Origin of the sequence: Corynebacterium sp. HFH0082 (genome assembly GCF_000411235.1) — a bacterium.
GTDB classification, from domain to species: domain Bacteria; phylum Actinomycetota; class Actinomycetes; order Mycobacteriales; family Mycobacteriaceae; genus Corynebacterium; species Corynebacterium jeikeium_D.
Genome location: NZ_KE150404.1, coordinates 926,193 through 983,863, shown reverse-complemented (window position 1 = coordinate 983,863; position 57,671 = coordinate 926,193). Strand labels below are relative to the sequence as shown.

Below are 57,671 nucleotides of genomic sequence, written 5' to 3'. Positions count from 1 at the left end.
ACCGACGCTCCTGCTTGCCGACGAAGCCACCTCGGCACTCGACCCGGAAACTACTTCCGGTGTCCTGGATCTGCTGCGTCGCATCAATCGCGAAATGGGCGTCACTATCGTGCTGATTACCCATGACATGTCGGTTGTACGCGGTATCGCTGACCGCATGGCCATCATGGAAAATGGTCACATCGTCGAAACCGGTACGGTCCACGAGGTCTTCGCCAATCCCAAGACTGAGGTTGGCCGCCGCTTCGCCACCACCGCACTGCGCGATGTTCCAATTGGCCGTGAACGCGATTCGGTGAATCAGTCTGCCGAGAGCGCAGCGGCTCGCCTGATCACCATCACTATCAATGACGGTGTTGACCTCGGTGCTCTAGCACAGGCCACTAGTGCCCACGGTGTCGCCGCCTCGGTGGCACACGGTGCAGTCGCCAATGTGCAGGCGAAGTCCTACGGTCGCCTTACTTTGCGGTTGACTCCGCTGACAGGCAATTCCGCCTCGGATTCCTCTGATTTCGATGCCGCCATTGCTGCTATTTCCGAACTGACACAGGTAGAGGAGCTTGCATCATGATCGGTCTCTTAAACTCTCTGCCATCGGTGAGTGGCAAGGACACCAACTGGGATAGCCTCGGCCCGATGCTGGGCGAGGCATTCGGCCAGACGCTCTACATGGTCTGTGTCGCCATGCTGATTGGCGGTGTCGCAGGTCTGGCAATCGGCGTGCTGCTCTACACCACCCGCGATGGTGGCGTACTGCGCAACAAGTTTGTCTACCAGGTCCTCAATGTCCTGATTAACTTTGTCCGCCCAATCCCGTTCATCATCCTGGTTACGGCCATCGGCCCACTGACAAAGAACGTGGTCGGCACCACGATCGGCACCGAAGCCGCAGTGTTCGTCATGTCGATTGCCGCCACCTTCGCCATCGCGCGCCTGGTGGAGCAAAACTTGATGTCCATCGACCCCGGCGTGATTGAGGCCGCCCGTGCGATGGGCGCAAGTCCGTGGCGCATCATCCGGACGGTCGTCGTGCCGGAGGCACTGGGCCCGCTGGTACTGGGCTACACCTTCGCCTTCATCGCCGTGGTCGACATGTCAGCTATGGCCGGCTACATCGGCGGTGGCGGACTGGGCAACTTCGCAATCACCTACGGTTACCAGGCATTCGACTGGAACGTCACCCTGGTGACAACCCTGGTCATCATCTTCATCGTCCAGTTGGCGCAGATCTTCGGCAACTGGCTCTCCAAGAAGATTATGCGCAGGTAGCCGCGCACATTAGCTAGCCACTAGCTAGCGGCGGGTTACCTCGACCGCAGCCCAGCCCTTCTTTGGCCCTGGAGCATCACCGCAGGAAGACACAACGCCTTCCGTGGTGATTTTCTCCAGGGCCACTTCATATTCCACGACCTTGTCGCGGTCGCTGGGGCCGTCGTAAAGCGCGACGACTGCAGTCGTGCCGTCGACGTCAACGCGTGCGACATCGTCTACGCCCCACGCATCTGCTTGACGACGCACAGCCAACTCGGCCGCCTGCCCCTGCGGAGTGTAGATACCACGGCCGCGGCAGCCCTCTGCATGCACGATGCCCTGCTGAGCGTCTTCGATGACCCCCTTGGCATCCATCGCACTCAGACGTCCAAAGCTGTAATTCCATGGCAACAGCACGCTGGCCGGCGCAAAGCGGTGCCCCTTAGAGTGCGAGGTTTCCCAAACAACCTCTGGGTAGAGATTGTGCATCGCAGCAGCGAGCGGGCGACCTTTAATCGCACAGCAACGATCGCGCTTACCGTGCGTACAGATGAGAAACAGTGGATGGTCCAGACGAGTGGCCCCCTCGGTGGGCTGGCCAAGGCGGATATCCAGAGTCATCAGGTCTTCAACATCGGCAACCATGCGATGTTCGAGAAAAACCTCAGAGCCATCCACTGATTCACAATGCGCGATATAGACGTTAACGCCATCACACGGCTGCTGGCCGATTCGGCCTGGCTTTCGAATCAGCTGCAACGCGCCGCCGCGTTCAGACAACCAGGCCTCTACCTGACCGGTGATCTCTGCTCCCCATACCCCGCCGTCAAAAATATCGTGCGACCAACCGAGTTGGTGCTCCAACGCAATAAAGAGCTTTCCGGTCTTCGCAGTACCGGGAAGCGGCTCAGTCATCCGAGCGGAACAGGTGGTATCAAATTTGGCCTGGCTCATACGCCTAAGCGTAATTGAGTGCCCCCTGCGATTGGGTCTTAGGTCGCAGCGTTCACCCCTGTTTTATTACTATTGTGCAACACTTTGACAACAAATACTTCTGACCTCGACTTTTGTAGTTCAGCTTGTTGAAATTCCGTAACTGCGCACATACCGTCAGACGTATGAATACGAAATCGCTGGATGTTTCGCGCACCCGTACCCGTATCGCGGCATCCCTGTGCCTCGCATTGGGCCTGGCTCTCGGCGCTTGCTCCTCTGACTCATCCTCAGACTCGGCTGCTGCAGTGTCTATGAAGACTGACTCAACCGCTGGCACCTCCGATTTGTCAAGCAGCTCTAGCAGCTCCACTAGCTCATCTGCGGCGGCGCAAACCACCATGGATGACGATGCTGCTCCGGAGGGCGATTTCAATAGTTCCTCCTCAGAAGCTGCCCCTTCCGATGGCGCTTACTTGGGTATTGAAGATGTCCGTGTCGGTTCCCACGACGGTTACGACCGCATTGTCTTTGAACTCATGGGCGAGGGCACTCCGGGATATTTCGTCCGTTACGAGGATGTGCCGACCCAACAGGGCTCCGGCAAACCGATTTCGGTCGACGGCACAGCCAAGCTGGTAATCGACTTGCGGGGCATGGGTTACCCCTTTGATTTCCAGATGGAGGACTTCCCCTCTGACCCGGTCAAGCCGACATCGACGTCCGTCATTAAGGAAGTCGTTGGCGGCGGAACCTTCGAGGGACAGACTCAGTATGTCGTCGGGCTCAAGGGCGATAAGACCCCATTCAAGGTTTTCTCGTTGAGCAATCCGAACCGCCTGGTTATTGACTTCCAATCGAAGTAATCGGGTTGCCCCGAGCTACGCCTCTACGCGTAAGCCCCCTCGATTCTCCATGCGCCGGCATGCCCTATGAGCAACCAGGCGGCGATGGTACCGTCATTCGCCATCGCACGGATTTGTATTCTTGCCGCTCGACGAGCCTCATCGGGCACCCACCAGCGCTCATCAATCGGCCAGGGCCCAGCCCACGATGACACGCGGTACGTTGTCACTCCATGCCGCACCAGAGATGGTTCCGCCGTCATGGTCGCTCGCCCAGTTACACCCACGATCTGCCCATTGGCATCGAGCACTTCCACCTCAGCATTAGCAGTCGCGGGAATAGTTGCCGGATTGGGAGCAAGAACGGCTCCCGGCCACGGCTGATTATTTTCCGCGGTTTTTGTGCTTTTGGGTTTTTCTCCGAAAGCGACAAATCCCACTCTTTCCCCTGGGCCACGCCCGCCCTGCATGATTGGTTGCTGTACTGCCTCTGACCCCAGTAACCCCTGCACACGCTCGGCAGCCCGGCGCGCTTTGGCTCGCGCATCATCGCTGCCGTGCCACAGATCCTGTTTTACAGTACCGGCGGCGACCACATCCAGTGGCTCTAACTGCAGCTCTACAATTCCGCGGCTGTCATCTCCATCATTTTCCTCAGCGCCGTCAACAGTTCCAGCAACAGTGCCGCTGCCTCCTCGTGGCTGCTGCCGATTCCTGTTATTCAGCCAGCCATCCAGCTGCCACCGAACCCTGTCAGCCGTAGTCTGTTCTGCCAATGGCTCAGTGCAGCGCCATACTCTGCGCACCTCTGAGCCGTCACTAAATTGCGCCACCACCGCTAAGCGGTAACACGAATACCCATGGTTAAAAAGTTTTTCATGCAGTTGCCCAGCTAGAAAGCGCGCGACGAATGAGGCCTCATCCACTCTCCGGAGTGGACTTTCCCAAGACTGGTAACTCACCGCCAGTCCTGGCGGCAAAGATCGCGGCGCCACCAACCGCACTTCCCCACGGCAGGCCAAATCGTGCCATCTAGCCCCCTGCGCCCCAAACCTGTTGGCTATATCCCGCTTCGGTAACGCAGCGACATCCCCCAATGTGCGCAGGCCGAGTTCCTGCCACGACTTCGCAAGCTCTGCGGGCATCTCCAGTGCACTTTCCGCCCTCAGCTCCACCAGAGAGATTCCCTGCCGAAATCTTTTGCCTTCATCTTCCCCGGGAGCTACCAGCACTCCCCTGCGCGCTGCCAAAATAGCTGTCACAATATCGTCCGCGAGCCCCAAGCTGCAGTCCACGCCCGGTACCGCAGCGGCATCAAGCAGCTTTTCCAAGGCCACATCCTGTCCGCCGTAATAACGCATTACCCCTCGCGCTGCCACAACCGCCAAGCCTGGCCGTAGAGCTTCAACCCCAGCTGCCACCGCCTCCAACCGTTGCAGCACGGACTCGAATTCCGCAGCGTCGCGCACCGCACTTTCCTCGACAACATCCAGCTCCGGGCACAACGCTTCCGCATGCCGACGACTTTGCCCGCGCCGTACCCCTGCACGGCGCGCACTCGGAGAACAAACAGCTACTCCGCTATCACCCACAATCGCAACTGGACTGAGCGGATTAGCCTGTGACGTCACAGATGCTAGATGCGCTGCCTGCACTGGCCAATCAGGAAGCCAGAGCGCCACCACACGGTTCGATTGCGCCGCTACCACTAGGACCTCCTCTGTGCGGGAAAGGCGACCACATTGTTCTGTTCCACCTGTTCCCCCACCCGCCAACGGCACTGCCTCCGCGGAAACCGCGTCCCCGACACACTGACTTGGTAATCCACTGCTCGAATCCGGCCATAACCAGTACCAAGCCCGGAAACGCCAGCAACAGAGCTGGAAATTTCCGACTCAGCGCCCGGCCACTGCTGCCCGACAAAAACCAGAGCACAACCACTCGTGCGCAGTCGTGCCTGCAGCGGACGTGCCTTCGACGGCGGCGGAGTGCGCGCCAACGAAGCCACCACCAAGTCAACGCCGTCCGCCAACAGCCCAATTACTTCAAGTGGCTGCATTCCAGGATCTGGTACACAGACAATGTTCGATAGCTTCCCGCCCAACTCCACCACGGAGAGCAACCCCTGTTCAGCGAGTCCAACTAGCGCAACATGACCTGTCTTCGTAACTTCCGCGATTAGGCCTGCCAATACCGCACCGGGCTGTTCAATGACACTGACAGCCCCTTTTCGCACTGCTCCCGCCAACGTATTTTCCAACGCCACCGGCACCGGCAGAGCCTCACCGAGCCCAAAGGTTGCACCAGTTGCAGTCCCACCAGACTGGGCCGCCATCGCCTGCCGCAATGCCGCAATAGTCTGCTCCCTAGACTGCCCCGCAGCAATATTGACCGCCGTTGTCACTTCTTGTTCCACCTCATCCCGCTGCTATCCCACTGCCATCTCACTGCCATCCCCACTGCCCTGCCCACCACGAACACTGCTCGAATATTCTTTCCCAACAAGCGGATTAAACACTACCCTAAATAGAATGTACGTTCGATATTAATGTGCGAAGAAAAGCGCCGCACACCACCGCGCGACGCTCTAACCTCAGCCGAGTACTACATTTCGTACTACTTAGGCCTTCACATCGAGAACTACATCGAATTCGAGCAAATCAGCCGACGACGACACCGGCTTGCGCTTTTCGCCCTCATGCGAAGCCTTGAAGGCACGGCCCTCACGCCACCCCTGGTAGGCCTCCTCGCTCTCCCACTCGGTAAAGACAAAGTAGCGGCTCTCTCCTGCAGTTGGACGCAGCAGCTGGAAACCAATGAAGCCCGGCACATCGGTCATCTTTGAAGAGTTAGCGGAAAAGCGACGTTCGAGCTCTTCTCCCGCACCCTCAGGAACGGTAATAGCGTTAATTTTTACAATGCTCATGGTCATAACACTAGCCACACAACTCTCAACAATCTATAGTTCCATCGCTACTAAAATTAAGAAGTATGACAGATTCCAGCCGGCACCAACACTCTTCAGGCTCTTACCAAGACGGGGCCGAACGCACGACAAAATTTATCAATAGTCCCGTGCGCCTGGGGACGGCAATTGGCGTCACCACCGCAGTGATCGCACTGCTCGCATTGCTTAAAGCCCACATCATCGGCTCCATTGGCTGGTGGATCATGATAGCGCTTTTACTGGTACTCATCGGCACCACACTTTTCGTGCGCCAGGCAAAAACACCCACCAAAGAAACTCGGCCCTCCTACTTCGCAGAGCCGATGCGTGAGTCACCAAACGACATCTCGTGGAATAGCAGTATAAGCGTGCTGCTCATCTTCCCCGGAGCATGGATCATTGCCGCCGTCGCCGAACGAATTTCCTCTACACCGGTCGCCTGCATAATGACCCTAGTTCTGTCCGCCATCACCGCTACCTGCGCAATCCTGCCGCGGCAATTCGGATTCCTCCCTCTCGCCGCGCATCTTCCTGACAATTTCGCCCAGCGCTGCCCCTACCCCGCCGACTCACCAGAGGCCCGCATCCTCACAGTCCTCTTCATCGCACGTCTACGCGACGGCTACGTCTTCTTCACCGACCAGCTCCCCTATTTCGCCATGCTTGACGACGATACCGTGAGCGCAGCTCTCCACACCCTAGCCGCCGATAAGCGCATCACCATCGCCAAGAACAATTCGGCCCTGACGGAAAAGGGCCGTGCCCGCGAGTTTGCACAACTCACAGACACGGCCCTTGCCAACTAGTGGCTTACTCCCACTCAATGGTTCCCGGTGGCTTGGAAGTCACATCCAGGACCACGCGGTTGACCTCAGGCACCTCGTTGGTGATACGAGTGGAGATTTTCTCCAAAGTGTCGTACGGAACGCGGGTCCAGTCAGCGGTCATCGCATCCTCAGAGGAAACCGGGCGCAGCACGATTGGGTGGCCATAAGTACGACCATCGCCCTGGACACCGACCGAGCGGACGTCGGCAAGCAGGACGACCGGGCACTGCCAGACAACCTCGTCCATACCTGCGGCCGTCATTTCCTCGCGTGCAATGGCGTCGGCGCGACGGAGGGTATCCAGACGCTCCTCATCGACAGCGCCGATGATGCGGATACCAAGACCCGGGCCCGGGAACGGCTGGCGAGCGACGATTTCTTCCGGCAGCCCCAGTTCGCGGCCGACCGCACGGACCTCGTCCTTGAACAGCAGGCGCAGCGGCTCAACGAGGGTGAACTCAACGTCATCCGGCAGACCGCCGACGTTGTGGTGGCTCTTAATGTTGGCGGTACCAGAACCGCCACCGGACTCAACCACATCCGGGTACAGGGTGCCCTGGACCAGGAAGTCCACGGTCTCGCCCTCCGGAGCGCCCTCCAGCGCCTGTGCGACAGCGCGCTCGAAGGAGCGGATGAACTCACGGCCGATGGTCTTACGTTTGGTCTCCGGATCGGTGATACCAGCCAGAGCATCCAGGAAGACCTTGGAATCGTCGACGGTAATCAGCTTCGCACCAGTTGCGGCAACGAAATCCTTCTCAACCTGCTCGCGCTCGCCCTGGCGCAGCAGCCCATGGTCGACGAAGACACAGGTCAGACGGTCACCAATAGCGCGTTGCACAAGCGCGGCGGCAACTGCGGAGTCAACGCCGCCAGACAGACCGCAAATTGCGCGACCGGTCTCACCGACCTGATTACGGACCTGCTCAATCAGCTCTTCCGCGATGTTAGCGGCAGTCCAGTCCGGCTCCAGGCCAGCAATCTCATACAGGAACTTCTCCAGAACCTGCTGACCATACGGCGAGTGGTTGACCTCCGGGTGGTACTGCACACCGGCCATGCGCTTTTCCAAGCACTCGAAAGCCGCTACCGGAGCACCCTTGGTGGACGCCGTAACGGTGAAGCCCTCCGGTGCCTTAGACACCGCGTCACCGTGGCTCATCCACACCTCGTGTGTCTCCGGCACACCAGTGTGAGCGACACCGCCACCGTCGACGACGTTCAGCTGCGTGCGGCCGTACTCACGGTCACCGGTAGCAGCAATCGTGCCGCCGAGCACCTCAGTCATCGCCTGGAAGCCGTAGCAAATACCAAACACCGGAATGCCCAGCTCAAGCCACTCTGGGTTGAGCTTCGGGGCACCTTCGGCGTAGGCACTGGACGGGCCGCCGGACAGCACCAGCGCAGCCGGGTTCTTGGCCTTAATTTCTTCGGTCGTCGCATCATGCGAGACCACTTCGGAATAAATTTTTGCCTCGCGCACACGTCGCGCGATGAGCTGCGCATACTGCGCACCGAAGTCCACGACGAGGACGGGCTTAGTCACCTGTTCAGACACGCCCTAAAGCTTATCAAGACTTACGGACTGCAGGCATACCCAGGTTCAGTGCAGCCGGAGCATCTTCCGGCACAGCCGGGTTCACCGGAGCAATCGGATCCAGGCGCACGTAGGACTCACCCTGCGCCGGACGCTGATCTTCCTCACCCTTATTCGGCCACAGCGACGTTGCACGCTCCGCATTCGCGGAAATCGACAGTGACGGGTTCACTCCCGGGTTGGCTGCCATCGCCGAACCGTCGTGAATCGAGAGCGTCGGGTAACCCCACACACGCAAGTACGGATCAACAACGCCGTTTTCGGGTGAATCCGAAATCGTTGCGCCGCCAATGAAGTGAGCTGTCAAAGGAATGTTTGCCAACTCACCGATAGTGCCCCCAGCCAGCACACGACCATTCCGACCACGTGCACTGAGCTTGTCCGCCGCACGTTGCGTAGCTTCGTTACCCGACGGAATCCACGTCGGATTCGGCTCCCCCTCGCCCTGCTTACTCATCAGGAAACGCACCGGCCCGATCTTTTGCAGGTACGTCGTAATCGAGTTGTCGCGATTCTGCATCACCAGAGAAATCACGGTGCGCTGCGACCACTTACGCAGATTCACGAGCTGCGTCAGGTAGTTAGGATGCTTTACGACGGTTCCCACAGCCTGCAGCCAACGCGGAGTTGCACGACCTCCTTCGGTCATAATCATCTGCAGCATTGCGATGGCATTAGAGCCCTTACCGTAGCGCACTGGCTCGATATGGGTGTCCTCGTCTGGGAAGAATGACGAAGTGATGGCTACACCGTTAGAGAAGTCGTTTTCCGGGTCCACCTTCGTACCCATCGCGCCCAAAATAGCCTCGGAGTTGGTGCGGGTCAGCTTGCCCAAAGACTTCGGCAGCAGCGGCAAGTGCCCATCGGCCTGCTGGCGGTGCAGCAAATTCTGGGTGCCCCAGGCGCCGGCGGCGAGAATGACGCGCTTAGCGCTAAACTGCTGCTTGCCCTTAGCTACCCAACGACCAGTGCGCTCAGTGTCAATAACCCAGGAGCCATCAGCCTGAGGATGCAGACCGGTAACGGTAGTGCGGTCAAAGACCTGCGCACCGAACTTCTCCGCCAAGTAGAGGTAGTTTTTAACCAGGGTGTTCTTGGCATTGTGACGGCAACCAGTCATGCACTCACCACATTCCGTACAAGCAGTACGGTCCGGGCCAATCCCCCCGAAGTAAGGATCGGAAACTGTTTGCCCTGGCGCACCCTGTCCACCTGTCTTGGCTCCGAAGAACACACCCACCGGAGTCGAGCGGAAAGTATGGCCCACTCCCATATCTTCAGCTACTTCACGCATGACGACGTCGGCAGGCGTGTCGGATGGGTTGGTGACCACCCCGAGCATGCGAGATGCATTGTCATAGTGCGGAGTGAGTTCTGACTCCCAGTCAGTAATGTGCCCCCACTGACGGTGCTGGAAGTATTCAGTGCCCGGCTTATACAGAGTGTTTGCGTAGTTAAGAGAACCACCGCCGACGCCGGCACCAGCGAGAATCATGACATCTTTCAACATGTGCACGCGCTGGACGCCAAAGAGTCCCAGCTTGGGAGCCCACAGGTACTTGTGAAGCCGCCAGCTGGTCTTGGCAAAGTCTTTATCTTCGAACCGTCGACCAGCTTCGAGAACTGCCACTCGGTAGCCCTTTTCGGTCAACCGCAAAGCAGAAACAGAACCACCAAAACCGGAACCGACGATTACAACATCGAAATCACGTTGTTTACTCATGGGAAAAGCCACCTTCTCTAAGGGCGTAACGCTAATGCGCGGAACTCATGTTCCTAACCCTAAGCGGAGGTGGCTTTTCAGTAAGGTAGTTTTGCGAAAAAACTATCCGATTACTTTAATTAAAAACCTTTTGGACGTACCGACAGCTCAACGCGGTGGAAGGACTTCAGGTTGGTAAAGCCGCACTTGGCCATTGCGCGACGCAGGCCACCGGCGAGATTGCGGTCACCGAACGGCGAAGCGGAAGGGCCAAACAGAGCCTCTTCCAGGCTGACCAATTCCTTCTCATCGTCGACGACCGGCCACACCGCACCGCGCGGGTACTTCGGGTGTGCCGCAACAGACGGCCAGGCGTAGCCCTGCCCCGGAGCTTCGTGGACGGTTGCCAGCACACTGGACAGTGCCACAGCATCCGCACCGCAGGCGATTGCCTTGGCAATGTCACCGACGGTATCAATGCCGCCATCGGCAATGATGTGGACGTAGCGCCCCTCGGTCTCATCGAGGTAGTCCTTACGAGCAGCTGCAGCATCCGCAATAGCGGTAGCCATTGGCACATCGATACCGAGCGCATCCGGGGACGTCGTAAAGCCCGTACCGACAATCACACCAGCGGCACCTGAACGCATTAGATGCAGCGCAGTCTGGTAGTCGACAACGCCACCGGCGATAACTGGAACGTCCAGGCTGCCGATGAAGTCCTTGAGGTTTAGTGGTTCACCCTGAGCCGTGACATGCTCTGCGGAAATCAGCGTGCCCTGGATAACCAACAAGTCGATGCCGGCCTTGATAGCCAGCGGAGCCAGCTCACGGGCATGCTGCGGGGAGACACGAACTGCAGTGATCGCGCCGGTTGCGCGAATCTCCTTGATGCGCTCAACCAACAGGTCAGTATCAATTGGAGCAGAGTGCAGTTCCTGCAGCTTGCGGTTCACTGCCTCGGATTCACGCTTGGTGGCGGCATTCTTTGCCAACTCCACCAGCTCGGCGATCTTGTCCTGCGCATCGGCGTGACGGGCCCAGATACCCTCGGCGTTGAGAACCGCCAAACCGCCCAGGCGAGCAAACTCAGCGACGGATTCCGGGCTGGCGATGGCATCTGTCGGATGCATCATCATCGGGAGTTCGAAATCGTAGGCGTCAATTCGCCAGGAGGTATCGACGTCCTTGGACGACCGGGTACGCCGAGTGGGAACGAGTGCAATATCGTCCAACTCGTAGGTCCGGCGTGCCTCGCGGCCAATGCCGATTTCAACGATGTCGCGCATGAGCTTTCCTCACATGCCCTTTCCGTGGAATTTAACTCGACTAAGCCAGTTTAGCGCTGGTAGTAGTTCGGCGCTTCGACAGTCATCTGGATATCGTGCGGGTGCGACTCGCGCAGGCCTGCAGCGGTGATCTGGACGAACTGTGCGTCGTGCAGCTGCTCGACGGTAGCGGAACCGGTGTAGCCCATAGCTGCACGCAGACCACCGACCAGCTGGTGAACGATGGAGTCGATACTGCCGCGGAACGGAACACGACCCTCAATGCCTTCCGGAACCAGCTTCTCTTCGCTCTTGACATCAGCCTGGAAGTAGCGGTCCTTGGAGTAGGAGCGCTTCTCACCGGTCAGGCCGCGGCCCTGCATAGCACCCAGCGAGCCCATGCCACGGTACATCTTGTACTGCTTGCCGTTGACGAAGGTGACCTCACCCGGAGCCTCAGCGGTACCGGCCAGCATCGAACCGAGCATGACGGAGGATGCACCGGCTGCCAGAGCCTTGGCGATGTCGCCGGAGAACTGCATACCGCCATCGGCGATAATCGGAACGCCAGCCTTCTTAGCTGCGACAGAGGCTTCCATGATGGCGGTGATCTGCGGGGCGCCCACACCTGCGACAACGCGAGTGGTGCAAATCGAGCCTGGGCCGATACCGACCTTGATGGCATCTGCACCCGCGTCAATCATGGCCTGTGCAGCGCCACGGGTAGCCAGGTTGCCGCCGATAATCTGGATGTTCTCGCCGAATTCCTTCTTAACGCGGGAGACCATCTCAAGTACACCTGAGTTGTGGGCGTGAGCGGTATCAACAACGAGCACGTCTACGCCTGCGTCAGCCAATGCGTGCGCGCGCTTCCAGGAGTCCTCGCCGGTACCGATGCCAGCACCGACCAGCAGACGGCCGGAACCATCCTTGGAAGCATTCGGGTACTGATCCTTCTTGACGAAGTCCTTGACGGTAATCAGACCAGTCAGGCGGCCTTCGCCATCGACGATCGGCAGCTTCTCCACCTTGTGAGCGCGCAGCAGGTTCAGCGCCGCATCGCCAGACACACCCTGCTCAGCCACGACCAGCGGCATCGGGGTCATGATTTCGGAAACCTTGCGGTTCAGGTCTGCCTCAAAACGCATGTCGCGGTTGGTGCAGATACCGACCAGCTTGCCGTCCTTGTCGACGACCGGCAGGCCCGAGATGCGGTAACGAGCGCACTTGGCATCTACTTCGGCGATGGTGTCATCCGGGGAACAGGTCACCGGGTCGGACACCATGCCAGCCTCAGAGCGCTTCACAATCTCGACCTGCTGAGCCTGCTCCTCGATAGACAGGTTGCGGTGCAGGATACCCATACCGCCCTGGCGGGCCATGGCAACAGCCATGCGGGCCTCGGTGACGGTGTCCATAGCAGCGGACACAACCGGAATGTTCAGACGCAGCTCACGAGTGAGCTGCGTCGAAGTATCAACGCCGGAGGGGATAACGTCCGAAGCATCCGGCAGCAGCAGGACGTCATCGAATGTAAGGCCGACTAGTGGAATCTTGTTGGGATTGTCTCCGCCGAGGCTAATTCCCGTGGGGTTGGTCATGGACTCCTCCTGCTCCACCCTTGCCGACATCCGGCCAGGGGCGCTATCGCTTCGTGGTTGCCAAACGTTATATACAGGGTAGTCCTTCAGTGATGAAACGCGACAATTAGGCGGAGCGACAGGTGCCCGACAAGGGTTAGCCGAAAGCTAGCTGAGGGTTATTCCAAGGTGAACTAAACCCCAACTAAGTGCATCGCCAATCGACAGGATTGCCGTACAGAGCTGTTACGGTAGTGGTTGTGAACCACAACTTTTTCTCATCCATGCCGCGGGATCCGTTCGAAGGAGATCCCAATGACCCGGCAAGCTTTCTCGAGCCGGATGAGCCGTTTGCTCCACTGACAGACCAGGAACGTCGAGAGGTTCTTGAAGATCTGGCCGCAGTTCGCCTATTCCGCACCGCTTTGAGCCCAGAGGGATTACTGGGCGTCTGCATGTTGTGTGAGGACTGCGGTGACGAGCACTTTTATAACTGGGAGGTTTTGGAAAACCACTACCTGATGCTCCTGTCTGGCCAGGCATCCCCGGTTCACGAGCCACAATTCGATCCAGACCCCTCCCGTTACGCCCCATGGGACTACTGCGCAGGCTTTGTCGACGGTTTGCGTTCTCGACGACCTGGCCGTTTCTAAAAATTTGGTAAGAGTTTGACGGAATTGTTTGCGTAGTATCCCGGCTGGCCTCCTTAGGTTTACCAACCGTTCATTGTTGGCCTCCACACTTGAGCTCACTGCTTCAAGAAAGCTCAATGAAGGAGACATCAATTCCGATGACGTACATCGACCACTTGCCCGGGCCCAATGCGGATTTGTGGGATTGGCAGCTGCACGGCTCTTGCCGCGGGCAGGACTCCGCGACCTTCTTCCACCCGGAAGGCGAGCGCGGACGCGCACGCAGCCTGCGTGAAGCCCGTGCGAAGGCTATCTGCCGTTCTTGCCCTGTTCTTATGCAGTGCCGTAGTCACGCACTCAAGGTTGGTGAGCCATACGGTGTCTGGGGCGGTCTCAGCGAATCTGAACGAAATGAAATCCTTCGAGCTAAGCCGGCCGCACGTGAACGCGAACTTGAACGCGTTCTAGTTACTGCCATGTAGTCCCTCCCCTCTCTCGGACTCCAGCCGGTTCACATAAAAACCAAAATGCTCCCCACCCTCAGATTGAAAGGTGGGGAGCATTTTACGTGCCAAAGGCCCGGGCACTAGCTCACTGACAATTAGTGAGCGTGATCGTGCTGCGGCTCTTCCTCCGGCTTATCCACAACGGAAGCCTCGGTGGTCAGCAGCATACGCGCCACGGAGGTTGCGTTGACGACTGCGGAGTGAGTGACCTTGACCGGGTCGATGACGCCGGACTCAATCAGGTTCTCGTAAGTGTCAGTAGCAGCGTTGTAGCCGTTGCCGTTCTCCAGCTCACCAATGTGGTAGACAACGACAGCACCGTCCTTACCAGCATTCTCAGCAATCCAGAAAGCCGGACGGGTCAGAGCCTTGGCAACTGCACGGACACCGACTGCCTCGTCGCCCTCGAACTCGTCAGCGAATGCCTCGAGTTCACGGGAGATCTGCACCAGTACGGAACCGCCGCCGGCGATGACGCCTTCCTGAGCTGCCGCACGAGCAGCGTTAATGGCATCCTCGACACGCAGCTTGCGCTCGTTGACCTCGGTCTCGGTAGCAGCGCCGACCTTAATGACAGCCACGCCGCCAGAGAGCTTCGCCAGACGCTCTTCCAGCTTCTCGCGATCCCAGTCAGAGTCAGTGCGCTCAATCTCGGCACGGATCTGGTTACGACGCTCTTCCACAGCCTCAGCGGTGCCGGCACCGTCAACCAGAACGGTCTCGTCCTTGGTAATGGTGATACGGCGTGCGTTACCCAGCACCTCAAGTCCTACGTCCTTCAGCTGCATGCCAGTGTCAGCCGTAACGACGGTTGCACCGGTGACAACTGCCAGATCATCCATGAACGCCTTACGACGGTCACCGAAGTACGGTGCCTTCACTGCGGCAACCTTCAAGGTCTTGCGCATAGCGTTGATGACCAGTGCGGACAGCGCCTCGCCCTCGATATCCTCAGCCATAATCAGAGTCGGCTTGCCGGACTCGGCAATCTTCTCCAGAATCGGCAGGAACTCCGGCAGGGAGGAAATCTTCTCACGGACCAGCAGCACCTGTGCACCGTCAAGAATTGCCTGCTGAGCCTCGACGTCGGTAATGAAGTACGGCGAGAGGAAGCCCTTGTTGAAAGACACGCCCTCGGTCACGGACAGCTCGGTGGCAATCGACTGCGACTCCTCCACAGAGACGACGCCGTCCTTGCCAACCTTGTCCATGGCACCTGCAACCAGGTCACCAATTTCAGTGTCGCGCGAGGAAACGGTTGCCACCTGTGCGATGGCAGCAGAGCTGCTGACCGAGGTGGCGCGCTGCTTCAGCAGCTCAACCGCCTTGTCGGATGCAGCGTGAATACCACGGTTCAGCGAAATCGGGTTTGCGCCGGCTGCAACGTTGCGCAGACCCTCGTGGACCAGCGCCTGTGCCAGCAGCGTTGCGGTAGTAGTACCGTCACCGGCAACGTCATTGGTCTTGACCGCAACGGACTTAACCAACTGCGCGCCGAGGTTCTCAAACGGATCCTCAACGTCGATGTCGCGGGCGATGGTCACACCATCATTGGTGACCAGCGGACCGCCGAAGGCCTTGTCCAGGACAACGTTGCGACCCTTCGGGCCAAGCGTGACCTTGACTGCGTCGGCAAGCGTGTCCACACCGCGCTTGAGGCCTTCGCGAGCCTCTTCGTTAAAAGCAATAAGCTTCGCCATGTGTGGGTACGTCCTCCCTTTAGTTCTCGATAACAGCCAGGATGTCGCGCTGCGACAGCAGCAGGTACTCTTCGCCCTGGTACTTCAGCTCAGTGCCGCCGTACTTGGAGAAGATGACGATGTCACCCTCCTTGACGTCCATAGGAATGCGGTCATCGTCATCGGCCCAACGACCCGGACCAACTGCGATAACGGTAGCTTCCTGCGGCTTCTCCTTAGCGGAGTCCGGGATAACCAGGCCAGAAGCCGTGGTGGTCTCTGCTTCGTTGATCTGGACGAGGACGCGGTCCTCCAGCGGCTTGATGTTGACGTTCGCCACGATGAATTCCTCCATACATGCGGTGATGTGATGTTCTTGTGCCGGTTGGTCTGCCGTGCACAGCCGTCGTCGCGGGTGAACAACTGTGTGTCAAACAACCTTCGTTAGCACTCTACCCCTGCAAGTGCTAACACTCAACAATAGTGAGCGCTAATGCTAATTGGTCAGCTTGTCGGGGTTACACGCCATACGACCGAACACAGTAACCGTCATTCCGTGTTCCTTGATGTACTCATCGCTAAAGCACGGGCCACCAGAACCGGTTGTGTAGTTACTGTCTGGCTCCCTCCTTTGCCAGGCACCTTCGTCCCATTGGTAGACCGCCAGTCCACCACTGTTTGCGCGCCCACCCAGCGCCCACCATCCGTCACAGGCGACAATCGTAAAGTTTTCCTCCGTAGTCGGGAACGCCGACGCGTCGCAATCCCCACTAATCGGATAATCGGGCGTAGCCGTACTCGCAGTTTCCCTCGTCTTGGTTTTCTCCGGCGACTTCACCTTCACGGTCTCCGTCGCAGTCGCAGTAACAGTGAGCTTCGGCGTTACTTCATCCTTGGCACCTGCACCAAACCATTGCTCACCTCGACCACTCGCAACTAGGTAAAGCACCGCTGCCACAGCGACGATCACCACAAGCAACAGCGCGACGACTGCCCATAACACTCCCCGACCACGACCGCGCTGGAGTTCAACTTGCGGTGCTTGCGTTGTTTGCAGTTCACCCTGCGGCGCAAACAGCTCAGTCTGATTATGCGAATTATCGGATGGCTGAAGTTCCCACTCGCTGTAGTCTTTACTCATTTTTGGGCAAGCGCTTTCCTGTAATTGTCTTGCAATCCATGGCAGAGAAACAAGTCAAAGTCAGTTAACGAAATTTAACATGGATCCGAGGGGCAATCACTGCTTATTGCATCACAGGATCTTCCACAGGCATGGAGGGGTCGGTCGGGCAGGCGTAGCCAGAGGGCTTGACCCCCGCGGCAATGAGGTAGGCGGCAGCTGCGCCAATCATGACACCGTTGTCGGTGCACAACTTAATCGGTGGCACGTGCAGCGTAATTCCCGCCGAGGTAGCTCGCGCCGCTGCGAGTTCACGCAACCTCGAGTTCGCAGCCACACCACCACCGAGCAGCAGCGTAGTGGCCCCCACATCCTGAGCTGCGCGAACGGCCTTCTTGGTCAATACATCGCAGACCGCCTCCTGGAAGGAAGCACAGACGTCCTCTACGGAGTACGCACGACCTTCCTTCTCCGCCGCCTCGACATAGCGGGCCACGGCGGTTTTCAAGCCGGAGAAGGAGAAGTCATGGCGCGCATCCTGCTGGCGCATCATGGCGCGAGGAAACGCGATGGCCTTGCGATTTCCCTGCTTAGCCAACTTATCGATAATCGGGCCGCCCGGGTAACCCAACCCAAGCAACCTCGAAACCTTGTCGTATGCCTCTCCGGCTGCGTCGTCAAGCGTCGATCCGAGCTCCTCCATCGGACGACCAACCCCCTGCACGCGCAGCAGCTGCGTGTGCCCGCCGGAAACCAAGAGCGCCACTGCGTTGGATAGATCTGCGCCATCGAGAGCTCCGACAGCAACGTGGCCACCAAGGTGATTAATGCCGTAGAAAGGCACACCCCAGGCGGCGGCATAAGCCTTCGCGCCTGCCGAACCGACCAGCAGCGCACCGGCGAGACCGGGCCCCACGGTAGCGGCGACGGCATCTGGGATAAAAGTATCGATACCGAGCTTGGCAGCTGCTTGCGCGCGCGCCTCGGAGACTACTGGCTGCAAGGCTTCCAAATGAGCGCGGGAAGCAATCTCCGGGACCACACCACCGAAGCGGGCGTGCTGCTCCATGGAGGATGCGACGACGTCGGCAAGCACTTCCACCTCGGGAATGGCGGGGGTGCTGGTGTCGGTGTCGTCGTAGCGCACACGCATCACTGCAGCGCCAGTCTCATCGCAGGAACTCTCGATTGCCAGCAGGGTCAACTCGGTCATAGCAGTCATGGTACTAGCGCACCACCGGGTCGCTTACCAGCGACCGAGTTTAAATTTCGAGGCGACCGAGGTTCCGCACAGCGGCACGCCAGAGAGCGTATTCCTCTGGGTAGTCATCGCGGTAGTGGCGCACGGCGCGCATACCGTGCTTAATACGCTCGATTTCCTCGTCGCCGATATCCTTGCCCTCGGCGTCGACAAATACGACCGTTCCGCAAATTGCGGTGGTGGGGTCGGTAAAGAAAGCCGAGTTGCCCGTAGCAGCCTCATTGCGGCCGAGGGACGCGACCGGATTCGGTTCAGCGCCCTCAGCCTTGGCCGTCGGGTTGTAGAGAGCGGCGTAATCGGCGCCGTCTTCCTGAAACGCCACCGAAACACGGTCGGAGGAAACTCCGCCGAGGAATGTAGCAGCGGCCTCCAACTCAAATTCGACGATGCGATGCGTCAGGTCAGGGTTCACCAGAAAACCTTTAATCATGGAAACAGAGGTACCGCACCGCACCCGCTCCCGCATCTCGAGAGCGCTACCCCCACTATGGCCGCGGGATGTTGCGGAGGTTCGACCGTGCCATGTTGATCATCTGACCAACGCCGCCGCCGAAGACGGTGCGAGTAGCGGCCTTGGAGAATCCCATCAGCATGTCCCAGGTGATATTTGCCGGGATGGACAGGGCATTCGGGTCGGTGATCATGTCCACCAGCACCGGGCCGTCGTATGCCAGCGCCTCCTGAATCAGGCGAGGCGCATCGGCCGGATCTTCAATTCGGATGGCCTTGATACCCAACGACTCTGCGACTCCGGCGTAGTCCACTGCGTCGTGATCGGTCTCGTGCTCCGGCAGCCCCTGAACCAGCATTTCCAGCTTGACCATGCCGAGCGAGGAGTTGTTGAACACAAACATCTTGATGGGTAGCTGCTCCTGCTTCACGGTGATGAGCTCACCGAGCAGCATTGACAGGCCACCGTCACCGTTGAAGGTAATGACCTGACGGTCCCGGTCAGCAGCCTGCACACCAATGGCCTGCGACAGTGCATTGGCCATAGTGCCGTGACGGAAAGAACCAATCTGCTCTCGCTTGCCATTCGGCGTGACGTAGCGTGCAGCCCAGACATTGCCCATACCGGTATCGACGGTGAAGACGGCATCGTCATCGGCGTACTTATCAATCAGGTCGGCTACATACTCCGGGTGAATCGGGCGCATGTTCTCAACGTCGTGGGTGTATGCCTCGATGACGTGGCTGAGCAGGCGCTCGTGGTTCCGCAGCTGCTTGTCCAGGAAGGAGCGATCGGTCTTTTCATCCAGGTGCGGCAGGATGGTTTCGATTGTGGCAGCCACATCGCCGACGACTGGGTACTTCACCGTGGTACGACGACCGATGGCACGACCATCGATATCGACCTGGGCGACGTTCTTAGTCGGCAGGAAGTCGTTGTACGGGAAGTCAGTACCGAGCAGAATCAACAGATCAGCATCGTTGGAGGCATCGTGGCAGGCGCCGTAGCCCAGCAGGCCGGACATACCGACGTCATAGGGGTTGTCGTACTGGATGTACATCTTGCCACCCAGCGCATGTCCCACCGGCGACTTAATCTTCTCCGCAAGCTTGAGCACCTGTTCGCGGGCGTCCTTCACACCTGCGCCACAGAAAAGCGTGACGGTTTTAGCCTCGTTGATTGCGTCGGCAAGCGCGGCGGCCTGGCCGGCGTCAGGGAATACGACTGGGCGACCGCTGCTGATAGTGGAGGTGACGAACTCATCATTTTCCACTTCATGCGTTGTAATGTCGCCCGGCAGAACCAGCACGGAAACACCGTGGCCAGTCATGGTCGACTGGATAGCGTGATGCAAAACGACGCCACCCTGCTCAGCGGAGTTGACCATCTCGCAGTAACCGGAGCACTCGTTGAAGATGAACTCCGGATGGGTCTCCTGGAAGAAGTTCGAGCCAATCTGGCGGGAAGGAATGTGCGATGCCAGCGCCAGCACCTTTGCGCCGTTGCGGTGGGAGTCATACAGGCCCTGAATGAGGTGGGTATTACCCGGGCCACAGGAGGCCGCACACACTGCTAATTCGCCGGTGACCAGGGACTCCGCGCCGGCGGCGAAGGCGGCAGCCTCTTCGTTGCGAACGTGCACCCACTCAATGGAGGACTCGCGCACAGCGTCGACAATGGGGTTCAAACTATCTCCAACGAGTCCGAAGATTCGCTTGACACCCTGCTTCTCTAGGGTTTCTACGAGCTGTTTTGCAAAGGTTTTAGCCATGTGCCTGGTTTAACGCAGATTAGTCAATACGTCAACATCTAGCTGGCCAACTCAGGCCGACACATCGTGTACGCATCCGCCCCAGAGCCCGGATAATAGTTCTTTCGCAGCCCCATATTTTCGAAGCCATAGCGCCGATACATAGCGATTGCGGGTTCGTTATCTGTGCGAACTTCCAAAAACACCGGGCCCGAATCCTCCGCCACAGCTGCCATCAGCGCGTCCATCAGCTGCGTCCCAAAGCCCCGGCGCTGCCACTTCTTCCCCACCCCGATGGTGTGAATCTCGTACTCGGCGGCACCCGCAGGCCCCAGCTTGGTAATCCCCGCATAGCCGCACAGTTCTTCGTCCTCGTCTACATCTGCAATCAGCCCGACGTAGAAATTGTTCGGCGCGGCCAGCTCGGCCATAAAGGCCGATTCCGACCAGGGATCGTCGCCGGCAAATAGCTCCGCCTCAATCGCCGCACACGCCTTGGCCGCAGGAGGCCCGAGACGCACTAGCTTGACGACGCTCATCTCATAGCCTTCGGGACAACGGCATCCGGACGGCGCAAGTACAGCGGCACCAGTGGGCCCGGCGCGGAGTCAAAGTCGACCGCTTCAACCATGGCTGTCGGAGTGGGAAAGACTTGTTCGGCAGCAACCTCAAGCCCGGTAATTTGCTCGATGTGGCTGAGGCTGCCGCGGGCCTGGCTCGGCGCGAAGTCGGCGGCTTCTGCTGCAAGTTCTTCCTTGAGCAGCTCCATGACGTCGGCTGGCTTGGCCACTCCCGGGCCGAAAACTCGCTGGCCATCGCGGTAGGCGGCGAAGTACACCTCGCGGCGGCGGGCATCGGTGACGACCAGTTCATCGCCAACGCCACCCGCGAGCGCATCCAGGCTGCAGATGCCGTAGCAGGGAATTCCCAGAGCGTCGGCGAAGGAGGCTGCGGTGGCCATACCAACGCGCAAGCCCGTAAACGGCCCCGGCCCACAGCCGACAACCACGGCATCTAGCTCGGTTGCCGCCACCCCACTGTCAGTGAGGCACTGCTGAATCAGCGGCACCAGCACCTCGTTGTGCGCACGGGCATCCAGGTGCAGCTTTTCGGCCACGGTTTCACCATCGCGGACAATTCCCGCGGTGACCTGTGGAGTCGATGTGTCAACGGCCAAAATGTTCATACTCAGTAACCTACTTGAACCGACTTGGAGCTACTTGCTCCACTTCCAGGTGACGACGCGGGCATCGTCGTCACGCGAACGATCGATACTCACCTGTAGATAGCGCTCGGAGAGCACCTCGGCGAGCCCCATTCCCCACTCGGCGACCACGACGCTGTCCTCGAGGTCGGTATCCAAATCGAGCGAGTCCAGCGCATCGAAGGCCTCGCCATCGGAGCCGGGGCCCTCTTCGCCAAAGAGTCGATAGGCGTCGACGTGGATGAGGGTGACGCCGTCGGTTGCCAGCGGACGGTGCTCGCGGGCGATTGTGAACGTCGGCGACGTCACGCGACCGCGCACGTTCATGCCACGGGCGATGCCCTGCGTGAGGGTCGTTTTGCCCGCGCCGAGTGGGCCATCGAGAATCACCAGATCCCCAGCTGCCAACTCCCGGCCAATCTCCTCGCCGAGGTCACGCATGTCCTCTGCGGTTGGCGCGAGCCGGCTGCGCACCCACTTTCGCTCGCTACGCCCCTTCGGTGCGGTGAGGATTTCGTAGTTAATGGTGCCGGATGCCTCCGCGAGGTCATCGAGACCGGGCTCCCCCAGTGTGGGATCACCGACGATAACCGCAGTGTCGCCGGCCTCGACTTCGGTGTCGGGCCCCAGGTCGACGACGAATTGATCCATACACACGCGCCCTACCTGCGGATAGCGCGTGCCATTGATGCTGACCTCGAAATGCCCGGAGGCCGAGCGCATCATACCGTCGGCGTAGCCACAGGGCACGATGCCGATGGTGGTATCGCGGTCAGCTGTCCACGTCTGTCCGTAGGACACCGACTGCCCCGCCGGCAGCTTCTTGACCAATATGACCGACGCTTCCCACCTCATCGCCGGACGCAATCCATGGGTGATCCCCACAATTGGCTCGCCACCATAAATCGCCAGCCCTGGACGCACCATATCGAAGGCCAGGTCAGGACGTGACAACGATGCCGGCGAATTCGCCGCATGGTTAATCAGCTCGTCCAGCCCCGCCTCACGCAGTGCCGCAATCGCAGCACAGAAATTCTGTGCCTGCTTATCGACGCTCTCGTGGCCCGGCTCATCCGCGCACGCAAAGTGCGTGAAAGCACCGGTGACGTTCAGAGCACCGGTCTTGTGCAGCTCAACCAGCTGAGCGACCGCATGCTCAAAGTCCCCATTGGCCATAGAGAATCCCGAGCGCCCCAAGCCCGTATCGACCATCACCGTCACACGTGGTGTCACCGACAGCGCCCGCCCGGCATTGGCCACGGCCAGCGCATGAACCATCGACGGCAGACCGAGGTCAATATCTGCAGCCACAGCTCGCTGCACCAACGAGGTGGCCGCTGCGTCCCAGATCCAGGCAAGGATGGGGATGGCGTGGCCGTCGTCAAGCGTGGCGCGGAGTTCCTCGCGGAGGGAGAGCGCCTCGTCGATTGTTGCGACACCGAGCTGCGTTGCCCCGCCGGCCAGCGCGGCACGCGCGGTCTGCAGCGCACCCTGCGAGTAGCCGTCCGCCTTGACGACGGCCATGAATTCCGACACCCCTGCGATGGCCTTGACGGTCTTCACATTGTGGGTGATCGCGTCGAGATTAACGGTATGGGTCAGGATGGCTGGTGCCGAGGAAGTCATAGCCGTATTTTGCCACTGCTGCCTTCGTTGGTGAACCATGCGGTGGCATCTCGGATGGATTCGGCGATGTCCTGGGCGCTGCAGGGTGCTGGTCCGAACTCTGTCTGCGCGGCCAAAAATGCGGCGCGCGCATGAATAATTGCTGGTAGATAGAGGGCTTCGCCACGCGCTACCCAGGCGCCGAGGAGCCCGGACAGTACATCGCCAGAGCCCGGCGTGGCTGCCCAGGAGCTACCCGCGTCAATCACGACTGTGCGCTGCGTTGTCGGATTGACCATCACAGTGCGGCGTCCCTTGAGCAACACTTCGGAGGAGAACTGCTCGGCAAGTTCACGCGCATCTGCGATGGGGTTAGTGACCTCGTGCCCGGTCAGGCGCTCGAATTCACCGGCGTGCGGCGTGAGAACAGTGCGCAGGTTGCGCTCCTGGCCGCGCTCACGAACGAGCTGTCGGATGTCCTCATGCTTCGACAGCAGTGTCAGTGCGTCAGCGTCGATGACCACTGGTTTGTCAGTGGCCAGAATGTCTCGCAGTTCCTCGGCGGCTTTCTCATCAGTGCCCCGACCGGGACCGACGACCCAGGCATCGACGCGTACCTCTTTGCGATCCACCGAGTCCTGCTGCGTAATGACCGTCGGCAAGGCTGCGGTGATGCGGTTACGTGCGGCCGCGTCGCCGACATAGATGACCGCGGGACTGGTCGCATGCACGGCAGCGGTGACGCACAGCTGACCTGCGCCGGGATACGCCTCGCTACCGGCGGCGATTCCTGTAACTCCAGTGGAGTACTTGTGGTCTGCAGCACCGGGTTCGAGCGGGGTCATCGCGCCAAGTGGTGCCGGAAAGCTCCCGCCTAGGGCTTCGTAGAACTCCACGGTCGGAGTCTGGTGGTGGACGGCATTGTAGGTACCGTTTTCATAGAGCGTCTGCCCCAGTCCTGGAAGTTCGAGGGAGAAGGCATCGAGCGCAATTTCGTGTAATTCGACGGTGCCACAGGATTCGGACAGCGAGTGCGCGTAGCGCAGACCGCCGAAAGTCACCGTTGTCGTGGCCTCGACGTGAGATGGCAAGTACGGGTTCTGTCCCTCCTCCAAATCAGGGTCTGGATTGATGGTCTGGGCAGGCGGGTCAAAAGTACGCCCAGTATCGGCTTCTACGCCGCTCGGCACATCAACCGCGAGAATGGGAACTTTGCCCAACCGCGCTTCGCGCACCAACCACGCGGCCTCTTCACGCAGCGCGCCGTGACCTCCGAGCCCCACGATGCCGTCGATGATCAATGCGTAGTCTTCACTAATCGACCACAGAATCTTCGATAAATCCGTCTCCCGGTCACACCCCAACGGCAGCACCCGCCCACCTGCGAGTTCAAAAGCTTTCAGCGCCCGTTCATGCGGCTTCGAGCCCAGCAAAACCGCATCCACGCCATGCCCATCCGAGGACAAGTTTCGGCCAGCATAGAGTGCATCGCCACCATTGCCTCCCGATCCGACCAACAGCAGCACGCGACCGCGACCAGGCTCCGGAGATGCCTCTGAGAGCATCCGCTCCGCCACCTCCGACACAGCGGCGGCTGCGTGGCGCATGAGTTCGTCGTCACGCGTTTGTGCGTCCAGATAGGGCTGTTCCGCGGCGCGAATTTCGGCAGCTGTGTAGCAGTACGTCATAAACCCAGCCTACGATTAGCCCCTATGGATGACTACTCCCCGAGCACGCGAGTTTTCGGCCCTCTACTGCGCGCCTTTCCGCAGGCATACCTGCGCTCGTTGCGTCATCCCGAATGGATCCCCCACGGCGTGCAGGACGTTCGCGAAATCCTCGACGGCAAAGTCACTCCTGACCTGGACAGATACAACGGTCGCACACCAATTGTCCTGGTTCACGGCACCTGGATGAACTCGTTCAACTCCTTCGCCATGTTGGGGCCGTTCCTCGCCCGGAATCGCCCCGTATTCTCACTCGATTACGGCTCCGACCCCGCCGCGCTGGTCAGCCGTCTCCGTAGCGTCAAAGCCACCACCGATTTGAGCGATGCGCTCGCTGAAGTCACCGACCTTCTCGACCGCTTCCGAGCCCACCTCTCCCTACCCCGCATCGACCTCATCGGTCATTCCCAGGGCGGTCTACACTGCCGCAGCTACGCCAACGCGAGCATCGATTCGCTTTACGACGACGCCCTCAACCATGGCCTCAACGAAGAAGAAGCCGAGCAGTACGCCTCCGACAACAACCCCGTGCGGGCAGTGATCTCGCTTGCGGGAAACCATCGCGGCACTACTGCGTGGGGCATGCGCCGAAGGCTCAGTGCCCTTGAGCGATGCGGCCTACCGATGCACAAGCTCGTCGACCGCCTTGTCGGCCGTGCCTGCATTCAACAGCTGCTGGACTCTGACTACATTGCGACTCTGAACCGCGCAGCGCGTGGCATTACCCGACGTGGTCCGCACTACCTGAATATCGGCACCCCTTTTGACACCGTGGTTCGCCCGTGGACCGGCGCCTTTTTGCCCGAACAAGAGGGTCACCACATTACGAACGTCAACAATGCCACTGGCGGTGGCGACTGGTCTGATCACCTCGCACTGCTCTACTCCCCCAATACGCTCGAACGCATTCACGAGTTCTTGGAGGAACTGGATGGCGCTGAAGCTGGTAATGTCCCGCATCATCCGCGACAGCGAGTCCTGCCTATGTACGGCGCCCTGCCGAGGGGCCTCGGACGGAGGAGGCTCGGACGGAGGAGGTCCGGGCGGAGGGGCCGGATCTAATTCAGCACAGAATTTTAGAACATATTTCCAGAATTCTATTGACAGTTTTTCAAACAGGTGTACGATTTGGGTTATAGGGAAAATTTGTAAGCGAAAGTTCTTTGTCTGGTGCACAGAAGTCGGCGGGACTGGTTGAAACAGCCTCCACCACGCTTCTCTCCACCACAGAACACAATCTTCAATTCTCCGGCGGACACGTAGTAATCAGGGGGATAACCAATGTCATCGCCGCCCACAGAACTTCCAGCACCAGGTCAAAAGCCCTCATGGGCCAACCAGCAATCCGACGACCCGATTAGCCTCGCGGCCCGTGCCATCAACGCCGCAGACCTTCAACTCATCGATATCTGCGCTCCCGGTGACGAGGTCGATGTCAATCACCATCTTGCCCGCATAAGCATTCGAACCGGCCTTAGCCGCGGCAAGTGTTCTACGCTGTGCGAAATTGCGCTGATGTTCGAACGCCTACCAAAAGTCCGGGCTCTCATCGAATCCACCTTCTGTTTCTCGTTAGCCCATCTCCGCGCCATCGCCAATGGCGTTGCCGGGCTGTCACCAGATCAGTTCGACACGGTAGAGCCCCATCTTTTGGAAATGCTCACTCCGACGCGACCTCGACAAGCAATGGTTGGTGTCTACACGCTGTCTCGTCTAATCGGCGACTTGGTTTCTGAGTACAACGACTGCGCCCGCAACGACGGCACCCAACGGGTTCCAGAAGGCGAAGCGGTCGCACTCTCCGACACGGGCGATGGCAAGCACAAAAAGGTCACAGCAATCCTTGAAAACGACCGCGCGACCGAGCTCATGGCCAGGATTCAGGGGATTCGCAACACAGCAATCAATCGTGGTGAACAGTGCACGCAGGCGGAAGCGCTACTACAGCTGGCACAGAAATCGACCAATGCCGAGATTGTCATCAATGTCTACCGCGAGGTCGGCGGTGGGCCAGCATGGATTGATGGCGTCGGCTGGTTGAGCGAGGTAGCCACCGAAGAATGGCTTGCTCGCGCAACTCACATCCGTATCTCCGCCGACAGCAAGGTGGATGGTTACCGCCCCACTGAGAGCCAGGTGGCTCGCGTCCGTGGGCGTGACGGTACCTGCCGCTTCCCCGGCTGCGACGTCCCGGCAGCCAAGTGCGACCTGGACCATATTCAGCCGTACAACCACGACAATCCCAAGCAGGGCGGGCCGACTGACACTGAGAATCTGCACTGTCTCTGCCGCCGACACCACAATCTAAAAACGCACGAGGGCTGGGATATCGACAGATACCCCGACGGAACAGAAGTGTGGACTTCCCGTAATGGGGACACCGCGACTAGCGTTCCGGTTGGGCCGCTAAAGAACGTCGGCAAGCAAACTTTTCATCAGCGCGTGACACGGAAGATGAAGACGATTCAGAAACGCAACCTCGATTGGATGTTGTCATTTTGCGACGTACCTGACGAGGTCTGGGAGCTAACAGAGGAGGAAGAAAAACGCATCGAGTCCCTCACGGATGAAGAACTCGATGCGGAGATTGAGCAGTACCGACGAAAGCAGGACGAACTACTCGACGGTGACTGACTTAGCCAGGTTGCGCGGCTTATCGATGTCCTCGTTACCGCACTGGCGAGCGATCTCAGCTGCCAGGAACTGCATCGGAATCGTAGACAACAGCGGCTGGAGCAGCGTGGACGTCTCCGGGATTTCAATCAGGTAGTTCGCAAAAGGAACCACCGACTGATCCCCTTCTTCGGCAATCACGATGGTCTTGGCACCTCGGGCTCGAATCTCCTGGATGTTGGAGACAATCTTGGAGTGCAGCACGGCGCGCCCCTTCGGCGATGGCACTACGACGACGACCGGAAGATCATCCTCGATGAGTGCAATTGGGCCATGCTTGAGCTCGCCTGCCGGGAACCCCTCTGCGTGAATGTAGGCAAGCTCCTTGAGCTTCAGCGCACCCTCAAGTGCGACTGGGAAACCAACGTGTCGGCCGAGGAAGAGCATCGTCGGAATAGCACCGATTTCCTTGGCCATGTCGATGAACTCATCGCCCTTAGCGACGACCTTGTCAATCAGTGCCGGGATGGTCTCCAGCTCTTCAAACTCGCGAGTGACCTCATCCGGGTACTTAGTGCCGCGTGCCTGGGCAAGAGCCAATCCGACCAGGTAGTTTGCGGCTACCTGCGCCAGGAACGACTTGGTTGCAGCAACACCAATCTCCGGGCCGGCGTGCGTGTAGAGCACGGCGTCAGACTCACGCGGAATCTGTGCACCGTTGGTATTACAGACAGCCAGCACGCGGGCGCCCTGGCTCTTTGCGTGTCGCACGGCCTCAAGGGTGTCAGCAGTCTCGCCCGACTGCGAAATAGCGACCACCAGCGTCTGGCGGTCCAGCACCGGATCGCGGTAGCGGAACTCGGACGCGACCTCAATCTCGACCGGGATGCGAACCCAGTGCTCAATGGCGTACTTGGCCAACAAACCAGAGTGGTATGCGGTACCACAGGCGACGACGAAGACCTTCTCGATGTCACGCAGATCTTGGTCACTCAGGCGAGACTCGTCGAGAACGATGCGGCCGTCAACGAGGTGACCGGCCAACGTATCGCGGACGGCGGCAGCCTGCTCGTGGATTTCCTTCATCATGAAGGAGTCATAGCCACCCTTTTCGGCTGCGGCGAGATCCCAGTCGATGGTGAATGGTCGACCCTGCTGCTCATTGCCGGCGAAATCCAGGATACGGTAATCATCTGCGGTGATGATGACGACGTTGTCCTGGCCCAGCTCCACGGCCTCGCGGGTGTGCGCGATGAAAGCCGCAACATCGGAGCCGAGGAACATTTCGTTTTCGCCCACACCGACAATCAGCGGAGTGGAGCGACGAGCAGCGATGATGCGATCCGGGTGGTCTGCATGAGTAAACAGCAGCGTGAAAGCACCCTCGAGGCGGTTGAGCACGGACAGCGCAGAGGCCTCGAAATCACCAGCGGTAGATCCGCCGTCGGAACCGTCCAGGGCACGGGCGAGCATGTGCGCGACGACCTCGGAGTCGGTTTCGGACTTCAGCTCAATGCCGGCATCCTCCAGCTCCTGACGTAGCGGAGCAAAGTTCTCGATAATGCCGTTGTGGACGATAGCCACCTTGCCGTCATAGGACTGGTGTGGGTGGGCATTCTCATCAATTGGGCGACCGTGGGTAGCCCAGCGGGTGTGCCCAATTCCGGTGGTTCCAGTGATTTTGTCGCGCCCATCCGCGTCAAGGGCAGCCTCGAGGTTGGCGAGTTTACCGGCCTTCTTCTCTACAGTGATATGCCCCTGATCGTCGACAATGGCAACACCCGCGGAGTCATAGCCACGGTATTCCATGCGTCGTAGCGCATCGACAGCAATATCCAGGGCGGGCTGATGGCCCACATATCCAACGATTCCACACATGCCCTACAGAATAACCCGCGAAGCGGAAAATCGTCATAACGAAATAGACATTCTCGCTCATCCTGGCACTTTTTCAGCAAAGGTATGCACCTTATAGTTAAGCTATTCACTGTGGCTGACAACTTGAAGACTCTGACATCTAATCTTTCCAAGCGTGGACCGCACCGCGTCATGGTCGGTGATCTCGCTTTTACTGGCCTGCCGGGAAAGGTCTACACGCCTGCCGAGGGCAATGGCATCCCCGGTATCGCCTTCGCACACGATTGGCGCACACCGATTGAGGAGTACCACGCCACGCTGCGTCACCTAGCTTCGTGGGGCATCGCGGTCGCTGCTCCGGACACCGAAAATGGCATCGTGGCAGATCACCGTGGTCTCGCCAACGATTTGGAGACAGCGCTCCAGATTCTCGCTGGTGTCCGCCTCGGAGAGGGCAAGGTCGTCGTCCACCCGAAGAAACTCGGCGTTGCCGGTCACGGCATGGGCGCGGGCGTAGCCGTCCTCGCCGCTGCTGGTCACGACCTCATCTCCGGCGTTGGCTGCGTCTTCCCCGCAACTACCGCGCCTTCCTCCAGCGCCGCTGCAACTAATGTCTCGGCTCCGGGCCTCGTCCTGGCCCCTGGCGAGGATCAGTGGCTCGATCGCGGCAACCCAGCTCGCCTGGCTGTTCAGTGGAAGGGCGATGTCGTTTACCGCGAAGTAGACAAGGCTGACCAGGGCAGCTTCTCGGAAACAACTCTTCTCCGTCGTCTAGCGGGCTTCTCTTCCTCCAAGGTGAAGTACCAGGAGGTCGCGCGCGCCGCACTCACAGGCTTCCTGCTGGCCACGGTCGGTGACGACAAGAAGTACTCGGATTTCGCAGACCCGACCGCCACTATCAAGGGCACAACTAACCGCGACATGGAGTGGCTCATCAAGGAGCTGCCGGAAAACCCGGAGCACTCGCTGATTCCCGGCAAGTAGTCACTAGGCCACGCTTCAGGACACGCCCCGAATCGACTTCACCGTCGGCGTCCCTTTCCCCGCCCGCCCGAACAACCGCGTAACGGTTCCCTTCGGTCGGGCGGTTTTTTGTTGCTTTTCGACGCCCGCCGCCACCTCCCTCTCCTTAGTTTCGCGTGCTTTACGACGCTCCTCCAAACCCTGCAATTCTTTCTGTGCCCTCTGTATCGCCGTATCGAACTCCTGCCTGGTCATTGCAGCAGCGTCGTAATAGGCCTGCCCAATCCGGTCATATTTCGCGGCATGCTTACTCCCCATTACCACTCACCTGCCGTTGGCGAATTGACCGCGCCCACAAGCTCCTGGACGTTGGGCTGCTCAGGGGGCTCGGGCACAGCTGAAGCAGATTCCTGCACTGATGCTGCCGAATCCTGGGCTGGTGCTGGCTGCGGCTCTGCTTGTGGTTCTGGCTGCGGTTCCGCTCGCTGTTCTGCTTGCGGTTCCTGTGGCAGCTCGATTCCCAAGTGCTTTAGTTTCTCAGCTGGAGGAGGCGGTTCAGGAACATTTTCAGGTTCGGGCTCGGGTTCAGGTTCGGGCTTGGGTTCTGGTTCGGGCTTGGGCTCGGGTTCCGGTTCGCAAACCTCAGGTTCCGGTTCGGGATCCGGCACACAGTCCTCCGGCGCAGGAGCTGGTGCTGGTGCTGGCGTTGGTGCCTGTTCGCACACTGACTCTTCCGTCTCCGTGCACATGTCTAAGTTGAGCAGCGAGGAGGCGACACTGCCCGCAACACCCACAGCCCCCGCAATTCCAGCGACACTGGCCGCCCCGGCAGCGCCAATGGCACCTCCAAGGGATATCCCAGCAGCAACGCCTGCCTCTATCCCAATATCAACGTTGGCAACGACCCCAATTCCACCAGCGATAGCACCGTTGCCACCGGTTACAGTAGCTCCTTCGCCACTCACAGACTCAGCCACCTCTGCACAGGCCGCCGAGGTAGCACCCGAACTGGCAGGGACAGTAGGAGGCTGCGGCGGGGTGGAGACCACCGCGGCCTCAGTGTCACACGCTGCCTGCTCAAGACATTGCTCGATGCAGGCATTGCGAGCATCGTAGAGCTGACCAGTGGAGTCGACGAGACTGTTACACACCTGCTGGGCCACTTGTGCTGCTTCGGCGCCGACCTCCGGATCGTCGACAAGCGCTTCGCACTGAGAGAGGACGCCGTCGGTTTGCTCGGCCATATCTTCGGCCTGCTTTTCGCAATCCTCAAGGACCTCGTCGACTTTCTTGCCGCACTCGCCGACGCTCTGCGCGCCATTGGCGGACTGCTCATCCTGATTCGCACAGTCCTGCGCGGCTTTATCACAGCGTTCCTTGGCGGCGTCGGCGGCATCGCCTTTCAAACCGCCCCAATCGAAAGCCATAGCAATAGTTATCGCGGAGGCTATCAACCCCACGGAGTTGGAGAACTTGGATAGGGCGCTGCCCTTCCAGCCGTCAGCGCGTCGCACCTTATCCAAGACTTTGGGCAGATTCTTGCCGATGCCGCCGACCCCGCGCTTGGCTCCAATACGGCTTCCACGGCCAATAACACGCACCAATATCGGAAGAATTCGAGCAACCCATGGCATCAGTCCACTACCTCAATTCCACCGAGGTCGGCGCTCCCGTCGCTGTCACAGCCTGCAAAGACACGCCACTGTTCCCGCACTGCCGGAGCATGATTGCCAAGTCCCGCGTACATCGATTGCCCGTGCTCACGCAGCCGCGCTGCCGCCTGCTGCAGACGACGCCCCTGGGCGGCAAAACCCTGGCCACAGTCTGCCGCGGAAATATCGGGAGCGCTTCCCCACCGCTCATGGCCTTCACGGCCGCGCTGCTCGATCTCTCGGGCAGCCGCTGTCACTGCATCTTCCGAAAAGTGCAGCAAGCCTCCGCCACTGCCTCCAGTAAAACGTGCGGACACGAAAAATCCCCTTCCCCGCGAAAAACAGTTCTTATTACTGTTAGGCGCGAAAAAAGGGGATTCGGTTCCGTTGAGGTACTAGCGCGGGTGCCCCCGGGGCTAACGAGCGCGGTAGATGCGCTTACACCCCTCAACACCAGTGAAGCTGAATGGGCCGGTGCCAATCAGGGCGTCGTCTCCCAGGTTGGAGTACTCACCCGGATCTTCATGCGTCACCTGAGCGTGGCGGTAGTAGGTCGGATCATCGAGCTTTACGCGTTCATCCAGTTCACGAGCATTATCTTCGGCGCGCAGCTGGGACTCGTAGCCCTCGACCACATTGCCGGTGAGGAACTCAGCAACCGAGCCGGAACCATAGGAGACAACAGCGACCTTCTTACCAGCCAGGTCCTTCTCGGTGTCCAGCAGCGAGAGCAGGCCGAAGTAGGCCGATGCTGTGTAGGAGTTACCGATGATGCGGTTGTACTCAGTAGTTGGGCCGAGCTGGCGGGCCTCGTCCTCTGCGGTGAGCTCCACACCGTTATTGGCCGAAAGCTGCCGGTGCGCCTTGTAGGCCATTTTGGTAAACGGCTGGTGGTAGCTGAAGTAGTCAATCTCGCTGAAGTCCACACCGCCGCGGGCACGGTAGTCCTCGTAAGCACCCTGAACAGCGTCGATGTAAGCACTAATAGAGAGCTTGCCCTCCACCAACGCCTGGCTGCGGTGGTTCGGACGCCAGAAGTCCATAACTTCGCGGGTAAAGACGCCCGAAGCCGCATCGATAGCCAGGATGCGCGGATTAGCGGTCACCAGCATGGCTACAGCACCTGCACCCTGGGTCGGCTCCGCAGCGGAGTCCAGGTCATAGCGGGCAATGTCGGAGGCGACAACGATGACCTTCTCCTCCGGATTGCGGGCCACCAGAGCGCACGCGAACTGCAGCGCCGCGGTACCGGAGTAGCAGGCCTGCTTCAGCTCGACAGAGCGCGCATGCGGGTCAAGACCGACCAACTCATGCACATAGACAGCAGCGGCCTTCGACTGGTCAATACCGGTCTCAGTGGCGAACATGATGGTGCGCACGCCGTCGATACCGTGGCGGTCCACAATCTTCTTCACCGCGGTCGCGGCCATCGTCACCGGATCTTCATCAGAGGCAACCACGCTGGAGCGTTCCTGCCCCAGGCCCTTGTGGTACTTTGCCGGTTCCGCTCCGAGTCGGGGCGCAATATCGGCGAGGTCAATGCAGTACGAACCCGTCGCAAAGGCGATGTCATCAATACCGATCGGGGTCACATTGCTTGTTGTCATCAAAACCGTGCCTTCACTACCTCTACAGATTTTTAAGAAATAACGGGCAACGAAACATCCCTATGTCATCAGAACGGCCATCAGAGCAGTCATCAGACCACAGGATATTTTGCCCACAAAATGTTAATTGCCTACTACAGAAATCTAGCGCGTTTACCTGAGATTTGTCTTAGGTTTTGCGAATTGTCGCAAACGACTATTCACAAACCACTACTTCGCACGCTCGATAGAAACGTGCGCCTCCATCAGCTCACCCGGGTTCGTCTGTGCCGCGAGCAGGGAAAGCTCACCACACCAGACGATTGCCGCGCAGCACGCTGCTAGACGACGGGCATTCTCGCCCGGCTCACGGTCCTCCTTGCAGCCCAGCGCTGTGAGATTCTTCTCCACGAAGTCCAAGCCCTTGCCATTGCCCACGGAACCGACGATCAAATGTGGCAGGGTGCAGCTAAAGCGCACGGAGCCGTCGTCAAGCGCCTCTACCTGCGTCAGCCCCTGCGAGCCTTCGACGATATTCGCAGCGTCCTGACCGGTAGCGAGGTAAAAGCCCAGCAGCATATTGGCGTAGTGCGCATTACCGCTGCGCAGTGAGCCCGCCATGATGGAGCCGACGAGGTTCTTGCGTTCGTTGAGCTCAGCCAGGCGCTTGGCGGTAGTGCGCAGACGCTCGCGGACAACCGGCTCCGGAATGACGGCCTCGGCGATCACGTACTTACCGCGGCCCAGAATGCCATTGACGGCGGAGGTCTTCTTATCGGTGCAGTAGTTGCCCGAGATGGAGCCATAGCCCAACTCTGGCATCTGCTCCATCAGGTAGGACATCAAACGCTCAGACGCCAGCGTAGCCATGTTGTGGCCCGAGGCATCACCGGAGAAGAAGTCAAAGCGGACAAAGAGAAGACGCGATGCGATCTGGAAGTGAATATCTACCAGCTTGGCAAAACGCGAGGAGGACTCCACGACCTTCTTCAGCTCGTCATAACGAGACAGAATGTTGTCGCGCGCAATGACGGCATCCGCTGCCGAGTCGAGAGTGAAAATCACCGATCGGGTCATCTTCTCACCGACGAAAGTGCAGGTAATGCCACCTTCGATCATGCGGGAGACCTTCGCACCGCGACCACAAGACGGCCACAGCGGGGTCTCGTAAGTCGCCAGCGGAATCTTCACCTCGTCATTCATGACGTTGCCACTAATGCGCACCGGACCAATCCAGCTCAGTGGTACGTGTGCATATTCCAGGTCGTGCGAGCTCTTTTCAGCCATTGTCCTAAGCGACCCTTTCTAGCTGCATGCAGCTTCGGTTCCCAGCTTCTGTAAATTTCAGCTGTCTTAAATTCTACGGTCAAAAAACTGTGGTCAAAGTTGAGCGGCCAGCTTCAGCGGCAACGGCCGGATGCCAGCTGCTTGCCAGCGCGCGGTGATGTCCGCGGCAGTCTCCTCGGCATCGACACCATCTGAGACTCCCACCAGCGCGATTCCACAGTCACCGCCACCGGAGCCGCTGCTCTTGCCCGCGGCCCCCGCGCCATCGGCGATGTCGGCGAGCGCTTTCAGTTTCTCCGTCTCGATGCACACAGCACGCTCACGCTCATAGTCCTGCAGCAGCGTCCGATTCTCACGCAGGCAGGCAAACGCCGCGGTGTGGTCGCCGTCGGCAAGCGCCTGCCAGAGCCTTTCGCTTATCGACGAGACCCTGCGCACAAAATCACGGTCTGCGCCACCGGCCTTCTTCAACTGCGAGTCCGTCTTCACCGGACTGCCCGTCCAGCCGACCAACAGTTGTAGCCCACCGAGGTCGGTGCGGGCGTCAATGCGAAGATTCGGCCACGGTGCCGCCACGGCAGCGACAGGATCAGCCGCCACGAGCTCTGCGAGCGCCGTCGGATTCGGCCGGCGATAGAGCACCACCCCGCCGTGCGCGGAGCACGCGATATCGCCGCCGGAACCAGCTGCACCAGCCAGAAGCGTGGCCACCATCGCAATCTTGTACACGTCCAGTGAATCCAGCTCCAGACCTAGGTGCGTCCCCAGCGCACGAGTTACAGCCACAGCGACAGCCCCGGAGGATCCCAGGCCATACTTCGCACCACTGTCGGCGTCATCGAGGTCTGATTCAATGACGATATTGATGGGACTCTCTGGGATATTTTCCAGCTCGCCCGCAGCAATGCGATAGACCAGGGAAATCGTATGGGTCGCGATGTCATCTGGTGCATCGATATCAATGGCACGCCCCTGCGGGCCGTAATAGCTGGAGTACACGCGAGAGACCGGCTGCGATGGTTCGGCACCGTGGCACCGAACCGTCACATAGCGGTTGACTCCTGCGATGACAGCCAGCCCCTCGACATCCATCACCGCATACTCACCAGTGAGGTACAGCTTGCCGCAGCCACGGCCGATGGACTCGCCTTCGATAGGTCCGCCTTTAGCGTTGCTCAACTACTCCCCCAGCTACACCAGGTAAGCGCCAGGGCCGGAACCGGAAACCAGCACGTCAATATCCTCGAACTCTGCGCGGAAACGATCCGCGATGTTCTCGGCATCGCCGCTGCGGCACAGCACCTTCACGTTCGGCCCGGCATCCATGGTGGCGTAACACTCGGTGCCCTCGTCACGCAGCGTAGCGACGAGATCGAGAGCCGCCACTGAATCCGGATTCCAGTAACGCACCGGAGGCAGAGCCCCCAGCATGGTGGCGTGCATGCGCATGGCGTTGGCCTCAGCGAGCTCACCGACCGCAGTGAAGTCCGCAGCGGCGATGGCGGCCTTCATATCCTCGATATCGCGGGGCACCTGCTCCACCCAGGCCGGGAAGAACGGTGATGTCTCAACCGTGCGACGCATCGCGGCACGGCTGTCAATCTTCTTGCGGCCTGGGGCCAAAACCGCCACGACCAGGGAGAGGTCCAGGCCGGAATCTGGCAGAGCCACTGCGTGGCTGGAAGCATCGTCATCGCCGGGCAGCCACTCGACGAGGCCGCCGAAAATAGAGCGACAGGCCGAGCCCGAACCGCGACGGGCCAGAGCCGAGAGCTGTTCCGGGGTGTAGTCCAGGCCGTAGGCCTTCGCCGCGGCCAGCGCGAGCGCGCCAAAACCCGACGCGGACGAAGCCAGACCCGCACCCGTCGGAATCTCGTTGGTGCTGGTCACCTCTGCGAAGCTAGTGCTGCCCGCACGCTCGCGGACCAAATCCAAAAACTTCTGGACACGGGAGAGGTCCTTGCCCACCATCTCCTGGCCGTTCAGAGTGCCCGAGTCGGCGGTGACGCTGGGATCGTCGATAAGCGACACCGTGGTCGTCGTCGGAGCGATGCCCAGAGTAAGGGACAGCGAACCTGTGGCCGGTAGCTGCACGGCCTCATCGCGCTTGCCCCAGTATTTAATCAGGGCGATGTTGGGATGAGCGACGGCGGTAGCGGTCGTGGTCACGAGGGATTTACCTCCACAGTCCAAGTAGCAACGGCATTGGCGCCCATCATGGCATGGCTAATCAGTTCCGCGTGATCGGCGGACTCTGCCAGCGCCATCACACAGCCACCGCAACCGGCACCAGTGAGCTTTGCCCCGTGGGCACCTGCCAGTCGGGCGGCAGTGACGAGATCGGTGATGGACTCATGCCCAACACCTAGTTCTTCTAGCGCTTCCTGCGCCGAGTCCATGCGATGTCCCAGACGGGCAAAATCACCCTTGGCCAGGTTGTGCACCGCGCCGTCGGCCAGCTGCCCCAAGTGGTCCAGCAACTCTTGGCCATGGACTCGGTGGGAATCGACGAAACCACGCACGCGGGCAACGGCCAGCGACGTCGAACCACGCACACCGGTATCCCCCAGCACCAGCCACATCTTCTTGGCCACCTTCAGCGGATGGAACTCACCCTGCTTGAAGTAGACCGGACGCGATGCACGGGCAACCGTGGCATCCAGGCCAGAGGGGTTACCGTGCGCCAGACGCTCAGCTTCCTGCACCAGGTCAAAGCGCTGACGCTCGGTCAGAGTGCCATCGGCGAGGTCACGCACTGCGTCGATAAGCGCATGTGCCACTGCGGCAGAACCACCCAGCCCTGCGGCGGGCGGGATACCCGAGCGGAGACGAACCAGCAGGTCGCGTTCGGGAATACCGAAGGTGCGCAGGCCAGCGCGGAGTGCAGCGGCGATGGAGGCAAAGCGCTCCGGCAGCTCGTCGATGTCGATGACCTCGCCGTCCATGGAAAACAGGACGGGAGAATCCTCCACGCGGTCAATCCACGCCATCGTGCGCAGCGACGTCACCGGCAGTGCGATAGCCGGCTTGCCGTAGACGACAGAGTGCTCGCCCAACAAAATCGACTTGGCATGGCCTTCACCGAATGCGGCACCCTGTTCATTGGCCAGGGCATAGAACTCCCCGGTCTCCAATTCCTCGGACTTGTCGAGGCCGAAGTCGTCGACGCTGGCGTTTTCTACGCTGGTCACGAAGCTACACATCCTTTTCCGAAACCGACTGTGCGGCAGCCTGCGCCTCCGCTGGGCCATGGATACCCGGCACACCCGCAATGTCGAAACCGTACTTGGAGAACTTCTCCGCCCCGACACCCCAGACGTGGTTAAACCACTCCGTCATCGGTTCGTTCGCACGACGTTCTGCGAGCTCCTGCGGGGTCACGTACACCACTTCATCGACCTCATCGGGGTTGATATCCACCGACTTCGGATCGACGATGCCGGCGTACACGTGGTTGTACTCGTGCTCTGCCAATCCCGAACGATCATCGATGACCTGGTAGATAACAATGCCGATTTCCTCCAACTGGGAGACATCCGCACCGAGCTCTTCCTTCGCACGACGCTCAACGGCATCGGCCACCGGCTCCCCCGGCAGTGGGTGCGAGCAGGTCGCATTCGTCAGTAACAGTGGTGAGTGATACTTCGACTCCGCACGGCGCTGCAGCAGCATGCGTCCCTGCTCATCGAAGAGGAAAAGAGAAAAAGCACGGTGCAAAATTCCCGGCGGAACGTGTGCTTCAAGCTTGCCGACGGTACCGAGAACCCGACCGTCACGATCGACCACCTCTACCTGGATGTCGGCTTCACCCGGGGCAAAGCGGGCTTTAATGTCCTCTGGCGCGTCATTCATTTCCACACTCCTGACTCTAGACTGCGGCCACAACCGCAGCTAACTCCCCGGCAATCTTGCGGGCCGATTCCGCATCGGCGGCCTCCACCATGACGCGGAAGAGCTCCTCGGTGCCGGACGGGCGCAACAGCACGCGACCGGTGGAACCCAGCTTCTCCTCGGCTGCATCGATGGCGGCCTTGACCTCATCAGACTCCAGAATTGCGGCCTTGTTGGACACCGGCACGTTGATAAGGGTCTGCGGCAGTACCTTCATTACGGAGGCCAGCTCAGCCAGAGACTTACCGGTGCGCGCCATCCGCGCCATGAGATACAGACCGGTAAGGGTGCCGTCACCAGTGGTGGCGTGATCCGGAATGACCACATGCCCCGACTGCTCACCGCCGAGCGAGTAACCGCCGGCGTTCAAATCTGCCAGCACGTAGCGGTCGCCGACCTTGGTGGTACGCAGGGCGATATCGTTTTCCTCCATCGCCAGCTTGAGGCCGAGGTTACTCATCACAGTGGCCACCAGCGTGTTGTGGTGCAGTAGCCCCTCTTCCTTCATGGCGACGGCCAGGATGGCCATGATTTGGTCACCATCGACGATGTTGCCCTGCGAGTCCACAGCCAGGCAGCGGTCGGCATCGCCATCGTGAGCCAGACCCAGATCCGCACCGTGCTCCAGCACTGCCGCGCGCAAAACCTCAATGTGGGTGGAACCGCAGTTGTCGTTGATGTTGTAGGAGTTCGGCTTGTCATGAATAGCGACGACGTCGGCACCGGCGGCCGCGTACGCCATGGGGGCGGCCTGCGAAGCAGCACCATTTGCACAATCCACCACGACACGAATGCCGTCGAGCTTGGTGCTGACCGCACGGGAGAGGTGGAACAGGTAGCGGTCGAGCCCGTCTGGGGCCTCCTCGATGACACGACCCACTCCGGTGCCCGTGGGGCCGGTCTCCGGCAGGTTGTGGAGAGCGTGTTCGATTTCCTTCTCCACCGCGTCGTCAAGCTTGGTGCCGCCCGCGGCGAAGAACTTGATGCCGTTGTCCGGCATGGGGTTGTGAGAAGCCGAAATCATCACACCCATGTCGGCACCGTAGTCGTCGGTGAGGAAAGCGACAGCCGGAGTGGGCAGCACGCCGACACGCAAAACGTCGACGCCCTGGGAGGCCATGCCGGCAGACAGCGCTGCGGCAAGCATCTCACCGGAGACACGCGGATCGCGGCCAACAATGGCCAGGGGACGACGCCCCGACGGATTCGTGCCGCTAGTCAGCACAGTGGCCGCAGCAGCGCCCAGCCGCATGGCCAGCGGTGCGGTCAGAGTCTTATTCGCCAAACCGCGGACGCCATCAGTTCCGAAAAGACGTGCCATTGTTGCTAGACCACTCCTTGGGGGTTTTATGAGTTTTGGTATCGCGGACTATTGCATTGTCAATGCTGTATTACTTTAGCCGGTCGCGCAGGCGAATCCAGACTAGCCACAGGACACAATTGGCTGCGGGTCATAAACCGTAGTCTGAGTTTCACGCGAGATTTCCGCGCCCGAGAGGTCCCGAATAACGCGTGTATCAGAAGTGGTGAAGCCCTGCGCACCCGACGACGGCTGGCAAGAGCTGCCACTGACCTGCATACGCTGTGGTTGCGTGTATGCCCAACGGCCACCATTGATGGACTCGACGTTGACCTTCTTCACACCCTTGATGCGCACAGTGACGTCGGAACCAGTAGTAACGGCCTCGATAAGAATCGGAGTGTCGGAACTGTTCTTAAACGCTAGGTCGATTGCACCCTCGTACACCGTCGCCTCACGGCCGGCCGGGTAACGCGAAATGTAGTAACTGTGCGGGGTGTGCGCGACATCCTCCATGCCCGCAAAGTACGAAGCATTGTACAAAGTGGTGGCGAACTGGCTAATGCCACCACCGACAGCCTTGTCCGCATGGCCGTTGAGGATGATGCCCGACTCGACAAAACCCTGCGCAGTACCGCGCGGACCCGTGTAGCCGTTCAGACTGAATGTATCGCCCGGCGCCACGAATGCGCCGTTGACCATCTGCGACACCAGGGCAATGTTTGTTCCCGATGCCGAGCTGAAGCCACCGGTGGTGAACTCACCAATGACATCATCGAAGGTGGCACTTTCCGCTTGTTCGGTGGTGTAGGTGGCGGGCTTGTCCTCGTAGACCGCATCGAACTCGCGCTTATCCGTCGAAGTCACACGCTCGGCGAAGTCCTTCATAGTTTCATCCCACTTCACGGCCACGCCATCAACCGAGGGGACCACTTCACGCGCACCACCGCTAAAGCGTATCGACGCATTGCGCTTATCAACCTCGGAAGCAGCCAGCCCCTCCTCGAGGATCTCGCGTGCGCGGTCGACATTGATATCAGCGGCCAATCCGCCGTCGCGCGGCACAAAGCTGATGATTTCAGCCATGCGCTCCGGCGGAATTACACCATCTTTGCCATCACGGCCCTTGGCAACAATGGGGCCCGACACCGCATCGGCGGCCTCTCCCTCAGCTGCCTCACGGACCTGCTCCTCACCGATAGCCGGGTCGTGCGCGGTGGTCTCTACATCGATGCCCTCCGGCGACAACCACTTGGCGGCCAAATCCCCGCTGACCGCATTGCGGTCGACATCTTGGCCGATGACCGGTGGAGTTGTTTCCACGCGGCCGTCGACAAGCTTGACCTCACCATCGACGGGAGCAATAGTCAGTTCGCCGACGAGACGGTCGACCTGCGGCTCGAACTTAGAGTTATCGATATCGCTGACCAAATCCAGCTCACGGGTAGTAAAGAAACTGCGCACCCAGGTAACTGGGTTTGCCGTCTGCTTGCCCGCCTGCGCGACCGTCTTCTCCCAGTCGATGCTCAGCCCCGCCTCCTCGGGCAGAACCTCCGCCGTGCGTTCGCCGGCACGCAACGCCACTGGGTGAGTGGAAAGATCACCGAGCTGCTCTTCGAGCTTCGCCTCAGCGTGATTCGCGCTCAGCGTGCTGATGTCAATCCCCGCAACGGTAGACCCGCGCGGGACATGGTCCTTGTTCAGCACGTAATCGACAGCGTAAAACACACCGAAGAGCGCGAAGATACCGAGGACGATGCCGAGGAAAATCTTTAATCCACGGTGACTGGAGGAAGACTTTTGTTTGGCCACAGCCACTTACTTTACCGTGGAAACACTACTAACTAGATTTTTATTAGATTCCGCAGGTGTCCGGAATGCGTTTCTTGTTCTTCGCATACTGCTGGAAAGCATCGACCACGGCATTGGCATAGACCTCGGCGCCATCCGGGGTCGGGTGGATAAGGTCCGCGCGCAGCTTGGACAAATCATCACGCACACCATGGCACCAGTCAGCCACATAGACATTGTCGCGCTTCTTTGCCGCGTCGAGGACTTCCCTCTCCGACTGCGGCATCCACACACGATCACCGTACGGGTTGATTAGGACAATGATGCGGTCTTCACCCAGCGAATCGAGGATCTCATCCAACAGGTGTTCGTCCGATGCCGCAGCCGACTGATTGATACCAAGGCCCAGCACGACGAATGGATCGAGCGTACCCGCCGCCTTCATACTCGCGATGATCTCCGGGGCGGCCGGATAACCACGGGAAACAGCCGCATCGATATAGATACCGGGCAGCTTCTCTTCCAACGCCGACGCCGAGGCGAGCATCACAGAGTCGCCGATAGCAGTGATCTGGTCACCACGCGGCATAACACGCTTGGCCAACTCGGCTTCCTCCGCCTTTTGTGCCTGTGCACGGCGCTCAGCTGCCTCCTGTAGCTGTGCCTCCAAACGCGTCATCTTCGGCGCCGTAGCCATTCCCACAACTGCACCAACCACGACGACCAGCGCCAGCCCTGCTGCAACGCGCGGCTTCCAGGAACCGGCAAACTGCGTGCCCGAAAACTGCAACATCCAACGGCGGTAACCCATCCGGCGAATTGGCGATTCCACATTCTTGTACGACCAGTTCGCCAAAAGCAGCGATAGCGCGATGCCTGCGAAGGCAGCGAGGTTCTCATACTGCATGGCCTCATTGCGCTCCAGCAGTTCGCGGATGAGCACGATGACCGGCCAGTGCCACAGGTACAGCGAGAAGGAAATCTTTCCCAGCCAGCACAGTGGCTTGAACTCAAAAATCTGACGCACGGGTGAGACACCGCGAACGACAAGATAGAGAATCGCCGCCGACAGCAACGAGGCGAACACCAACCCACCGCGGTAAGTCGCCGACGCGGTATCCGACATCATCAGCAGAACCAACGAAAGGAAGATCAGCGGCAGCGAGGCCACTACGAAAGCCTGGGCGGAACTGCCAAAGAAGTCCCGCAGGAGGGGTTCCGTGCGTGGCCAGGAGTCCGCCTCTGCGCGTGACGACGTCGATGTCAACCACAATGCGAGGGCCGCGCCAAACAGGAGACCAAAGGCGTGAGTATCGGTACCGTAGTAGACCCTCGTGGGGTCGACCTTCGGATCGTAGAGCGAGACCATCCACACGAAAGAAGCAACCGCCCCAATGCCCGCCACTGCTGCCAGCTTGCGAGATGCCAGCTTCAAGGCGAGAAGAGCCACAAAGATCAATGGCCAGAGCAAGTAGAACTGCTCCTCCACCGACAGTGACCAGTAGTGCGCTAACAGCTGCACTCCGGAATCCGCGAAATAGGACTGAGAGCCCGCAATCTGCGTCCAGTTATTGACGAAAAAGACCGTGCCGAGAAACTGCGTCGACAAGCCAACAGCGGGATCCCCGCCGACCAGACCTGCGACGGCGATGGAAATAAACAACACGAACATCGCAGCCGGAGCGATGCGGCGCAGTCGACGGAGCCAGAAATCTTTTAGATCGATGCGCCCAGTGACCGCGCGTTCGCGCACCAGAAGCGAGGTGATAAGAAATCCGGAGAGCACGAAGAAGATATCCACACCGATGTAGCCACCGGGCAGCACATTATCGAAGTAGTGGTAGATCACCACTGTGGCAACGGCCAGACCGCGCAGCCCATCAATGCCTGGTACGCGTCGAATGCGGAAGGGATGCTTCGCCACCGACGACGAGCTAGAGGAGCTCTTCGCGTCGGAGGTCTTGGTGGCTGTGGTGCTCACCGCCATACGATTTCCTTCTTCCCATCGCACTGCAATCGCACTTTCATCGCACTGCAATCGCACCGCGATAAACGATTCTCGTGGCAATTTTTAACGGATAAAAGTCTAACGTACGGGGCTTGTCTCAAAAATGCAGCCATGCCTGGTCACGGCGGACTTTAACCCAAAAAAGCACCTCGGCTTGCGTGTAATACGCAAACTGAGGTGCTTTTCGAAGCAGTAAAGCTTAACGCTTGGAGTACTGCGGTGCGCGACGGGCCTTGTGCAGACCAGCCTTCTTGCGCTCGACAGCACGAGCGTCGCGGGTGAGGAAGCCAGCCTTCTTGAGAACGCTGCGCTCCTCCGGGTTGAACTCGTTCAGGGCACGAGCAATAGCCAGGCGCAGAGCACCGGCCTGACCGGACGGGCCACCACCGTTGATGTTGGCCTTGATGTCGAACTGGCTCTCGCGCTCGACCAGGACCAGCGGATCCTTGATCTCCTGCTGGTGCAGCTTGTTCGGGAAGTAATCCTCGAGCTCGCGGCCGTTGCAGACAATCTTGCCGGAACCAGCGGTCAGAACGACGCGGGCGACAGCGCGCTTACGACGACCGACAGTCTGAATCGGACGATCCAGGGTCAGCGGTGCAGCCGGAGCAGCCTCAGCCTCGGTCTCGGTAGCAACTGCGTCGCCGATGGAAGAGGTGAACTCTTCAGTGGCAGCAGCAGCGGCAGCCTGAACATCATCGTAGGAAGCCTCGGTGGCCTCTACGTTCTGGTTCTCATTGACGTCCTGTGGGTTGGTCACTGTGCCACCGCCTTGATCTCGTAGTTTTCAGGCTTCTGACCGGCGAACGGGTGCTCGGAACCGGCGAAGACGTGCAGCTTCTTGATGGACGCACGCGAAAGCTTGTTGTGCGGCATCATGCCCTCAATAGCCTCAGCGATAACACGCTCCGGGTGAACCTCGAGGGAACGACCCAGGGTCATCGACTTCAGGCCGCCCGGGAAGCCCGAGTGGCGGTAGCGCATCTCACGTTCCCGCTTGTTCGAGGAGACGTGCACCTTATCGGCGTTGATGATGATGACGTGGTCACCGCAGTCGACGTTAGGGGCGAAGTAAGCCTTGCCCTTACCGCGCAGCAAGTCTGCGGCGTGAGTAGCCAGACGGCCGAGAACAACGTCGGTAGCGTCGATGACGTACCACTTGCGCTCGATGTCACCGTCCTTCGGATGGAAAGTAGACAACATGACTCCTTTTAGGGTCCGTGTAGATTTGCCAGCCACTGTGCACACTGTTGTTATTCCCCGGCGGCCGGTGGAGACCCGAGGCAACATTCACGTGTGCGCACACAGTTTGCCTACTCTACCTTGAGATGGCACTAGAGCAAAAAATGCCAAAGCCAGTCTCAGCCGCAAACTGCTGAGACTGGCCTTTCCCCCCTGGAGTGCTGCTAGCAAGAATACTTCAAAGGCAGATACCTAACTGAAGATCTCAATTGAGCAATGTCCTCCCCTCCCCCGGTTACATAGCTCAATCAAAAGTGCCTCAATCAGGAACCAAGCTATCCCCAGCTAGCTGCCGCGCGGCGGTTAATATCCGCCATTCGCTGGCTACCTGCGCTGACCGTATCCGCGATAGTCGTGAGAATCATATTGAGCTCCTCCGCTGCTGTGTCCCATTCACGCTGAGCCTCCTGGTAAGAATCCGAAGAGTCACCCTCCCACGTAGAGACCATCGGCGCGATGCGCTTCTTCAAATCTCCGAGCAGCCCGTTGATGGTGCCAGAAGTGGACCGAATGTCATCGGCAGCACCGTCGATGCCGCCAAAACTGTACCTAATTGGTTGCATTAAGAACCCTTTCCCCAAAAGGTGATGTGTGTTGTGTGATTCAGTGTTGTGGTTGTGCGATTCGATAAAACGTTTAGAGGTTCAGCAACGACGCACCCGCTGCTGCCACCTGCTTGAACGACGACGCCCCCTCGTCCTCGCCCGCATCGAAGCTGCTGGAATTTGCGCGGATGTTATCCGCGATATCCGTCAGCGCATTGGATAGACGCATAGCTGCGTCATCCCAACGAAGCATCAGATCATCGAAGCTGTCTTTAGCCTGGCCCTTCCATTCCCCCGCCAGACCGTCCACGACGCCTCGAATGCGCCCCAGCTCGCCCTGTACTTCCGAGTTGACGCCATCGACGTCCCCCGCGGTAGTGGTCATTTGATCTGATTCGGCTGCAAATAGGTTTGCCACTGTTTCCCCCTTATTCGTGTTGAGTGACTGATTAACGACGGCATTTTTACCTCCCCGCGCGAGCCAGCCAGCTTCCCGCGTTAAAAACCCGTCATATTGTTTGGCGCGAAAAACCCCGATTCGGTTCCATTTTGGTTTTCCAACCTTTACCCCTGCCTACCCCCGCCCATCCCCCAGTCACTTTCTCTACGCCCCTCGCGTATTACGGCACCGGCCGAGCGCTTACTACTGCCTGGTCGCATACGGGCCGTACCGGCGTAATAGTCCTTCCTCTGAACTGGCACCCCACACTGACTTGAGTTCCGTCCATCACTTTGTGATGCCAGAGCACTATCGAATTACCTGACGGCAGCCGCTCCTCTACGACTACGACATCGGTGCCCAGTACTTGCCTGCGTTCCGGCGCGGACTTTGTCTCATCCCCGGCAACGGAGCTACTCAAAGCTGCTGCTAGATGTTCAAGCGCCATGTCCTGCGAAAGCGGATTAGCGAGCACCAATACGCGCATATCTCCGCCATCCACCGCAATCAGACGGTCGAACGGACTTGCCGAATCAAGCTCCCACCCGCCGGGAAACCGAGCTTCCACGCCTGCATTGGCCAGCGTGACTACTGGAGCAGAATCGGGAACCGGTTTCGATGTGGGTGGAGGCGTAGTTACAGGCGGCGTAGTTACAGGAGGAGCCTGTGCGTGCGATGTCTCACGCTGCTTCTGCCTCCCCTCGTTCTCCCTGCCTATGCCGCCACTAATGAGCCATGCAGCAATCCCAACAATCAGCACTACCACCGTCAACAAACCAACGGCAGCTACTGACACAACCGTGCTTTGATTCGACACTGCGCTGGCTTCTACCCTGGCTGCAGGACGCCTCCCCGCGAGATCCTCCAATTGCTCCACTTCACCGGCTTCAGCGTCGCCGATGCTTTTCAACCAGGCCGGATTTACGCACTCCCCGAGCCGCGAGGCTGGACAGTCGAAGACCAAAAACCCACGGTCGCGCAGACGATCGACTAGTAGAGCTCGCCGCGGGTTCGCTAGCCCAGGTGGAACTTCGCCGACGATGAACTCAATATCCTCCTGCCAGCGGGGCGGATACTCGGTAATACCGCGCCCACCGCTAACTTCCACATCATCAGGTATCCCCTGGGGTACATCCGGATACATGGTCAGCTGATAAGCCAGCGCAATAACTGTTTCCACCAGCGGTGCGCTGTCGTTCGCTCCGACCAAATGTGTCATCCGACTGGCAATGTGCCCACCGCTCAGACGAGTGACACAGACACGCGTTTCCTCTACTTCCACCAACACGCTATGAGACACAGTTGCCTCATCGAGTTCCACAACGGCGTCGGCAAGCGTCAGAATGTACGGATTGAGTTCGGCAGCCAATAGCGCGGAGGCCAGCCGGCACTGTCGCACAGCACCCCAATAGCTGGGCACAATGACTGTTTGCATGCTCTCGAGAAGCGGTCTAGGGCCATGCACCGCCAGTTCTGTGGTGTCTGCAGGTGCCGCGAGTCCCCACAGATGCCAGGTACCGTGGCGCAGCGTCGGGGTCTGAGTGGTGTCAGGAGAATCGACCCGAATCATCAACTGTCCTCCTGGTCACCAGCAGTATCCAACAAACCCAACTGCACAACCTGCGGACTCTGGCCGTGCGCCACCCAATAGCCACGACCCGGAGGCTGTTCGCAGGGCTTTACGCCGAGGATGGGGCCGTCGTCGCGTGTGCCATCCATGACAAAGACGCTGGCGCCCTGATCCTTAACCGCCCCCATGACCGGGTCGTGGAGGGAACGCAACGCCCCGCTGATTCGACGGGCGAAAAAGATATTGAGCCCAATGTCGGCGGCGTGAGCGATGACTTCTGCCAGCGGCTGCAAGGGGTTACCCCGTGAGCCAGCCACGAGGTCATAGTCATCCACGATGACATTGATGGTTGGACCACTCCACCAATTTCGGGCCTTCAACTGCGCTGGGGTGATATCCGGTTGCGGGAGACGAGCCTTCAGTACCTCTGCCAGCTCTGCCAGCATGGGCGTCGCCACCGCAGCCGAGCCTGCATAGCCGGCCAGCCGCTCTTGGGGCACGGCCTCCATGAGCCCACGGCGGTAGTCAATCACGACGAATTTCGAGTCCAACTGCGAGTACCGCAGCTGGTGAACGATGCCCCTCAGCGCGGCGGTTCTGCCACTGCCCGCCGAACCGAATATCAGTAGGTGGCGATCCTTTTCGGGGTGGAATATCACCGCGCCCAGACCGGCTTCTTCGAGACCCACTGCAATCGCACCTCTCGTCGCGGCCGCTGGTCGCGGCAAACGCGCAATATCAATCCGCCGCGGCAACAACTGGAGCTTGGGCGCCTGCTCACCGTGTGGCACCGTCTCTACAATCCGCTTGGTGTCCGCAGCACCGGTGAGAGCTACCAACATCGCAAAGCCGCCCGGCGCGACCCCACGTCCTGGGCTCTCCGGCACCAGCTCCGCTGCCTTACGATCAATCATTGAATCCATCGACTCCGCCTGACGCAGCTCAATCCGAGTACCAATCAGGTCGCGAACGGCAGGTCTCATGTCCGTCCACCGATGGGCTGTCAGCAGGACATGAATTCCCACCGCCAATCCATCTGCAACCAGCGCCTGCACATCGTCACTCAGCGCCGGAAACTCCGTTTTGAACGCACCCCAGCCGTCAATGACCAACACCGAATCTGGCTGCCCTGCCGCCCGTGCTGCTTCCGACGAGAGCCATCCATTAGTGCGAAAGAGCTGTTCCCGACGACTTACCTCACGACGCAAAAAACCAAGCGTACGGCGAATAAGCTCCTCGTCTCCGCGGTGTGCAACCGACGCGACATGCGGCAACTCCGCCAGGTCGCTCAAGCCGCCCGCACCACAATCAACGATATAAAAATGCAGGTCACGGGCGCTGATGCCGTCGGCAAGCGCGAGGACCGCTGTGCGTGCAGCAGTGGTCTTTCCTGACCGCGGAGCTCCGACGATTGCCACGTGCCCGCCGGTTGTGCGCAGGTCAATCCGCAGTGGGTCTTGGCGCTGAAACAGCGGCTTGTCCACCAGCCCAATCACACCGGTCAACCGCTGTCGCGGCAGCTGCTCGTCGGGCTGGAGCTCGATGGCCTCCGGTAATGGTGGCAGCCACACGCGATGCGCACGTGTCGGTACGTGCGAGACCGCTGCCACCACGGCACCGAGCACCGTCTGCTCCGATGTCTGCACAGGCGGATCCACCATTCCACCATCGCTTGACGACGCACCGAGAGCTTCCCGCGTCCAATTTTCAGCGGTAAATTCAGCGACAGCGGCGACCTGGCCCTGCAGCCCCTGCTCTGCCCCAGCCGCCGCACCGTCAACAGGCTGCGGACGGACCACCGGGCCGGAAACATACGCCGACCGAAAACGCACCGGCTCGGCGGCAGCAGATTTGATATACCCAATGCCCGGGATGGCCGGCAGATGATAGGCGTCCGGAACTCCCAACACGCTGCGGGACTCCGCGACGGAAAAGGTCTTCAGCCCGATGCGATAGGAAAGATGGCTTTCCAGCCCGCGCAAGCGGCCTTCCTCCAGACGCTGACTGGCCAGCAGCAAATGCATGTGCAGACTGCGCCCCAACCGACCAATCGCAACGAAGAGCTCGGCAAACTCCGGGCGTGCGGAGAGCAGCTCCGAAAACTCATCCACCACAATCAGCAACGCGGGCATAGGTGGCGCATCTATCTGCCCAGAGCGCCGGGCCTGTTCATAGTCACTGACACCGGCGAAATTCCCCGCAGCACGTAACTGCTCTTGGCGCCGCGTCATCTCACCGCGCAGTGCGTCTTCCATGCGGTTGACCAGGATAAGCTCCTGCTCCAAGTTGGTAATCACCGCCGAGACATGAGGCAATTGATCCAGTCCCAGAAACGTCGCCCCTCCTTTGAAGTCCACCAGCACAAAGTTCAACTGATCCGGACTGTGCGTGGCTGCGAGCCCTACCACGGTCGTTCGGAGGAATTCCGACTTACCCGATCCTGTGGCACCAACGCACAGACCGTGTGGGCCCATGCCGCCCTCGGCGCTCTCCTTAAAATCCAGATAGACCGGCGCGCCGCCGTCATCAGCCCCAACGGGAATACGCAGACGAGCACTGCCAGAGCGCGGTCGGTAGCGCAGAGTTGTCGGAGGCGGATACAACCCGAGCTCCTCCATAACCGGATCTTCCGAGGTCTTAACAGAATCATCTGCGCTTGTTGGCACTTCAAAACGCGCCAAGCTCCGCCCAAGAACTTCCGCTTCTGCTGGACTCAGCTGATCAGGTACACCAATCTCCTCCCTTCCGGACGCGGTTTCCGCATGCACAGCAGTAGTGGAAACGACCAGCGCGATGCCATGGTTAACCGCGGCCTCCCACAACGTTGACTGCGCCTCCACGACGGTCAGCAGAACTACCGAGGTCTCCGACCCCGCCGCGTCAAAAATCGGTGTCAGTTCAGTGACATCGAGCTGTCCGCTCGAATCCGCCAGCACAATCAGCACTGCAGCTGGCAGTGTGTCGATAGCCGTGAGCAGCTCCGTCAGCTGCGCACACGTCGCTGCCCGCAACCGCGCTGAGCCACAGGCATCAGTAACTGCGGGGTGTCCGTGGTGTGGTGTCCATTTCAGCCATTCCCACCCATCTCCCACAACTGCAATCAGGCAATCCTCCGGATGATGCAAGGCAGCGGCTTGGGCGACCATCGCTCGAGCCAGCCCCTGCGCCGCGGTATCTCCAGTGAGGGCGATGATCTCAAAGGCCGACACATCTATGGCAAAGGGCACTCCCTCAACCTGACGAGCCGATCGAATAACTTCCCGCAGTGCTACGGCGGAAACCGGATCCAGTTTCTCGGGCGCCGGAATTGCCGGCGGTGTCACAGGCGTTGCGGGCTGCTGCGTTGCCACCCCGATGCGCAGCTGCAAGAAATCCGGGTCCCCCTTTCGGCGTTCGCACGCCCGCCCCATCGCCCCCAGCTGCCACAGAGTTCCAGGCCGAGGGTGGATAAACTGCGCCGATTCACGCTGCATCCTCGCTGCTTTCGCCACCGCCCGGCGAATACTGGACAAATGCCTCTGATAGTCCTTTCGCGCCGGTGCCATGTCCTTATTTCCCGCCCCGCCCGACACCATCATGCCCACAGTGGAAAACACCATCATCAGCGGAAACATAAACGACATCGGGTTACGTCCCATCCCAGAGACAAACATCAACACCACCATGCCAACCACCGCCACGACCATGATCAACGGCATGAGTGCACGCATCAGCGGCACCGGCTGTGGCTCCGGCGCTTCCGGTGGCGCATCCGGCGCGATTGTGCCCGTCATAGGCTGTGGCCCCGCTTTTCGGGTAGCCGAAATCCCCGCCCGTGCACTAGTCACAAAAATCCCCCCGCTATGTGTCGCCCCTTGTGTTCACTCGACGGCCAATCCCCCGACCAATCGGTGTGCACATAGCTTAAAACACACTCCGGATTCTCGCAGCGCATGGCCGAAACTGATAGCGGGGGCACGCGCAGTTACTACCCCGAGTAGCGCTCTAACGAGTTGTACGCCACTCTAGAGGGACTAAAGCATGCAGAATTCATGGGGGAAATACATGCTGGGGGAACTCATTCGCGTGCGCATTGATGCCGCACACATGCCCGAAGACACCAACCGAGCACACGCAGACCTTGCGTTACCGACCAACGTCGCAATCGCCGCACTCGTACCGGATATCCTGCAAATTTTCGATATCGACATTGCGGACTTCCCGCTGGCACAGTGGCAGCTACGGACCGCCGCTGGCACGATACTGCTTGCCGACGACACCCTGAACGATGCCGGTATTGCGCCAGGCGAACGCCTGGTTGTTATCAACGACCCAGGGCCCGTGCCCAAACCTCGGCTCTTCGATGCCGCCGATGCTATTACCGACACCACCTATACCGACGGTATCGGTACGGCTGATTTGGTTGTTGGCTGTACCGCCGCCCTCGTGGCCACAGCTTCAATTGCAGCTGCCTCACTGAGCTTGAGCAGTACCGATTCCACACTGGCCGCGGCAATCAGCTTCATCGCGCTGCTGGCAGTAGCCGGTGGACTGCGCCTGGCTCTGTTGCGTAGCGCAAAACCGGCGATTGTCATGTCCCTGGAGCTGCAAGTGCTCATTCTGGGCACCGCTTCGGGGCTCTGCTTCGTCGGCCTCGACCTACACCGCATACTCACCGACTGGCCGCCGACTGCTGCGATTAGCGTCGCGCTTGCCGTCACCGGTTTGGTTTTTCTCATTTCCAATACCGACGACGGCGACAACCGCATCACTGTTACCCTGGGCGCCGCGGGTCTCAGCGCTGCAGTTACCTTCGGTATTTACGCTGCGGCTGTCGCACTTTTCCAGAACTCGGTTCAATCAGGAGCACTCACCGCTGCTAGTGCAGTCATCCTGATACTGCTGGCACCTTCCCTGGCTATCAAGGCTGCCGGTATTCGCGTACCCAAAGTCCCTGCCGCCGGAGAGAGCTTCGATGACAGCGAAACTCCCGAAATATCCCACACCGCACCTAAGCGAGCGGGTTGGATTCTCGACGGCATCCTCTGCAGTGGCACCGGAAGTCTCAGCATCTTCACCCTGGTGGTTCTTTTCTCCGGAGCCTATGCGAACAGGTGGTGGCCTCTGGGCATGGCTGCTGCTGTCATAGTCTTTTGTGCAATTCACTCCCGTGGCCAAGCCCGGAAAGTAGCTTCCACCTGCACTGCTTTAGCTGGTCTTGCCGTCATTGTGGCTGTCGCCTTTCAACAGTGGTTCGAAGGCAATTGGCCAGTTTCCGCTGGCCTTGTCGTCCCAATGCTTGCAGCCACCGCCTTAGCCGCATTTCCAGCGTCACGCATCTCACCTACAACGCGCCGCATAGCTGAGCTAACCGAGGCCTGCAGCATCGCCGTCCTTCTGCCCATTGCGGCCATCATTGCCGAATTCCCTGAGTTCGTAAGTGGGTTCTTCCAGTGAAAAACCCACTTTTCATGAATGCCATAAAAACCCGTCTCACCGCCACGACCGCCCTTTCCACAGTGCTTATCTCCACGTTGACGGCGGCCACCGCAGTAGCACCGTCGGGCATCGCCCCAATAGCGGCTGCCCAGAACAGCCAGGACTGCGTGGCCACGATGCTGTCGTCGGAAAGCGCACTGCGTGAACCGACAGTGATCGAAAAAACTCTTCGGTTTCGCCAAGCATGGCAACTGACGACGGGTGCGGGGATTACGGTGGCGGTGATCGATACCGGGGTCTCACCCAATGAGCGCCTGGGCGAGGTTCTCGACGGTGGCGATTTTGTCGACGGCGACAGTGGGTTCGTAGACTGCGACGGTCACGGAACTCTAGTAGCCGGCATTATTGCAGGCCGGCCCGGTGCCGATGGTTTCGCGGGACTGGCGCCCGACGCGCACGTGTTGTCGATAAGACAAACGGCCGATGGCGAAGGCAATTTGGAGTCGCTGGCACAAGCTATCGACAGGGCCGTCGCGGAGGGCGCGAGGGTTATCAATATCTCGCTCACATCGTGTGCCCCGGCAGGTGTAATGCCCCAAGGTGCAACAGATGTTGCCGAAAGCGTCGCACGTGCGGAAATCTCAGGCGCAGTAGTGGTCGCAGCGGCAGGAAATAAGGGCGATAGTTGTCAGGCCGGATCCGTAGCGTGGCCCGCAGTCCTGCCGGAGGTAATCGCAGTATCAGCAGTACAGTTCGACGATGCTGGCCAAGCACAACCCGCGGAGTATGCAATCACGGGACAATGGGTCAATGTCTCCGCTCCCGGCGGTCCCGTACTCGGTCCCGATCCGCGCACCCCTACCGGCCTCATAGACCGCCACGTGTTCGGGTCCGGGGATAACACCCGAGCTCAGCAAATCGACGGCACCAGTTTTGCCACGCCAGCCGTGTCGGGAACGGCTGCCCTGCTGCTGGCACGAAACCCAGAGCTTTCCCCAGCACAGGTTCGCGACATCATCCTTAATTCCGCGAGCCCAATTAGTTCCGACCTCGGCCTTGGTCGCGGCATCATTGCACCGTATGACGCTCTGATTTGGACCACTGTGGACACCGCCGCGCAGCACGACGCCAATCCCGCTACCGCACCGGCTCCGCCGAATCTGCTTTCTTCGCAGGAGCGCAATGCACCGCTCCGGGCGACTGGTTTGCTCCTGATATGCGCGCTGGGCCTAGGTGCCTGGCTGCTCTCGCGTCCCAGACAGCGGCCCTAGCGCCGCCTGCTTACTCAGCTCAGGGCCTCCACGCAGCGCGGCCAGCACTTCCCAGTCCACTGGTCGCGTGCCACCGCTATCGGCATTGGTTGATGCATTAAACCCGAGGGCGGCCAACGTCGTGCGATCGTGCACAGCAAAGCGCATCCCCTCTGGAGAAATGACGTGTACGGCCCCATTTACGCTTACTGCAATCGAGCTGCGCTCACGGCTGCGACCATCCACGAAACCGTCGACGGCCGCACCCGAACCGTCGGCATGCGGGTAATCCACGTGCCGCCCCTCCGGAGCATGCTGCGACCACTGCACGAGAGCTTGCGGCCGTCCTGCTATCCGGCCGGCACACAACCAGCCATCAGCATCGGCAAACGTCAGCGGCTTTTCAGGTAGCCCCGGGACTGCTGGCGCATTCGCAACGGGAACTGCCGCCAGCTGCCCCTCACTGGCCTGCAGAACTGGGCTATGCGCAGCTAATAGCTCTCCTAGCACCGGGGAGAGAATCGCGGCACCGTCGTCAAGCACGATAACGCGCCGCTGCCCGACCTCAACCACATTGCCGACTGTGTCGAATGGAGCGGCGAAGTGCGTGGGTGCGCCGCGGTTCGGGATTGCTGGCGCGGCCAGAATCGGAACCTCCGGAATCGTTCTGAGCAACGCAGGGCTGACAGGCCGGACTGCGGCGCGTTCCAACCCCAGCGCTCGAGAAACAGCGGCGTGCTCCGGGTGGTTGACATCCAGCCGCGAGCGGTAGCCCTGCGTAATCAGCCAGAGGTTTTGGCCATCGGCAACGACGGCACTGTCCGAGTGGGTTCGGGTAAGCTGCTGCGGTTCCGCACGGACTTCTTCAAGACGCGCAAGCGACTCTGCAACAATCCACGGCTGCCCGAGGTCTTGCACCGTCCGCTCGCATAAAGACAGTGCCAACTCCGGCGCACCTGCACTGCCCCTCTTGGCAGCTCCCGAGGCACCAGAGCCTGCCGGCGCGGCCGGAACTGCTGGTGCGCCCTCAATCCCGACAGCAAAACTGATGTCCTCTTTGTCCAACTCGCTACTGCGCACCCGCTTCGGCTCAGCAGGATTGCCCAAAATTAACCGCGCCGATGCGAGATTCGCGACTGGATGCAATCGACCATTGACACGTACATGCAGGCCCTCCGACCCCGATACGACAATCAGCTGCTCATTGGAGCTCGAACCGCCCTGCGGCCGCACCAACGACAGCACCGCAGTGCCGGCGGCCAGTAAAACCACCAGCGCACAGCCGATAAACAGTGCTCGCGTACGCGTGCGCAGAGGATCGTGCAGCATTCGCGAATCCGCACGCACAAGCGCGTGCTCAATCCGACGAATCAAGAATCGATGACCGCTGACCTGGCTAGGCGTAGTCGGCGTACGTGGCATGAGTTTCCCCCAAAACTATTCCCCCAAATAATCTCTACCCTGCAGAGTAAGCCAGGCCGCGCTACTGTGCGACCAGGGGAATTTTAGTGGGGAACATATTGGGGGGATTTTCACATGCCATTGTCATTGTGGCTACTCATTACAGCAATAACCATCACTGCAGGCGCGCATGTCCCTGTGCGCGGCCGCAGCCTTCGTGACCGCCTGCGACGCACCGAACCAGGACAACTCATCGGACTACGTCTCACACCAGGCCTGCGAAGCCAGCTAAGCGCTGCGGATATCGTCTCGCTTGCCGACGACAGCCCAGTGACCCTGGATGCGCTGTGCTTTTATCACATTGCGCCGGAAGTCCGCGGAGAGCATGCGCACCGCTACTTCCGAGCAGCCGAGCGCTCCGGCACAGCCCCTGAACCCTGGACACATCTGGTGGCAACTCTTCCGGTGGAAGCCTCCGCTGACCAAGCCCTACGCTTCCTCATCCACCGGCTGGGAACCCTTGGTATTCGCGCACGGCGATTGACGGCACCGGAATGTGCTCTGACTGAGAGCTCTGCGGAGGTCGTGCAGCTGCGCCGCACTGGACGCTCTCATCATGTGGCGGCGTTGGGACGCAAACCGCACCTGTGGTTAAGCCGACAACGTGACATCGCTATCACTAATGGTCCGGCGCAGGTCATAGGAGCCGGGAGCAGTGGACAAACCATCACAATGTGTCCCGCGAACGTCCCCCGATTGGAGGTCGACTGCGGCAATCAGGACATTTGTGAGCTGCTCATCGGAATGCTCTCGCTCGGCTATCGAGTCGGGATTCGCACGTCCCGTCCACATTTCTATACTGTGGCTCTTGATCTGGGCGCAGTACTTCTCGCTCGAGCTGGAGACGACACCGTCGATGTGGTTGTTGTCGAAGAGTATGAGCCCGACCTGTGTACTGGAATCGCGAGAATCATCGAGGTCAGTCGTACAGGTTCGCCCACGGCAGCAGCAGCGGAAATGCCAGCTTCGTGCCCTCGACTGGCGATGGGCGAATTCACCTGGACGCTATCTACCGCCCGCACTACCGATGAATTGCAGCCACTAGCTATGCGGGCAACTAGCGGTTTAGTCCCGGAATCAACGCACCCAAATCTGGCAGACCGCCCGGCGCCTGGGAGCCGTCAGGCTCCCCCTGCTGCGCCGGGTCATTCGGAGCGCCATTTTCTTGGCCACCCGGCTGACCGCCTGCTGCAGGAGGCACATCCTCCTTCGGCATCTGTGCACCAGTGACATTGCCATTGTCGATAGTGGCAGCGCCCGCTGGTCCCGAGCACTCCAGAGTAGACGGGCCATAGGCCGCGCAGTTGTAACCGAATGCGCTCAACTGAGAATTCGCTGGCAGCGTCTTCATCTCACCCGCCGGCGGGAACGTAAGGACCTCGTAAGTAACTCCCCCCGGGTTCCAGGACACAGCATTGGCGGGAACCTTGTTTCCCGTGCCGTCATCGACCATCGGAGGATTGGCAAGATTCACCTGGCAGGCCAAGTAGGCGTCACCGCTCAGATCGTTGAGGAAGCAGCGTGTCGTGCCATCCTCCAACTGAAAGAGTCGAGTATTTGGGCCGTCCGCCGGGGTGTAATCCGCATCATTGACCTGGGTGATTGCAGGAGTTTCCGTCGGCGTCTCTGATTTTGTCGGTGTCGTCGACTCTTCAGTCGGCTTCGGCGGAGTCGAGGATTTAGTCTTTGCGGAAGAACTGACGGAGCGATTCGAGACTTCCGGCTTAGCCGGCTCGTCGTCTCCACATCCGGCCAGCGCGAAAGTCATCATCACACCGGCTGCGATCGTTGCCATAAATTTATTCATCCGCATGGTGTCCTAACCTACCCGACCATCGCTCCATCCCCTAGTAGCCGAGGGAGGAATTACTTCCGGAGAACTAGCTCGCATCTCGTCGATGCGTTCTGGCGTA

Annotated in this window: 51 protein-coding genes (2 of these 51 cut by a window edge); 12 read left to right on the top strand and 39 right to left on the bottom strand. The window is 59.7% G+C overall.

Features of this window, described 5'->3' with window-relative positions; genetic code table 11:
* Positions 1 to 571, top strand: partial view of a methionine ABC transporter ATP-binding protein gene (locus tag HMPREF1206_RS04215; protein WP_016422130.1) — the 3' portion only. It extends 479 nt beyond the left edge of the window; only the last 571 of its 1,050 coding nucleotides appear in the window; the start codon falls outside the window, past its left edge; it ends in the stop codon at positions 569 to 571.
* Positions 572 to 636: 65 nt separating this feature from the next.
* Positions 637 to 1,269, top strand: coding sequence for a methionine ABC transporter permease (locus tag HMPREF1206_RS04210; RefSeq protein ID WP_224433327.1), 633 nt, complete (start codon positions 637 to 639; stop codon positions 1,267 to 1,269).
* A gap of 24 nt (positions 1,270 to 1,293) precedes the next feature.
* Here the strand turns inward: HMPREF1206_RS04210 and HMPREF1206_RS04205 are convergent, their stop codons facing one another.
* On the bottom strand, positions 1,294 to 2,205 hold the full coding sequence (locus tag HMPREF1206_RS04205) for a sucrase ferredoxin (protein ID WP_016422128.1): 912 nt from the start codon (positions 2,203 to 2,205) through the stop codon (positions 1,294 to 1,296).
* Between the two features lie 164 nt (positions 2,206 to 2,369).
* On the opposite strand from HMPREF1206_RS04205, the gene HMPREF1206_RS04200 reads away from it, so the two are divergent.
* Entirely contained in the window at positions 2,370 to 3,050 is a 681-nt protein-coding gene (locus HMPREF1206_RS04200) for a hypothetical protein (protein WP_016422127.1), read from the top strand.
* Positions 3,051 to 3,073: 23 nt separating this feature from the next.
* Here HMPREF1206_RS04200 and HMPREF1206_RS04195 read toward each other — a convergent pair whose 3' ends face one another.
* The 3 genes from HMPREF1206_RS04195 to HMPREF1206_RS04185 all read right to left on the bottom strand — a co-directional run bounded on the left by HMPREF1206_RS04195 (position 3,074) and on the right by HMPREF1206_RS04185 (position 5,955).
* Positions 3,074 to 4,738, bottom strand: coding sequence for a DNA polymerase Y family protein (locus tag HMPREF1206_RS04195; protein WP_016422126.1), 1,665 nt, complete (start codon positions 4,736 to 4,738; stop codon positions 3,074 to 3,076).
* Entirely contained in the window at positions 4,738 to 5,433 is a 696-nt protein-coding gene (locus tag HMPREF1206_RS04190) for a hypothetical protein (RefSeq protein WP_016422125.1), read from the bottom strand. The genes HMPREF1206_RS04195 and HMPREF1206_RS04190 overlap by 1 nt, the downstream gene beginning before the upstream one ends.
* Positions 5,434 to 5,649: 216 nt before the next feature.
* Complete coding sequence (locus HMPREF1206_RS04185) at positions 5,650 to 5,955, bottom strand: antibiotic biosynthesis monooxygenase (RefSeq protein ID WP_038629377.1); 306 nt, start codon at positions 5,953 to 5,955, stop codon at positions 5,650 to 5,652.
* A 65-nt stretch (positions 5,956 to 6,020) separates the two neighbouring features.
* On the opposite strand from HMPREF1206_RS04185, the gene HMPREF1206_RS04180 reads away from it, so the two are divergent.
* Positions 6,021 to 6,782, top strand: a complete 762-nt coding sequence (locus HMPREF1206_RS04180) for a hypothetical protein (protein WP_016422123.1) — start codon at positions 6,021 to 6,023, stop codon at positions 6,780 to 6,782.
* Positions 6,783 to 6,786: 4 nt separating this feature from the next.
* Here the strand turns inward: HMPREF1206_RS04180 and guaA are convergent, their stop codons facing one another.
* From guaA to guaB, 4 genes are all read right to left on the bottom strand, one after another.
* Positions 6,787 to 8,361, bottom strand: a complete 1,575-nt coding sequence (gene guaA / locus HMPREF1206_RS04175; RefSeq protein ID WP_042388426.1) for a glutamine-hydrolyzing GMP synthase — start codon at positions 8,359 to 8,361, stop codon at positions 6,787 to 6,789.
* Between the two features lie 13 nt (positions 8,362 to 8,374).
* Positions 8,375 to 10,123 carry an FAD-dependent oxidoreductase gene (locus HMPREF1206_RS04170; protein WP_016422121.1) on the bottom strand — a complete coding sequence of 583 codons (1,749 nt, stop codon included), beginning with the start codon at positions 10,121 to 10,123 and terminating at the stop codon, positions 8,375 to 8,377.
* 119 nt (positions 10,124 to 10,242) lie between these two features.
* Positions 10,243 to 11,391, bottom strand: a complete 1,149-nt coding sequence (locus tag HMPREF1206_RS04165; RefSeq protein ID WP_016422120.1) for a GuaB3 family IMP dehydrogenase-related protein — start codon at positions 11,389 to 11,391, stop codon at positions 10,243 to 10,245.
* Positions 11,392 to 11,441: 50 nt separating this feature from the next.
* Positions 11,442 to 12,971 carry an IMP dehydrogenase gene (gene guaB / locus HMPREF1206_RS04160; protein ID WP_016422119.1) on the bottom strand — a complete coding sequence of 510 codons (1,530 nt, stop codon included), beginning with the start codon at positions 12,969 to 12,971 and terminating at the stop codon, positions 11,442 to 11,444.
* A gap of 263 nt (positions 12,972 to 13,234) precedes the next feature.
* Here guaB and HMPREF1206_RS04155 point away from each other — a divergent pair, with 263 nt between their 5' ends.
* Positions 13,235 to 13,603, top strand: coding sequence for a DUF5319 domain-containing protein (locus HMPREF1206_RS04155; RefSeq protein WP_038629374.1), 369 nt, complete (start codon positions 13,235 to 13,237; stop codon positions 13,601 to 13,603).
* Positions 13,604 to 13,740: 137 nt separating this feature from the next.
* Complete coding sequence (locus HMPREF1206_RS04150) at positions 13,741 to 14,064, top strand: WhiB family transcriptional regulator (RefSeq protein WP_016422117.1); 324 nt, start codon at positions 13,741 to 13,743, stop codon at positions 14,062 to 14,064.
* Between the two features lie 119 nt (positions 14,065 to 14,183).
* Here HMPREF1206_RS04150 and groL read toward each other — a convergent pair whose 3' ends face one another.
* From groL to HMPREF1206_RS04100, 10 genes are all read right to left on the bottom strand, one after another.
* On the bottom strand, positions 14,184 to 15,788 hold the full coding sequence (gene groL / locus HMPREF1206_RS04145; RefSeq protein ID WP_016422116.1) for a chaperonin GroEL: 1,605 nt from the start codon (positions 15,786 to 15,788) through the stop codon (positions 14,184 to 14,186).
* A 19-nt stretch (positions 15,789 to 15,807) separates the two neighbouring features.
* Positions 15,808 to 16,107, bottom strand: coding sequence for a co-chaperone GroES (groES, locus tag HMPREF1206_RS04140; RefSeq protein WP_005510054.1), 300 nt, complete (start codon positions 16,105 to 16,107; stop codon positions 15,808 to 15,810).
* A 156-nt stretch (positions 16,108 to 16,263) separates the two neighbouring features.
* A complete protein-coding gene (locus HMPREF1206_RS04135; RefSeq protein ID WP_016422115.1) occupies positions 16,264 to 16,908 on the bottom strand; it encodes a hypothetical protein in 645 nt (214 codons plus the stop codon).
* A gap of 103 nt (positions 16,909 to 17,011) precedes the next feature.
* Positions 17,012 to 18,091, bottom strand: coding sequence for a tRNA (adenosine(37)-N6)-threonylcarbamoyltransferase complex transferase subunit TsaD (tsaD, locus tag HMPREF1206_RS04130; protein WP_042389151.1), 1,080 nt, complete (start codon positions 18,089 to 18,091; stop codon positions 17,012 to 17,014).
* Positions 18,092 to 18,149: 58 nt separating this feature from the next.
* Positions 18,150 to 18,578: a hypothetical protein gene (locus HMPREF1206_RS04125; protein ID WP_042388422.1), complete on the bottom strand. Its 429-nt coding sequence runs from the start codon at positions 18,576 to 18,578 to the stop codon at positions 18,150 to 18,152.
* A 55-nt stretch (positions 18,579 to 18,633) separates the two neighbouring features.
* On the bottom strand, positions 18,634 to 20,370 hold the full coding sequence (locus HMPREF1206_RS04120; protein ID WP_016422112.1) for a pyruvate dehydrogenase: 1,737 nt from the start codon (positions 20,368 to 20,370) through the stop codon (positions 18,634 to 18,636).
* Positions 20,371 to 20,408: 38 nt separating this feature from the next.
* A complete protein-coding gene (gene rimI / locus HMPREF1206_RS04115; RefSeq protein WP_016422111.1) occupies positions 20,409 to 20,888 on the bottom strand; it encodes a ribosomal protein S18-alanine N-acetyltransferase in 480 nt (159 codons plus the stop codon).
* Positions 20,885 to 21,535 carry a tRNA (adenosine(37)-N6)-threonylcarbamoyltransferase complex dimerization subunit type 1 TsaB gene (tsaB, locus tag HMPREF1206_RS04110; RefSeq protein WP_016422110.1) on the bottom strand — a complete coding sequence of 217 codons (651 nt, stop codon included), beginning with the start codon at positions 21,533 to 21,535 and terminating at the stop codon, positions 20,885 to 20,887. The genes rimI and tsaB overlap by 4 nt, the downstream gene beginning before the upstream one ends.
* Before the next feature lie 30 nt (positions 21,536 to 21,565).
* Positions 21,566 to 23,179 carry a bifunctional alanine racemase/tRNA (adenosine(37)-N6)-threonylcarbamoyltransferase complex ATPase subunit type 1 TsaE gene (locus HMPREF1206_RS04105; protein WP_016422109.1) on the bottom strand — a complete coding sequence of 538 codons (1,614 nt, stop codon included), beginning with the start codon at positions 23,177 to 23,179 and terminating at the stop codon, positions 21,566 to 21,568.
* A complete protein-coding gene (locus HMPREF1206_RS04100) occupies positions 23,176 to 24,846 on the bottom strand; it encodes a bifunctional ADP-dependent NAD(P)H-hydrate dehydratase/NAD(P)H-hydrate epimerase (protein ID WP_016422108.1) in 1,671 nt (556 codons plus the stop codon). Before HMPREF1206_RS04100 ends, HMPREF1206_RS04105 begins: the two co-directional genes overlap by 4 nt.
* Positions 24,847 to 24,870: 24 nt before the next feature.
* On the opposite strand from HMPREF1206_RS04100, the gene HMPREF1206_RS04095 reads away from it, so the two are divergent.
* Positions 24,871 to 25,947, top strand: a complete 1,077-nt coding sequence (locus tag HMPREF1206_RS04095) for a triacylglycerol lipase (RefSeq protein WP_016422107.1) — start codon at positions 24,871 to 24,873, stop codon at positions 25,945 to 25,947.
* A 219-nt stretch (positions 25,948 to 26,166) separates the two neighbouring features.
* On the top strand, positions 26,167 to 27,519 hold the full coding sequence (locus tag HMPREF1206_RS04090; protein WP_016422106.1) for an HNH endonuclease signature motif containing protein: 1,353 nt from the start codon (positions 26,167 to 26,169) through the stop codon (positions 27,517 to 27,519).
* On the opposite strand, the gene glmS is transcribed toward HMPREF1206_RS04090, so the two are convergent.
* Entirely contained in the window at positions 27,502 to 29,376 is a 1,875-nt protein-coding gene (gene glmS, locus HMPREF1206_RS04085; RefSeq protein WP_016422105.1) for a glutamine--fructose-6-phosphate transaminase (isomerizing), read from the bottom strand. The two genes, HMPREF1206_RS04090 and glmS, sit on opposite strands and share 18 nt — an antisense overlap.
* A 111-nt stretch (positions 29,377 to 29,487) precedes the next feature.
* Here glmS and HMPREF1206_RS04080 point away from each other — a divergent pair, with 111 nt between their 5' ends.
* The gene (locus HMPREF1206_RS04080; protein WP_049169967.1) at positions 29,488 to 30,339 is read left to right on the top strand and encodes a dienelactone hydrolase family protein; all 852 of its coding nucleotides are present in this window, start codon (positions 29,488 to 29,490) and stop codon (positions 30,337 to 30,339) included.
* A gap of 15 nt (positions 30,340 to 30,354) precedes the next feature.
* Here HMPREF1206_RS04080 and HMPREF1206_RS04075 read toward each other — a convergent pair whose 3' ends face one another.
* From HMPREF1206_RS04075 to HMPREF1206_RS03990, 18 genes are all read right to left on the bottom strand, one after another.
* Positions 30,355 to 30,636, bottom strand: a complete 282-nt coding sequence (locus HMPREF1206_RS04075; RefSeq protein ID WP_016422103.1) for a hypothetical protein — start codon at positions 30,634 to 30,636, stop codon at positions 30,355 to 30,357.
* Positions 30,636 to 31,952 carry a hypothetical protein gene (locus HMPREF1206_RS04070; protein ID WP_016422102.1) on the bottom strand — a complete coding sequence of 439 codons (1,317 nt, stop codon included), beginning with the start codon at positions 31,950 to 31,952 and terminating at the stop codon, positions 30,636 to 30,638. The genes HMPREF1206_RS04075 and HMPREF1206_RS04070 overlap by 1 nt, the downstream gene beginning before the upstream one ends.
* A complete protein-coding gene (locus HMPREF1206_RS04065) occupies positions 31,952 to 32,287 on the bottom strand; it encodes a hypothetical protein (RefSeq protein ID WP_016422101.1) in 336 nt (111 codons plus the stop codon). Before HMPREF1206_RS04065 ends, HMPREF1206_RS04070 begins: the two co-directional genes overlap by 1 nt.
* A 99-nt stretch (positions 32,288 to 32,386) precedes the next feature.
* On the bottom strand, positions 32,387 to 33,577 hold the full coding sequence (locus tag HMPREF1206_RS04060) for a hydroxymethylglutaryl-CoA synthase (protein WP_016422100.1): 1,191 nt from the start codon (positions 33,575 to 33,577) through the stop codon (positions 32,387 to 32,389).
* 210 nt (positions 33,578 to 33,787) lie between these two features.
* Complete coding sequence (locus HMPREF1206_RS04055) at positions 33,788 to 34,843, bottom strand: hydroxymethylglutaryl-CoA reductase (NADPH) (RefSeq protein WP_016422099.1); 1,056 nt, start codon at positions 34,841 to 34,843, stop codon at positions 33,788 to 33,790.
* Between the two features lie 93 nt (positions 34,844 to 34,936).
* The gene (locus HMPREF1206_RS04050) at positions 34,937 to 36,022 is read right to left on the bottom strand and encodes a phosphomevalonate kinase (protein ID WP_016422098.1); all 1,086 of its coding nucleotides are present in this window, start codon (positions 36,020 to 36,022) and stop codon (positions 34,937 to 34,939) included.
* 12 nt (positions 36,023 to 36,034) lie between these two features.
* Positions 36,035 to 37,012, bottom strand: coding sequence for a diphosphomevalonate decarboxylase (gene mvaD, locus HMPREF1206_RS04045; RefSeq protein WP_016422097.1), 978 nt, complete (start codon positions 37,010 to 37,012; stop codon positions 36,035 to 36,037).
* On the bottom strand, positions 37,009 to 38,034 hold the full coding sequence (mvk, locus tag HMPREF1206_RS04040) for a mevalonate kinase (protein ID WP_101687816.1): 1,026 nt from the start codon (positions 38,032 to 38,034) through the stop codon (positions 37,009 to 37,011). Before mvk ends, mvaD begins: the two co-directional genes overlap by 4 nt.
* A gap of 4 nt (positions 38,035 to 38,038) precedes the next feature.
* Positions 38,039 to 38,695 (bottom strand): isopentenyl-diphosphate Delta-isomerase, encoded by a 657-nt coding sequence (gene idi / locus HMPREF1206_RS04035; RefSeq protein ID WP_016422095.1) that lies wholly within the window; start codon positions 38,693 to 38,695, stop codon positions 38,039 to 38,041.
* 16 nt (positions 38,696 to 38,711) lie between these two features.
* Positions 38,712 to 40,055, bottom strand: coding sequence for a phosphoglucosamine mutase (gene glmM / locus HMPREF1206_RS04030; RefSeq protein ID WP_016422094.1), 1,344 nt, complete (start codon positions 40,053 to 40,055; stop codon positions 38,712 to 38,714).
* Between the two features lie 102 nt (positions 40,056 to 40,157).
* Positions 40,158 to 41,846, bottom strand: coding sequence for a VanW family protein (locus tag HMPREF1206_RS04025; protein ID WP_042389147.1), 1,689 nt, complete (start codon positions 41,844 to 41,846; stop codon positions 40,158 to 40,160).
* A 43-nt stretch (positions 41,847 to 41,889) separates the two neighbouring features.
* Complete coding sequence (locus tag HMPREF1206_RS04020; protein WP_016422092.1) at positions 41,890 to 43,812, bottom strand: acyltransferase family protein; 1,923 nt, start codon at positions 43,810 to 43,812, stop codon at positions 41,890 to 41,892.
* Between the two features lie 220 nt (positions 43,813 to 44,032).
* Entirely contained in the window at positions 44,033 to 44,593 is a 561-nt protein-coding gene (rpsI, locus tag HMPREF1206_RS04015; protein ID WP_016422091.1) for a 30S ribosomal protein S9, read from the bottom strand.
* Complete coding sequence (gene rplM / locus HMPREF1206_RS04010) at positions 44,590 to 45,033, bottom strand: 50S ribosomal protein L13 (protein ID WP_005509852.1); 444 nt, start codon at positions 45,031 to 45,033, stop codon at positions 44,590 to 44,592. The genes rpsI and rplM overlap by 4 nt, the downstream gene beginning before the upstream one ends.
* A gap of 317 nt (positions 45,034 to 45,350) precedes the next feature.
* A complete protein-coding gene (locus HMPREF1206_RS04005; RefSeq protein WP_016422090.1) occupies positions 45,351 to 45,638 on the bottom strand; it encodes a WXG100 family type VII secretion target in 288 nt (95 codons plus the stop codon).
* Positions 45,639 to 45,711: 73 nt separating this feature from the next.
* Complete coding sequence (locus HMPREF1206_RS04000) at positions 45,712 to 46,038, bottom strand: WXG100 family type VII secretion target (RefSeq protein WP_005510029.1); 327 nt, start codon at positions 46,036 to 46,038, stop codon at positions 45,712 to 45,714.
* A 202-nt stretch (positions 46,039 to 46,240) separates the two neighbouring features.
* Complete coding sequence (locus HMPREF1206_RS03995) at positions 46,241 to 47,629, bottom strand: type VII secretion-associated protein (RefSeq protein ID WP_016422089.1); 1,389 nt, start codon at positions 47,627 to 47,629, stop codon at positions 46,241 to 46,243.
* The gene (locus tag HMPREF1206_RS03990; RefSeq protein WP_016422088.1) at positions 47,629 to 51,402 is read right to left on the bottom strand and encodes a type VII secretion protein EccC; all 3,774 of its coding nucleotides are present in this window, start codon (positions 51,400 to 51,402) and stop codon (positions 47,629 to 47,631) included. Before HMPREF1206_RS03990 ends, HMPREF1206_RS03995 begins: the two co-directional genes overlap by 1 nt.
* 247 nt (positions 51,403 to 51,649) lie before the next feature.
* On the opposite strand from HMPREF1206_RS03990, the gene eccD reads away from it, so the two are divergent.
* Together eccD and mycP are read left to right on the top strand one after the other, a co-directional pair.
* Positions 51,650 to 53,065 (top strand): type VII secretion integral membrane protein EccD, encoded by a 1,416-nt coding sequence (gene eccD / locus HMPREF1206_RS03985; protein WP_231367175.1) that lies wholly within the window; start codon positions 51,650 to 51,652, stop codon positions 53,063 to 53,065.
* A 14-nt stretch (positions 53,066 to 53,079) separates the two neighbouring features.
* On the top strand, positions 53,080 to 54,318 hold the full coding sequence (gene mycP, locus HMPREF1206_RS03980; RefSeq protein ID WP_222865515.1) for a type VII secretion-associated serine protease mycosin: 1,239 nt from the start codon (positions 53,080 to 53,082) through the stop codon (positions 54,316 to 54,318).
* Here the strand turns inward: mycP and eccB are convergent.
* Positions 54,277 to 55,719 carry a type VII secretion protein EccB gene (eccB, locus tag HMPREF1206_RS03975; RefSeq protein ID WP_016422085.1) on the bottom strand — a complete coding sequence of 481 codons (1,443 nt, stop codon included), beginning with the start codon at positions 55,717 to 55,719 and terminating at the stop codon, positions 54,277 to 54,279. The genes mycP and eccB overlap by 42 nt on opposite strands.
* Before the next feature lie 114 nt (positions 55,720 to 55,833).
* On the opposite strand from eccB, the gene HMPREF1206_RS10945 reads away from it, so the two are divergent.
* Positions 55,834 to 56,988, top strand: coding sequence for a hypothetical protein (locus HMPREF1206_RS10945; RefSeq protein ID WP_016422084.1), 1,155 nt, complete (start codon positions 55,834 to 55,836; stop codon positions 56,986 to 56,988).
* A 589-nt stretch (positions 56,989 to 57,577) separates the two neighbouring features.
* Here the strand turns inward: HMPREF1206_RS10945 and HMPREF1206_RS03965 are convergent.
* On the bottom strand, positions 57,578 to 57,671 hold the 3' portion of the coding sequence (locus HMPREF1206_RS03965; protein ID WP_016422082.1) for a DUF6541 family protein. Its footprint extends 2,048 nt past the window's final position; only the last 94 of its 2,142 coding nucleotides appear in the window; its start codon lies off the right edge, out of view — the gene reads right to left on this strand; its stop codon occupies positions 57,578 to 57,580.

Coding starts and splice junctions, on each gene's coding strand:
- HMPREF1206_RS04200 (WP_016422127.1), top strand. CDS start 2,370: ATGAATACGAAATCGCTGGATGTTTCGCGCACCCGTACCCGTATCGCG.
- HMPREF1206_RS04005 (WP_016422090.1), bottom strand. CDS start 45,638: ATGCAACCAATTAGGTACAGTTTTGGCGGCATCGACGGTGCTGCCGAT.
- HMPREF1206_RS03990 (WP_016422088.1), bottom strand. CDS start 51,402: ATGACGGGCACAATCGCGCCGGATGCGCCACCGGAAGCGCCGGAGCCA.
- HMPREF1206_RS04090 (WP_016422106.1), top strand. CDS start 26,167: ATGTCATCGCCGCCCACAGAACTTCCAGCACCAGGTCAAAAGCCCTCA.
- HMPREF1206_RS04150 (WP_016422117.1), top strand. CDS start 13,741: ATGACGTACATCGACCACTTGCCCGGGCCCAATGCGGATTTGTGGGAT.
- HMPREF1206_RS04100 (WP_016422108.1), bottom strand. CDS start 24,846: ATGACGTACTGCTACACAGCTGCCGAAATTCGCGCCGCGGAACAGCCC.
- HMPREF1206_RS04105 (WP_016422109.1), bottom strand. CDS start 23,179: ATGACTTCCTCGGCACCAGCCATCCTGACCCATACCGTTAATCTCGAC.
- HMPREF1206_RS04205 (WP_016422128.1), bottom strand. CDS start 2,205: ATGAGCCAGGCCAAATTTGATACCACCTGTTCCGCTCGGATGACTGAG.
- HMPREF1206_RS04095 (WP_016422107.1), top strand. CDS start 24,871: ATGGATGACTACTCCCCGAGCACGCGAGTTTTCGGCCCTCTACTGCGC.
- HMPREF1206_RS04055 (WP_016422099.1), bottom strand. CDS start 34,843: ATGGCTGAAAAGAGCTCGCACGACCTGGAATATGCACACGTACCACTG.
- guaB (WP_016422119.1), bottom strand. CDS start 12,971: ATGACCAACCCCACGGGAATTAGCCTCGGCGGAGACAATCCCAACAAG.
- HMPREF1206_RS04020 (WP_016422092.1), bottom strand. CDS start 43,812: ATGGCGGTGAGCACCACAGCCACCAAGACCTCCGACGCGAAGAGCTCC.
- rimI (WP_016422111.1), bottom strand. CDS start 20,888: ATGAGCGTCGTCAAGCTAGTGCGTCTCGGGCCTCCTGCGGCCAAGGCG.
- HMPREF1206_RS04135 (WP_016422115.1), bottom strand. CDS start 16,908: ATGAGTAAAGACTACAGCGAGTGGGAACTTCAGCCATCCGATAATTCG.
- tsaB (WP_016422110.1), bottom strand. CDS start 21,535: ATGAACATTTTGGCCGTTGACACATCGACTCCACAGGTCACCGCGGGA.
- HMPREF1206_RS04180 (WP_016422123.1), top strand. CDS start 6,021: ATGACAGATTCCAGCCGGCACCAACACTCTTCAGGCTCTTACCAAGAC.
- groL (WP_016422116.1), bottom strand. CDS start 15,788: ATGGCGAAGCTTATTGCTTTTAACGAAGAGGCTCGCGAAGGCCTCAAG.
- HMPREF1206_RS04170 (WP_016422121.1), bottom strand. CDS start 10,123: ATGAGTAAACAACGTGATTTCGATGTTGTAATCGTCGGTTCCGGTTTT.
- glmM (WP_016422094.1), bottom strand. CDS start 40,055: ATGGCACGTCTTTTCGGAACTGATGGCGTCCGCGGTTTGGCGAATAAG.
- idi (WP_016422095.1), bottom strand. CDS start 38,695: ATGAATGACGCGCCAGAGGACATTAAAGCCCGCTTTGCCCCGGGTGAA.
- HMPREF1206_RS04185 (WP_038629377.1), bottom strand. CDS start 5,955: ATGAGCATTGTAAAAATTAACGCTATTACCGTTCCTGAGGGTGCGGGA.
- HMPREF1206_RS04120 (WP_016422112.1), bottom strand. CDS start 20,370: ATGGCTAAAACCTTTGCAAAACAGCTCGTAGAAACCCTAGAGAAGCAG.
- HMPREF1206_RS03995 (WP_016422089.1), bottom strand. CDS start 47,629: ATGATTCGGGTCGATTCTCCTGACACCACTCAGACCCCGACGCTGCGC.
- glmS (WP_016422105.1), bottom strand. CDS start 29,376: ATGTGTGGAATCGTTGGATATGTGGGCCATCAGCCCGCCCTGGATATT.
- HMPREF1206_RS04075 (WP_016422103.1), bottom strand. CDS start 30,636: ATGGGGAGTAAGCATGCCGCGAAATATGACCGGATTGGGCAGGCCTAT.
- HMPREF1206_RS04060 (WP_016422100.1), bottom strand. CDS start 33,577: ATGACAACAAGCAATGTGACCCCGATCGGTATTGATGACATCGCCTTT.
- eccD (WP_231367175.1), top strand. CDS start 51,650: ATGCAGAATTCATGGGGGAAATACATGCTGGGGGAACTCATTCGCGTG.
- HMPREF1206_RS04165 (WP_016422120.1), bottom strand. CDS start 11,391: ATGCGCGACATCGTTGAAATCGGCATTGGCCGCGAGGCACGCCGGACC.
- HMPREF1206_RS04125 (WP_042388422.1), bottom strand. CDS start 18,578: ATGATTAAAGGTTTTCTGGTGAACCCTGACCTGACGCATCGCATCGTC.
- eccB (WP_016422085.1), bottom strand. CDS start 55,719: ATGCCACGTACGCCGACTACGCCTAGCCAGGTCAGCGGTCATCGATTC.
- mycP (WP_222865515.1), top strand. CDS start 53,080: ATGAATGCCATAAAAACCCGTCTCACCGCCACGACCGCCCTTTCCACA.
- HMPREF1206_RS04155 (WP_038629374.1), top strand. CDS start 13,235: ATGCCGCGGGATCCGTTCGAAGGAGATCCCAATGACCCGGCAAGCTTT.
- HMPREF1206_RS04070 (WP_016422102.1), bottom strand. CDS start 31,952: ATGCCATGGGTTGCTCGAATTCTTCCGATATTGGTGCGTGTTATTGGC.
- HMPREF1206_RS10945 (WP_016422084.1), top strand. CDS start 55,834: ATGCCATTGTCATTGTGGCTACTCATTACAGCAATAACCATCACTGCA.
- HMPREF1206_RS04210 (WP_224433327.1), top strand. CDS start 637: ATGCTGGGCGAGGCATTCGGCCAGACGCTCTACATGGTCTGTGTCGCC.